The organism is Streptomyces sp. NPDC056738, from assembly GCF_042790435.1.
Taxonomy (GTDB): domain Bacteria; phylum Actinomycetota; class Actinomycetes; order Streptomycetales; family Streptomycetaceae; genus Streptomyces.
Map to the genome: position 1 here is coordinate 169,476 of NZ_JBHTZF010000002.1, position 57,202 is coordinate 226,677.

The 57,202-nt window shown below is 70.5% G+C and carries 49 protein-coding genes and 1 pseudogene (2 of these 50 only partly in view); 25 read left to right on the forward strand and 25 right to left on the reverse strand.

Translation table 11 applies throughout. The features are described 5' to 3' along the window. Window positions 1-208 carry the 3' portion of a CapA family protein gene (locus ACFRIC_RS04445; RefSeq protein ID WP_382779209.1) on the forward strand. Its footprint begins 950 nt before the window's first position, so the window shows 208 of its 1,158 coding nt (coding positions 951-1,158); the start codon falls outside the window, past its left edge; its stop codon occupies window positions 206-208. Window positions 209-328: 120 nt separating this feature from the next. On the opposite strand, the gene ACFRIC_RS04450 is transcribed toward ACFRIC_RS04445, so the two are convergent. Beyond that, window positions 329-793, reverse strand: a complete 465-nt coding sequence (locus tag ACFRIC_RS04450) for a universal stress protein (protein ID WP_382779212.1) — start codon at window positions 791-793, stop codon at window positions 329-331. Window positions 794-894: 101 nt separating this feature from the next. Between ACFRIC_RS04450 and lysX the strand changes: the two genes are divergently transcribed. Both lysX and ACFRIC_RS04460 read left to right on the forward strand, forming a co-directional pair. Continuing rightward, window positions 895-4,173 carry a bifunctional lysylphosphatidylglycerol synthetase/lysine--tRNA ligase LysX gene (gene lysX / locus ACFRIC_RS04455; RefSeq protein WP_382779215.1) on the forward strand — a complete coding sequence of 1,093 codons (3,279 nt, stop codon included), beginning with the start codon at window positions 895-897 and terminating at the stop codon, window positions 4,171-4,173. Window positions 4,174-4,253: 80 nt separating this feature from the next. Beyond that, entirely contained in the window at window positions 4,254-5,096 is an 843-nt protein-coding gene (locus ACFRIC_RS04460; protein WP_382779218.1) for a polysaccharide deacetylase family protein, read from the forward strand. A gap of 110 nt (window positions 5,097-5,206) precedes the next feature. Here ACFRIC_RS04460 and ACFRIC_RS04465 read toward each other — a convergent pair whose 3' ends face one another. After that, window positions 5,207-5,872 (reverse strand): class F sortase, encoded by a 666-nt coding sequence (locus tag ACFRIC_RS04465; RefSeq protein WP_382779220.1) that lies wholly within the window; start codon window positions 5,870-5,872, stop codon window positions 5,207-5,209. A 331-nt stretch (window positions 5,873-6,203) separates the two neighbouring features. Between ACFRIC_RS04465 and ACFRIC_RS04470 the strand changes: the two genes are divergently transcribed. Further along, window positions 6,204-6,695 carry a hypothetical protein gene (locus ACFRIC_RS04470; RefSeq protein ID WP_382779222.1) on the forward strand — a complete coding sequence of 164 codons (492 nt, stop codon included), beginning with the start codon at window positions 6,204-6,206 and terminating at the stop codon, window positions 6,693-6,695. A gap of 129 nt (window positions 6,696-6,824) precedes the next feature. Here the strand turns inward: ACFRIC_RS04470 and ACFRIC_RS04475 are convergent, their stop codons facing one another. The 3 genes from ACFRIC_RS04475 to ACFRIC_RS04485 all read right to left on the reverse strand — a co-directional run bounded on the left by ACFRIC_RS04475 (window position 6,825) and on the right by ACFRIC_RS04485 (window position 8,565). Then, complete coding sequence (locus ACFRIC_RS04475) at window positions 6,825-7,361, reverse strand: hypothetical protein (protein ID WP_382779225.1); 537 nt, start codon at window positions 7,359-7,361, stop codon at window positions 6,825-6,827. A 225-nt stretch (window positions 7,362-7,586) separates the two neighbouring features. Continuing rightward, window positions 7,587-8,351, reverse strand: coding sequence for a hypothetical protein (locus tag ACFRIC_RS04480; RefSeq protein WP_382779228.1), 765 nt, complete (start codon window positions 8,349-8,351; stop codon window positions 7,587-7,589). Window positions 8,352-8,367: 16 nt separating this feature from the next. Further along, complete coding sequence (locus ACFRIC_RS04485) at window positions 8,368-8,565, reverse strand: hypothetical protein (protein ID WP_382779230.1); 198 nt, start codon at window positions 8,563-8,565, stop codon at window positions 8,368-8,370. 717 nt (window positions 8,566-9,282) lie between these two features. Between ACFRIC_RS04485 and ACFRIC_RS04490 the strand changes: the two genes are divergently transcribed. From ACFRIC_RS04490 to ACFRIC_RS04505, 4 genes are all read left to right on the forward strand, one after another. Next, a complete protein-coding gene (locus ACFRIC_RS04490; RefSeq protein WP_382779232.1) occupies window positions 9,283-10,224 on the forward strand; it encodes an SCO0930 family lipoprotein in 942 nt (313 codons plus the stop codon). Window positions 10,225-10,663: 439 nt separating this feature from the next. Continuing rightward, window positions 10,664-11,476 carry an SAM-dependent methyltransferase gene (locus ACFRIC_RS04495; protein ID WP_382779235.1) on the forward strand — a complete coding sequence of 271 codons (813 nt, stop codon included), beginning with the start codon at window positions 10,664-10,666 and terminating at the stop codon, window positions 11,474-11,476. Beyond that, window positions 11,473-13,608, forward strand: a complete 2,136-nt coding sequence (locus ACFRIC_RS04500) for a putative bifunctional diguanylate cyclase/phosphodiesterase (RefSeq protein WP_382779238.1) — start codon at window positions 11,473-11,475, stop codon at window positions 13,606-13,608. The genes ACFRIC_RS04495 and ACFRIC_RS04500 overlap by 4 nt, the downstream gene beginning before the upstream one ends. A 141-nt stretch (window positions 13,609-13,749) precedes the next feature. Next, entirely contained in the window at window positions 13,750-14,529 is a 780-nt protein-coding gene (locus ACFRIC_RS04505) for an SDR family NAD(P)-dependent oxidoreductase (protein WP_382779241.1), read from the forward strand. Between the two features lie 18 nt (window positions 14,530-14,547). On the opposite strand, the gene ACFRIC_RS04510 is transcribed toward ACFRIC_RS04505, so the two are convergent. Then, on the reverse strand, window positions 14,548-15,438 hold the full coding sequence (locus ACFRIC_RS04510; RefSeq protein WP_382779244.1) for a LysR family transcriptional regulator: 891 nt from the start codon (window positions 15,436-15,438) through the stop codon (window positions 14,548-14,550). Window positions 15,439-15,558: 120 nt separating this feature from the next. On the opposite strand from ACFRIC_RS04510, the gene ACFRIC_RS04515 reads away from it, so the two are divergent. The 5 genes from ACFRIC_RS04515 to ACFRIC_RS04535 all read left to right on the forward strand — a co-directional run bounded on the left by ACFRIC_RS04515 (window position 15,559) and on the right by ACFRIC_RS04535 (window position 20,985). Continuing rightward, a complete protein-coding gene (locus tag ACFRIC_RS04515; RefSeq protein WP_382780789.1) occupies window positions 15,559-16,230 on the forward strand; it encodes a succinate dehydrogenase in 672 nt (223 codons plus the stop codon). Between the two features lies 1 nt (window position 16,231). Further along, window positions 16,232-18,184 carry a fumarate reductase/succinate dehydrogenase flavoprotein subunit gene (locus ACFRIC_RS04520; RefSeq protein ID WP_382779247.1) on the forward strand — a complete coding sequence of 651 codons (1,953 nt, stop codon included), beginning with the start codon at window positions 16,232-16,234 and terminating at the stop codon, window positions 18,182-18,184. Continuing rightward, window positions 18,181-18,930, forward strand: coding sequence for a succinate dehydrogenase/fumarate reductase iron-sulfur subunit (locus ACFRIC_RS04525; protein ID WP_382779250.1), 750 nt, complete (start codon window positions 18,181-18,183; stop codon window positions 18,928-18,930). Before ACFRIC_RS04520 ends, ACFRIC_RS04525 begins: the two co-directional genes overlap by 4 nt. Before the next feature lie 265 nt (window positions 18,931-19,195). Then, a complete protein-coding gene (locus tag ACFRIC_RS04530) occupies window positions 19,196-19,966 on the forward strand; it encodes a GNAT family N-acetyltransferase (RefSeq protein WP_382779253.1) in 771 nt (256 codons plus the stop codon). Window positions 19,967-20,214: 248 nt separating this feature from the next. Further along, the gene (locus ACFRIC_RS04535) at window positions 20,215-20,985 is read left to right on the forward strand and encodes a lysophospholipid acyltransferase family protein (RefSeq protein WP_382779257.1); all 771 of its coding nucleotides are present in this window, start codon (window positions 20,215-20,217) and stop codon (window positions 20,983-20,985) included. A 148-nt stretch (window positions 20,986-21,133) separates the two neighbouring features. Here the strand turns inward: ACFRIC_RS04535 and ACFRIC_RS04540 are convergent, their stop codons facing one another. Next, complete coding sequence (locus ACFRIC_RS04540) at window positions 21,134-23,488, reverse strand: ABC transporter (protein ID WP_382779261.1); 2,355 nt, start codon at window positions 23,486-23,488, stop codon at window positions 21,134-21,136. Window positions 23,489-23,631: 143 nt separating this feature from the next. Then, window positions 23,632-24,132 carry a methylated-DNA--[protein]-cysteine S-methyltransferase gene (locus ACFRIC_RS04545; protein ID WP_382779263.1) on the reverse strand — a complete coding sequence of 167 codons (501 nt, stop codon included), beginning with the start codon at window positions 24,130-24,132 and terminating at the stop codon, window positions 23,632-23,634. A gap of 216 nt (window positions 24,133-24,348) precedes the next feature. On the opposite strand from ACFRIC_RS04545, the gene ACFRIC_RS04550 reads away from it, so the two are divergent. The 3 genes from ACFRIC_RS04550 (at window position 24,349) to ACFRIC_RS04560 (ending at window position 29,082) form a co-directional block, all read left to right on the forward strand. Then, a complete protein-coding gene (locus tag ACFRIC_RS04550) occupies window positions 24,349-25,122 on the forward strand; it encodes a nuclear transport factor 2 family protein (RefSeq protein WP_382779266.1) in 774 nt (257 codons plus the stop codon). Window positions 25,123-25,206: 84 nt separating this feature from the next. Continuing rightward, entirely contained in the window at window positions 25,207-26,175 is a 969-nt protein-coding gene (locus ACFRIC_RS04555; RefSeq protein ID WP_382779269.1) for an aldo/keto reductase, read from the forward strand. A 600-nt stretch (window positions 26,176-26,775) separates the two neighbouring features. Further along, complete coding sequence (locus ACFRIC_RS04560; RefSeq protein ID WP_382779272.1) at window positions 26,776-29,082, forward strand: ricin-type beta-trefoil lectin domain protein; 2,307 nt, start codon at window positions 26,776-26,778, stop codon at window positions 29,080-29,082. Window positions 29,083-29,134: 52 nt separating this feature from the next. Here the strand turns inward: ACFRIC_RS04560 and ACFRIC_RS04565 are convergent, their stop codons facing one another. From ACFRIC_RS04565 to ACFRIC_RS04575, 3 genes are all read right to left on the reverse strand, one after another. Beyond that, window positions 29,135-30,436 (reverse strand): hypothetical protein, encoded by a 1,302-nt coding sequence (locus tag ACFRIC_RS04565; protein ID WP_382779275.1) that lies wholly within the window; start codon window positions 30,434-30,436, stop codon window positions 29,135-29,137. Window positions 30,437-30,660: 224 nt separating this feature from the next. Further along, window positions 30,661-31,419 carry a DUF4232 domain-containing protein gene (locus ACFRIC_RS04570; RefSeq protein WP_382779277.1) on the reverse strand — a complete coding sequence of 253 codons (759 nt, stop codon included), beginning with the start codon at window positions 31,417-31,419 and terminating at the stop codon, window positions 30,661-30,663. 143 nt (window positions 31,420-31,562) lie between these two features. Beyond that, window positions 31,563-32,984: a serine/threonine-protein kinase gene (locus ACFRIC_RS04575; RefSeq protein WP_382779280.1), complete on the reverse strand. Its 1,422-nt coding sequence runs from the start codon at window positions 32,982-32,984 to the stop codon at window positions 31,563-31,565. Between the two features lie 46 nt (window positions 32,985-33,030). Here ACFRIC_RS04575 and ACFRIC_RS04580 point away from each other — a divergent pair, with 46 nt between their 5' ends. Then, on the forward strand, window positions 33,031-33,582 hold the full coding sequence (locus ACFRIC_RS04580; RefSeq protein WP_382779283.1) for an RNA polymerase sigma factor: 552 nt from the start codon (window positions 33,031-33,033) through the stop codon (window positions 33,580-33,582). Window positions 33,583-33,742: 160 nt separating this feature from the next. On the opposite strand, the gene ACFRIC_RS04585 is transcribed toward ACFRIC_RS04580, so the two are convergent. Further along, window positions 33,743-35,104, reverse strand: a complete 1,362-nt coding sequence (locus ACFRIC_RS04585; protein WP_382779285.1) for a jacalin-like lectin — start codon at window positions 35,102-35,104, stop codon at window positions 33,743-33,745. A 396-nt stretch (window positions 35,105-35,500) separates the two neighbouring features. Between ACFRIC_RS04585 and ACFRIC_RS04590 the strand changes: the two genes are divergently transcribed. Further along, window positions 35,501-35,992 (forward strand): hypothetical protein, encoded by a 492-nt coding sequence (locus tag ACFRIC_RS04590; RefSeq protein ID WP_382779287.1) that lies wholly within the window; start codon window positions 35,501-35,503, stop codon window positions 35,990-35,992. Window positions 35,993-36,293: 301 nt separating this feature from the next. Here the strand turns inward: ACFRIC_RS04590 and ACFRIC_RS04595 are convergent, their stop codons facing one another. After that, on the reverse strand, window positions 36,294-36,509 hold the full coding sequence (locus ACFRIC_RS04595) for a dodecin (protein WP_103547697.1): 216 nt from the start codon (window positions 36,507-36,509) through the stop codon (window positions 36,294-36,296). Window positions 36,510-36,766: 257 nt separating this feature from the next. Between ACFRIC_RS04595 and ACFRIC_RS04600 the strand changes: the two genes are divergently transcribed. Together ACFRIC_RS04600 and ACFRIC_RS04605 are read left to right on the forward strand one after the other, a co-directional pair. Further along, window positions 36,767-37,537, forward strand: a complete 771-nt coding sequence (locus ACFRIC_RS04600) for a cobalt-precorrin-6A reductase (RefSeq protein WP_382779291.1) — start codon at window positions 36,767-36,769, stop codon at window positions 37,535-37,537. Between the two features lie 823 nt (window positions 37,538-38,360). After that, a complete protein-coding gene (locus tag ACFRIC_RS04605; RefSeq protein ID WP_382779294.1) occupies window positions 38,361-38,666 on the forward strand; it encodes a barstar family protein in 306 nt (101 codons plus the stop codon). Here the strand turns inward: ACFRIC_RS04605 and ACFRIC_RS04610 are convergent. Next, a pseudogene (locus ACFRIC_RS04610) lies at window positions 38,667-38,792 on the reverse strand (IS5/IS1182 family transposase); the annotation flags it as partial. A 334-nt stretch (window positions 38,793-39,126) separates the two neighbouring features. On the opposite strand from ACFRIC_RS04610, the gene ACFRIC_RS04615 reads away from it, so the two are divergent. Next, a complete protein-coding gene (locus ACFRIC_RS04615) occupies window positions 39,127-39,540 on the forward strand; it encodes a hypothetical protein (protein WP_382779297.1) in 414 nt (137 codons plus the stop codon). Then, entirely contained in the window at window positions 39,537-42,008 is a 2,472-nt protein-coding gene (locus tag ACFRIC_RS04620) for a caspase domain-containing protein (protein WP_382779300.1), read from the forward strand. The genes ACFRIC_RS04615 and ACFRIC_RS04620 overlap by 4 nt, the downstream gene beginning before the upstream one ends. A gap of 549 nt (window positions 42,009-42,557) precedes the next feature. On the opposite strand, the gene ACFRIC_RS04625 is transcribed toward ACFRIC_RS04620, so the two are convergent. Beyond that, on the reverse strand, window positions 42,558-43,832 hold the full coding sequence (locus tag ACFRIC_RS04625; RefSeq protein ID WP_382779303.1) for a hypothetical protein: 1,275 nt from the start codon (window positions 43,830-43,832) through the stop codon (window positions 42,558-42,560). Between the two features lie 384 nt (window positions 43,833-44,216). Between ACFRIC_RS04625 and ACFRIC_RS04630 the strand changes: the two genes are divergently transcribed. Further along, on the forward strand, window positions 44,217-44,627 hold the full coding sequence (locus ACFRIC_RS04630; RefSeq protein ID WP_382779306.1) for a hypothetical protein: 411 nt from the start codon (window positions 44,217-44,219) through the stop codon (window positions 44,625-44,627). A 655-nt stretch (window positions 44,628-45,282) separates the two neighbouring features. Here the strand turns inward: ACFRIC_RS04630 and ACFRIC_RS04635 are convergent. After that, complete coding sequence (locus tag ACFRIC_RS04635; RefSeq protein ID WP_382779309.1) at window positions 45,283-47,115, reverse strand: S8 family serine peptidase; 1,833 nt, start codon at window positions 47,113-47,115, stop codon at window positions 45,283-45,285. 972 nt (window positions 47,116-48,087) lie between these two features. Beyond that, a complete protein-coding gene (locus tag ACFRIC_RS04640; RefSeq protein ID WP_382780870.1) occupies window positions 48,088-48,567 on the reverse strand; it encodes a hypothetical protein in 480 nt (159 codons plus the stop codon). On the opposite strand from ACFRIC_RS04640, the gene ACFRIC_RS04645 reads away from it, so the two are divergent. Continuing rightward, window positions 48,467-48,826 (forward strand): CAP domain-containing protein, encoded by a 360-nt coding sequence (locus ACFRIC_RS04645; RefSeq protein ID WP_382780792.1) that lies wholly within the window; start codon window positions 48,467-48,469, stop codon window positions 48,824-48,826. The genes ACFRIC_RS04640 and ACFRIC_RS04645 overlap by 101 nt on opposite strands. A 260-nt stretch (window positions 48,827-49,086) precedes the next feature. Here the strand turns inward: ACFRIC_RS04645 and ACFRIC_RS04650 are convergent, their stop codons facing one another. Both ACFRIC_RS04650 and ACFRIC_RS04655 read right to left on the reverse strand, forming a co-directional pair. Continuing rightward, window positions 49,087-50,772 (reverse strand): ribonuclease J, encoded by a 1,686-nt coding sequence (locus ACFRIC_RS04650; protein WP_382779312.1) that lies wholly within the window; start codon window positions 50,770-50,772, stop codon window positions 49,087-49,089. 292 nt (window positions 50,773-51,064) lie between these two features. Then, window positions 51,065-51,271 (reverse strand): hypothetical protein, encoded by a 207-nt coding sequence (locus ACFRIC_RS04655; protein ID WP_382779314.1) that lies wholly within the window; start codon window positions 51,269-51,271, stop codon window positions 51,065-51,067. 520 nt (window positions 51,272-51,791) lie between these two features. Here ACFRIC_RS04655 and ACFRIC_RS04660 point away from each other — a divergent pair. Continuing rightward, window positions 51,792-53,036 (forward strand): PQQ-binding-like beta-propeller repeat protein, encoded by a 1,245-nt coding sequence (locus ACFRIC_RS04660; RefSeq protein ID WP_382779316.1) that lies wholly within the window; start codon window positions 51,792-51,794, stop codon window positions 53,034-53,036. Window positions 53,037-53,602: 566 nt separating this feature from the next. On the opposite strand, the gene ACFRIC_RS04665 is transcribed toward ACFRIC_RS04660, so the two are convergent. The 6 genes from ACFRIC_RS04665 to ACFRIC_RS04690 all read right to left on the reverse strand — a co-directional run. Next, window positions 53,603-53,797 carry a hypothetical protein gene (locus tag ACFRIC_RS04665; RefSeq protein ID WP_382779319.1) on the reverse strand — a complete coding sequence of 65 codons (195 nt, stop codon included), beginning with the start codon at window positions 53,795-53,797 and terminating at the stop codon, window positions 53,603-53,605. Further along, complete coding sequence (locus ACFRIC_RS04670) at window positions 53,798-54,172, reverse strand: SUKH-4 family immunity protein (protein ID WP_382779322.1); 375 nt, start codon at window positions 54,170-54,172, stop codon at window positions 53,798-53,800. A gap of 128 nt (window positions 54,173-54,300) precedes the next feature. Then, on the reverse strand, window positions 54,301-54,681 hold the full coding sequence (locus ACFRIC_RS04675; RefSeq protein WP_382779325.1) for a hypothetical protein: 381 nt from the start codon (window positions 54,679-54,681) through the stop codon (window positions 54,301-54,303). Window positions 54,682-54,897: 216 nt separating this feature from the next. Next, on the reverse strand, window positions 54,898-55,125 hold the full coding sequence (locus ACFRIC_RS04680) for a hypothetical protein (protein WP_382779327.1): 228 nt from the start codon (window positions 55,123-55,125) through the stop codon (window positions 54,898-54,900). A 1,150-nt stretch (window positions 55,126-56,275) separates the two neighbouring features. Then, window positions 56,276-57,040: a hypothetical protein gene (locus ACFRIC_RS04685; RefSeq protein ID WP_382779330.1), complete on the reverse strand. Its 765-nt coding sequence runs from the start codon at window positions 57,038-57,040 to the stop codon at window positions 56,276-56,278. 37 nt (window positions 57,041-57,077) lie between these two features. After that, window positions 57,078-57,202 carry the 3' end of a hypothetical protein gene (locus ACFRIC_RS04690; RefSeq protein ID WP_382779332.1) on the reverse strand. The gene runs 151 nt beyond the window's last position, so 125 of the gene's 276 nt are visible here — the last part of the coding sequence; the start codon falls outside the window, past its right edge — the gene reads right to left on this strand; the stop codon is at window positions 57,078-57,080.

Below are 57,202 nucleotides of genomic sequence, written 5' to 3' on the forward strand. Positions count from 1 at the left end.
CTTCTCCCCGCCCGCGGGGCCCACGCGGCGATGGGAGGTGACGAAGGCCGAGTTCGTCCCGCTGGCCTTCGACCTCGACGCCGGCCGGGTCGTCGACCTCGGCGCGGCGCTGCGGCAGGGCGCCGACGTCGGCGCGGTGCGCGACCGGATCCGCGACGTCGTCCTCGCCAGGGGCGCGGGCCGGGCGGGCCTCGTCATGGCCGAATGACCCCCACCGGACCGGCCGGAACCCGGGGCCGCCGGCGACCGACCGCAAGGGGCCCGACCGGACCGCGGCGAACGCGACGGGACCTGCCGTGACAGGGCGGGCGGGCCCCCTGGGCACCGCCTACGGCACGACCGTGACCGGCCAGCGGCCCGCCTTCACCAGCCGGATCGCCACCGAACCGATGATCCGGTGCCCCGACTGCTCGGAGGCCCCGACCACCACGGCGTCCGCCTTCAGCTCGTCCGCGGCGGTGACCAGACCGTTGTACGGATCGCCGCGGAAGGTGTGGAACTCCCAGCGCACGTCGAATATGTCCTTCACCCGCTCGGCGGCGTCGCGGATGTACTGCACCAGATCCTCGGCGATCTCGTCGGTCGTGTCCGCGACCGGCACCCCGAGCGCCGCCCCCGCCGCCATCACGGGCTTGACGTAGACCACCGCCAGCAGCGCGTGCTGGCGCCGGGCCAGACCCCCGGCGTACGCCGCGGCGCGCAACGAGGAGTCGGAGCCGTCCACCCCGACGACGATGACCTTGGGACCGTCCGTCCCGCGTTCGAACCGATGCGCGTGCTGCTCTTCCGTCACGGCTGCGAGGCTATCGGAACCCCCAGGTCCCACCGCCGCGGGGGAGCGGCGGAGATCCGCTCGACGGGCGGGGCGCCGCCGCTCTTCCTACAGTCGGAACCATGAGTGCCACCGTGGAGGCCCGCCCGCCGAAGACCGCCAGTGGCGCGCCACGGCCGCCCCAGAGCGGGTTCCTGAGCAAGGTGCCCGAAGGCTTCGCGACCTTCTTCGTCGCCATCGGCCTGCTCTGCACCCTGCTGGCGTTCATCCCCCCGCTGCGCGCGCTGCTGCGCCCGGTCGTGCGGTTCCTCGACCTGCTGATCATCCCGGTCAGCGCCAACCTCGCGTACGCCGTCTTCCTCTTCCTGCTCGCCGCCGCGACCGCCGCCCGCAAGAAGATCGCCTGGTGGCTGGTGGTCGTCTACCTCGGCCTGCTCGTCCTGACCGACGTCCTCGGGATCGCCGCCGGCCTGTACGCCGCCTCGATCCCGTCGTTCGTCGTCTGCGGGCTCCTGCTCGCCCTGCTGATCGTGGCCCGCCGGGAGTTCTACGCCGACTCGCGCCGCGCCGCCGTACGACGCGCCCTGCTCGTGCTGGTCACCGGCCTCGTCGTCGCGATCCTGCTGGGCTGGGGCCTGGTCGAGCTGTTCCCCGGCACCCTGCCGGAGAGCCAGCGGCTGCTGTGGGCCGCCAACCGGGTCTGCGGCGGACTCGTCTCCGCGCGCTCGTTCGACGGCCGTCCACCGCGCTGGCTGTTCTTCGTGCTCGGCCTGTTCGGCGCGCTGGCCCTGCTCAACGCGGCCGCCACGCTCTTCCGCTCCCAGCGTCTGGTCGCGGCCCTGCACGGCGACGAGGAGGCGCGGATCCGCGCCCTGCTCCAGGCGTACGGCGGCGACGACTCCCTCGGCTACTTCGCCACCCGCCGCGACAAGGCGGTCGTCTTCTCGCCCAGCGGCAAGGCGGCCGTCACCTACCGCGTCGAGGCGGGGGTGTGCCTCGCCAGCGGAGACCCCGTCGGCGACCGCGAGGCCTGGCCCCACGCGATCGCCGCCTGGCTGGACATCGCCCGCCGCTACGCCTGGGCGCCGGCCGCGATGGGCGCCTCCGAAGAGGGCGCCAAGGCGTTCGCGCGCGCCGGGCTCGGTGCCCTCCAGCTCGGCGACGAGGCCATCCTGCACGTCGCCGGCTTCGACCTGTCCGGCCGCGACATGCGCGTCACCCGGCAGGCCGTCAACCGGGCCAAACGCTCCGGCGCCACCTGCCGGGTCCGCCGCCACTCCACCCTGTCCGACAGCGAGATGGAGGAGATCGTCGGCCGGGCCGACGCCTGGCGCGACACCGAGACCGAACGCGGCTTCTCGATGGCGCTCGACCGGCTCGGCGACCCCGAGGACGGCGACTGTCTGCTCGTCGAGGCGATGGGGTCCGACGGCAAGCTCCTCGCGCTGCTGTCCTTCGTGCCCTGGGGCCGCGACGGCATCTCGCTCGACCTCATGCGCCGCGACCGCAGCGCGCCCAACGGCGTCATGGAGTTCATGGTCGCGGAGGTGTGCGCGGTCGCCGGCAAGTTCGGTGTCCGGCGCATCTCCCTGAACTTCGCCGTGTTCCGCTCCGTCTTCGAGGAGGGCGCCCGCATCGGCGCCGGACCGGTGCTCAGGCTCTGGCGCAGACTGCTGCTGTTCTTCTCCCGCTGGTGGCAGCTCGAGGCCCTGTACCGCTCCAACGCCAAGTACCACCCGGAGTGGTACCCGCGCTTCATCTGCTACGGCGACACCGGCGCCCTCGCCCGCATCGGCCTGGCCTCCGCGATCGCCGAGGGCTTCGTCTCCGTACCGTCGCTGCGCAGCCTGTGGGGCAAGGGGCACACCAAGGGCGGACTCGCGCCCGCCACGACCGCGGGACTGCCGTCGCTGGCCGCCCTCGGCCTCGACGCGGACGGCGGGGCCCCGGCCGACGATCCGACCACCGGTCTGCCCGACCAGGTCCGGGTGCGGCACCGCAAACTCGACCGGCTGCGCGCCGAGGGCACCGACCCCTACCCGGTCGGCATCCCCCCGCGCACCCATGTGCTGGCCGACGTCCGCGGCGGGGAGGACGTGACCGTCGCCGGACGCGTCATGCTCGTACGCGACTTCGGCGGCATCCTCTTCGCCGTGCTGCGCGACTGGTCGGGCGACCTCCAGATCGCCCTCACCCGTGACGGGGCCGGACCCGCGCTCGACCGTTTCCGGCAGGTCATCGACATCGGCGACCACATCAGCGCCGACGGTCTGGCGGGCGCCAGCGACACCGGCGAACCCACGGTCTTCGTCACCTCCTGGCGGCTCACCGCCAAGTGCCTGCACCCGCTGCCCGACAAGCGCAAGGGCCTCGCCGACCCCGAGGCCAAGGTCCGCCGCCGCTATCTCGACCTGGTGTCCAGCCCGGCCGCGCGCGAGGTCGTGCGCGCCCGCTCCACGGCCGTCCAGGCGCTGCGCCAGGGGCTGCTCGACCGCGGCTACCTGGAGGTCGAGACCCCGATGCTCCAGCAGATCCACGGCGGGGCGAACGCCCGGCCCTTCACCACCCACATCAACGCCTACGACCTGAACCTCTATCTGCGCATCGCGCCCGAGCTCTACCTCAAACGGCTGTGCGTCGGCGGCATGGAGAAGGTCTTCGAACTGGGCCGCACCTTCCGCAACGAGGGTGTCTCCTACAAGCACAACCCCGAGTTCACGATGCTGGAGGCCTACCAGGCCTTCGCCGACTACGACGTGATGCTCGACCTCGTCCGCGAGCTGATCCAGGGCGCCGCGACCGCCGCGTTCGGCAGCCCGATCGCCCGCAAGGACGGTGTCGAGTACGACATCTCCGGGGAGTGGCCGGTCAAGACGGTGTACGGCGCGGTCTCCGAGGCGCTGGGCGACGAGATCGACGCCGACACGAGCCTGGAGAGGCTGCTGCGGCTGTGCGACCGCGCGGGCGTGCCGTACACGGCGGACGACGGACGCGGTGACGTCGTCCTGGAGATGTACGAACGCCTGGTCGAGGAGAAGACCGGGCTGCCCACGTTCTACAAGGACTTCCCGACCGACGTCTCCCCGCTCACCCGCCAGCACCGCACCGACCCGCGGCTCGCCGAACGCTGGGACCTCGTCGCCTTCGGCACGGAACTGGGCACGGCCTACTCGGAGTTGACCGATCCGGTCGAGCAGCGGCGCCGGCTCACCGAGCAGTCGCTGCTGGCCGCCGGGGGAGACCCCGAGGCGATGGAGCTCGACGAGGACTTCCTGGACGCGCTGGAGTACGCCATGCCCCCCACCGGCGGGCTCGGCATCGGTGTCGACCGGCTCGTCATGTTCCTCACGGGCCTGACGATCCGTGAAACGCTGCCGTTCCCGCTGGTCCGCCGCCGCTGAGTGGTCCAGGCGGGTGCATTCACGGGGCCTTCCCGGTGGTGCTCGGCGTGGTGGGTCCTCCGCCGGGTGACTGATTGGTCATGAAAAAGGATCAGCTGATTACCCGACGCCGGGCGTTGATCGCTGGCGCCGCTGTCCTCGGGGCGGCCGGAGCGGCGGGCACGGCCCATGTCCTGACCGCCGGTCAGGCCGCGCAGCCGGCGAGCGGCCCGCCGCTCTCCGGCCCGCAGGCGAACCGGGCCCTCAAGCCCTCCGCCTACCGCCTCCAGCCGCTCACCGGGTACGGTCCGCCGCACGGCACTCAGCTTCGGACCCTCGTCCGGCACGAGCCCTTCATGCGCGTCTCCGGGCGGGGCCGCACCATGGTCCTGACCTTCGACGACGGCCCCGACCCGACGTACACCCCGGAGATCCTGCGGACCCTGCGCGAGTACGACGTGCACGCCATGTTCTTCGTGTGCGGGCAGATGGCCGCCGACAACAAGGACCTGCTGGGCGACATGGCCGACGACGGACACATCGTCGGCAACCACACCTGGAGCCATCCGCTGCTGACCAAGCTCTCGCGCTCCGCGATCCGCTCCGAGATCGAGCGCACCAGCGAGGTCATCGACGAGGCCTACGGCGAGCCGCCGAAGTGGTTCCGCGCGCCGTACGGGGAGTGGAACCGGGCGACCTACCAGATCGGCGCCGAACTCGGCATGGAGCCGATGGCCTGGACGATCGACACGAACGACTGGGCGAGGCCCGGGACCCGCGCGATCGTCGGCACGATCCAGAAGGAGGCCGCCCCCGGGGTCGTCGTCCTCTCCCACGACGCGGGTGGTGACCGCTCGCAGAGCGTGCAGGCGCTGCGCACCTACCTCCCGCGCCTGCTGGACGCCGGATATCACATCACGGTGCCACGCCGGAGAGACGCCTAGAACCGAAAAAGGCCCCGCGCACCCTGTGTCGCGGGGCTTTCGGCCGGACCGGCCGGCGGGAGGCGGAACGCCTCACCGACCGGCTTTCTCGCGGACCGGTCCGGGAACGCTCAGCGCACCTCGGAAAGGCGCGCGAAGACGACCACGTTCCCGTCGTAGCCGTGCTGCTTGGAGAATCCGCCCCCGCACGTGATGACACGCAATTCGGGGGTTCCCTTGCTGTTGTAGACACGGTCGCCGGGGAAATTGCTCTTCGCGAAGACCTCGATGCCGTAGATCTCGAACACCGCGGTCTTCCCGTCCTTGCGCTGGACCTCGACCTTGTTCCCCTTCTTGAGCGCCCCGAGCCCGTAGAAGACGGCGGGGCCCTGCATGTTGTCGACATGGCCCACGATCACGGCCGTGCCCTTCTCGCCGGGCGAGACCGCGCCGGTGAACCAGCCCGCGAGATTCGGGTCGTCGGGCGGCGGCGCGTCGACCCAGCCGTCCACGTCCAGCCCCACCGGCATCACGGGGGCGTCGACGCGGATCGCCGGGATCCGCACCCGGTCGACCACGGAGTACGGCAGCGCGGCGGGCGTCTTCGAGAACGTGCCGCCCGGTGTGCGGCTGTCCGCCGCGGCCGCCGAGGCCGGCTGCGGGGGGCCCACGTCGAACTCGCCGGAACCGTTCCGAATGAGTGCGAGGCCGGTCAGCAGAACAAGCGCTATGACGCCCCAAGGAGCGCGCTTCCTCCGCCGCTCCTCCTCTTCGGCCAACTCGTCGGACGCAGACATTCGCAATCCCCTCTCGACGCGGCCGTCGCCTCGTCATCCGCGCATATGAGCACGCTAATGGCAGCAAGGCCGCCCGGCGACGGGGCACGGGCGAACGGGTGGCGGCGGGAATGCCCCGTGCGCCATCCGAGTTGCCGTGACCAGGAATTTTCTGACGGTCCGTGACCTGCGGCAATATCCGATTGTGTGGAATTCCTTCGGCGTGTCCTCTCACCAGGACGGACCATTCCCGAAATGCGGCCCCGTGCACGGCATCTGAGGGTCTGACTGGGAGGCGCTTTCTCGCCGATCCACCGGGGACGGTTCCCGGGGCGCCCCCGCGGAGGATCACATGCGTACTACTCGTGCCCTGGCGGTGTCCGCCGCCGCGGTCGCCGCCGTGGGGCTCGCCGCCCCGATGGCCGCGGCGTGGAACACGCCGAGCAACATCGTCGCGCAGCCCAGCGTCATCGCCCGGGGCGGCCAGCTCACCGTGACGGTCGACGGGTGCCCGAGGGGAGGCACGATGACCTCTCCGGCGTTCCGTCAGGCCAGACTCTCGCCGCTCCTGGGCAGCCGCACCGAGGCGTCCAGCGGTACGGCCACCATCAACCAGGACGCCAGCCCCGGCTCGTACGACATCACCGTCAACTGCGACGGGACGGGCCCGCTGACCCGCCCGGCCGCCTTCACCGTCATCGGCGGTGTGCGCGGTGGTCTCGGCGGCAGCAGCTCCACCGGTGCCACGCCCACCGACATGGCGATCGGCGGCGGTCTGGTGGCCGCGGCGGCCGTCGGCGGCGGGGTGTTCTGGATGCGGCGCAGGTCGGAGCGGCACATCTGACCGTTCCACCGGTGAACGGCCGGTCCCGCCCCCTTCGGAGGCCGGCCCTCGCCGCGCGGAGCCACACCTGACAGCCCTTCGCTCCGGACCCGCCCGACCGGGTCCGGGGTGAAGGGCTGTGCCGTCGTGTCAGGTCTCGTCGGAGGAGGTGCGCCGGCGGGACAGGTACCAGGCCGCGCCGACCGAACCGGCGATGAGCGCCGTACCCATCCCGATCTGCTTCAGGTCGAAGCCGCCGGCGCTGCCGCCGACACCGGCCCGCACGCCCCGCTGGAGCGGAACCGGGGTCGGCGTGACCGGCCGGCCGCCGGCGATGGTGAGACCGGTGCTGCCGCTCGCCCCGCTGCACGAGAACGTCACGTCGTACACGGCGCCGGGTCTGGCGTCCCAGTCGACCGTGGCGGTGGCCGAGGACTGTCCCGGCGGGATGCTGACGGTGTCGAAGACCCCGGAGGTGACCGTGGCGGTGCCCCGGCACTGGCCGTCCCGTTTCAGGAGCAGCGACACCTGCCCCCCGGGCGCGACGGTCGACGGCTGCACGCTGAAGGCGAACGGGGTGATCGGGGTGAGTCCGTGGTCACCGTCACCGGCGAGCGCGGCGGGTGCGGCGAAGGTCAGGGCGGTCACGCCCAGCAGTGCGGCCGAAGCGACGCGTATCGCGCGCATGGTGAGCCTCCAGGTCCCCGAGGAGCCTTGCTGCGGACCTTTTCCGCTTGCGCCAGAAATGCACCTCGATGATCGGAACGCTAGGAAAGGCCGAACAAGGACGCGATCCCAGTAGCGCGAACGGGGCAATTGTGTGGGCCGTCCGGGGGACGCCGTGCCCGCGGACGGGGGACGGGCACGGCGTGGCGCGCGTCCCTCCGCCCGCGGAGAGTGCTCAGGACCGCGTCACCCGGGAAGCTGCGGGAACAGCGAGGTGAAGGCTTCCGCCGACGTCGTGAGCCCGCGGCTGTAGGGCGCGTCGAAGTCCCAGATCAGGAACAGCAGGAACGCGATCAGGGCGGAGAACAGCCCGGCCAGGATCAGTTCCCGCGCGGTGCGCCTGATCTGCAGCGCGAAGATCATCCCCACTGTCACCACGGCACCGGTGATCAGCCCGAACCACACCACCCCGGGCATGGTCGCCCCGGTCGAGTCGGCGCGGGCGCTGCGCGCGGTGTCGGCCGCCGTCACCTGGTCGAGGAGCGGCTGGTAGGCCTGGGCCTCGAAGTCCGACTTCGGCTGGTAATCGGTGACGTCGTGCCGGACCCGGTCGAGGAGCCGTCCGCCCTCGTCGGTCACCCGGCCCTGCTCGGCCATGGCCTTCCACTCGGTGGTGACCACGTAGTGGACGTACGTGTCGACGTCGCCGCGGATCCGGTCGCGGACGTCGGGCGGGTAGACCCGGACCCGTTCGGAGATCTCGTGCAGGGCCTGGGCCTCCGTCTGCACCTGGCTCTCGGCGCCGCCGCGGGCCTCCCAGACACCGGCGATGGCCAGTCCGAGGACGATGGCGTACACCACGCCGATCATCATCGTCATGTACTCGATGACGTCCGGCGTCTCGGTGGGGTCCTCGTCCTCGCGGGCCCTGCGATGACGCAGGAGCGTCACGACGAGGACCACGAGGCACGCGGCCGCCATCGCCAGGGCGAGAACAAGCCAATCCGACACAGTGTGCCTCCAGGGGTCAGCGCGGGCGCAGTGCCGCGACGGCGAGCACCGCGGGCGCGGTGATGAGCAGGGTGAACGAGACCAGCGAGGGGCCGCCGCGGGGCGCGTGCTTGTGCGCCGGGGCGCGGTACGCCGGATAGCTGACCGGAACCGGCCGCGGTGCGGGACGCGCACGGGGTGTCGGGGCGGGCTCGGGAGCGGGTCTCGGTGCCACGACCGGAGCCGGCGGCGGAGGCTTCGGCACCGGCGGTGGAGGCGGTGGGGGCGGTGGGGGCGGCGGAGCCGGAGGCGGCGCGGGTTTCGGCGCGTGAGTGGGCGGCGGCGGAGGTGGCGTCGGCTTCGGCTCGGGCCTGGGACTCGGCTTCGGCGGGGGAGGGGGCTCGGGGGCCGGAGGTGGTGGCGTGGGCGTGGGGGTCGGCGGGCAGGGCGGGGTGGGCGTCGGGGGCGGGCACCGGATGGTGTGCCCGGCGACGGCGACCGCCCCGTCGCCCGCCACGGCCACCGCGGTGATCCCCTCACCGTCCGGGCCGGTCGAGGCGTAGGCACAGGCGTCGGCCGCGGCCGTTCCGCTGGGCGCGCCGACGAGGAGCCAGGTGAGCGCCGTCAGCGCCAGTACCCGTATGACGAGGGCGGATCGGGTCCGCTGGGGTGCGTGCACGACGGAGATCATGGAGTGTGAGGGGCCCGGTCACGCCGAAGTGTCCTGGAATGGCCACGAATTGGGTACCTCGGCCCCCCGGCGGCTTGACGCGTGGGGCCGACGAACGCCGCCGTGGCTCGAACGCGTGGGCGGTCCGTTTCGAACGGCGTCACAGTCTTCCGAAAGAAATGTGGCACCCCTTTGAACGCTCCTGCACCTCCCGCCCGTACCTAGGGCCATGCGCGGCGCTGCAGGGCGCTGCAACACTTATGCGAACAGCGGGAGTTACCAATGAAGACCTCCTGGCGGAGCGCCTCACTCGTAGCGTCAGCTGCGGCCGTGCTGGCGCTCACGACGGCGTGTGGTCAGGAAAATGGCACTGCGACGGGTGCCCAGAACGTCGGCGCCACCGCGCAGGCGGGGGGTTACGGCACCAGCACCACCGCGGGTGCGGGCAACGGCTACGGAGCCGATTCCGACGCGAGCGCCGCCGCCAAGCCGGAAGCCGCGGGCGAGCTGTCCGTGAGCGAGAGCGCCAAGGTCGGCAAGGTGCTGACCGACGGCGCCGGATTCACCCTTTACCGTTTCGACAAGGACACGGCCGAGCCCCCGAAGTCGAGTTGTGACGGCGACTGCGCGAAGGCCTGGCCGCCGGTGCCCGCCGAGGGTGCCGAGGCCGCCACCGGTGTCGACAAGGCGCTGCTCGGCGAGGTCACCAGGACCGACGGCACAAAGCAGCTCACCATCGGCGGCTGGCCCATGTACCGGTACGCCAAGGACACCAAGGCCGGTGACACCAACGGGCAGAACGTGGGCGGGACGTGGTTCGCCTCGGCGCCCGACGGCAAGAAGGCCACGCTGGCCTCCCTGCCCGGCCTGTCGGTCCGCAAGGACCCGAAGCTCGGCGACATCATCGTCGACAAGAACGGCATGACCGTCTACCGCTTCATGAAGGACCAGGCCTGGCCCGTCTCGAAGTCGGCCTGCACGGGCGCCTGCCTGGAGAAGTGGCCCGCGGTCGCCCCGGTCGACGAGGCCGACACCAAGGGCGTCAAGAAGAAGGGCCTGATGCCCTTCACCCGCCCCGACGGTCTGAAGCAGATGACGGTCAACTGCTGGCCGATCTACACCTTCTCCGGTGACAGCGCCCCCGGCGACACCAACGGTCAGGGCGTGGGCGGCACGTGGTACGCGGTCTCGCCCGAAGGAAAGCCGGTCGGCGCGGCCAAGTAGGGCACCGGCACCCCACGGTCGACCGCCCCGCCCGCACGAACGCGCCGCCAAGGGTCCGCCCCCTCCACGGAGGGGGCGGACCCTTGTGCGCTGCTTCCGGCGGACTTTCACGTTCCGGCGGCGAAGGTTTCCGGCCGTCGCCGGAACGTGAAAGATCCGGGCGTCGGCCCGGATGTGAAAGAACGCCTCGGCCCGGCGGGAGACTTGACCACGCTTCGTGACCCCGCGGAGCTTTTTGGAATGCTTCGGAGGGATTTCGCGAGGGCGGTGAGTGGCGTGCGCGGTATACGTTCGCAGATGCCAATTCGGCACGTGCCTGAGGCAGTGACCGGGAACGGACGGTCAATTTCCGGTTTGACTCGCTCCTTTGGCGGGCGATCAGTAGCCTCTGCTCGAACACCGGATCGTCCGTGCCGTCGCCTACGCCTTGGAGAGATAGATGGAGCGTCCCGCCTGGGCCCCTCGCAGCATTGACATCTCAGTGCCGAGCGTGTCCCGGATATACGACTACTACCTGGGCGGTTCGCACAACTTCGAGGTCGACCGGGAAGCGGCGCGCAAGGCGATGGAGTTCATGCCGGGACTTCCCAAGATCATGCAGGCGAACCGGGCGTTCATGCGCCGGGCCGTCCGCCACGCCGCCGCCGAGGGCATCGACCAGTTCCTCGACATCGGCTCCGGCATCCCGACGTTCGGCAACGTCCACGAGATCGCCCAGGCCGCCCGGCCCGGCGCGCGGGTCGTCTACGTCGACCACGACCCGGTTGCCGTCGCACACAGCGAGGTCGTGCTGCGCGACAACGAGGACGCGGACGTCGTCGCCGCGGACCTGCTCAAGCCCCAGGAGATCCTGCTGAGCCACCCGGTTCAGCGGCTGATCGACCTGAACCGGCCGGTCGCGGTGCTTCTCGTTGCCATACTTCACTTCGTGGAAGACGCGGACGACCCGTACCGGGCGGTGGCCGAACTGCGCGACGCCCTCGCGCCGGGAAGCATGCTCGTCGTCACGCATGCCTCGTTCGAGGGCATTCCGCTCCCGCGGGAGCAGGCCGAGGGCACGGTCGACGTCTACAAGGACATCCGCAACCCGCTGATCATGCGCACGCGCGACGAGATCGCGCGGTTCTTCGAGGGGTACGACATGGTGGAACCCGGACTGGTGCCGATGCCGAACTGGCGGCCCGACACGGCGTCCGAGGACGAGGATCCCTATTCCTTCTCCGGGTTCGGCGGCGTGGGACGCACGGCGTGAGCGCCGAGCCGGACGGGCCGGAGGACAGACTGCGCCGGTTCGCGACGATCTGGAGCCGCGCGGTCTTCCCCGTCACCTCCACCTCGCTGACCCGGCCGGAGTTCGAGGAACAACTGCTGCCGCTCGCCCGGCGGCTGAGCGAGGCGCTGCGGGCCAGGACCTTCGAGGCGGCCGAGGGACGCGGCGTCGGAGCCGCCCTCGTCGCCGCGCACTGCACCGACCCCGAGGCCCTCAGCAGGGCCCTCGACTGCGTCGACGCCTACCTCGTGCTCTACTGCGGCGAGGACGGCCCCAAGGAGGCCCTGCGCACCCGCTCCGCGCGACTCCAGCACGCGATGGCCGCCGGGTACGCCGAGGCGCTGCGCGAGCGCACCCTCTCCGAACAACAGGCCATCTCGCAGGCGGCGTTGACCGCGCGCAGCGCGGTGGCCGAGGCGCTGCACGACAGCGAGGCCCGCTTCCGCGCGGTGTTCGAGGGCGCGGCCATAGGCATCGCCATCGCCGACCTCGAAGGCAACATCCTCCAGGCCAACGGCGCCCTGCTGCGGATGTTCGGCGGCTCCGAACAGACCATGCGCGGCCGCAAGGTCCCGGAATGGACCCACGCCGAGGACGCTCCCCAGGTGTGGCGGCTGTACGAGGAACTGGTGCGCGGCGAGCGCGAGCACTACCACGTCGAGAAGGCGTTCTACCGCCCCGACGGCACCGCCCTGTGGACCAACCTGACGGTCTCCCTGCTCCGCGACGCGGACGGCCAGCCCCAGTACCAGCTCGCGCTGATGGAGGACACCACCGAGCGGCGGCTGCTCAATCTGCGGCTGCGCTACGAGGCGACCCACGACGCGCTGACCGGACTGCCCAACCGCACCCTGTTCTTCGAGCGCCTGGAGAAGGCGCTGGCCGCGGGGGAGGGGCAGCGCTTCGGGCTCTGCTACCTCGACCTCGACGGCTTCAAGACCATCAACGACAGCCTCGGGCACGCGGCCGGCGACCGGCTGCTCGTCGAGGTCGCCGACCGCCTCCAGTCCTGCGCTACCGCCCCCGGCGAGATGGTCGCCCGGCTCGGCGGCGACGAGTTCGTGGCCCTGACCACCGGCCCGCACACCGAGCGCGAGGTCGACGAACTGGCCGGGCGCATCATGAACGCGCTCGTCACCCCGATCAGCATCGACGGCCGTGACCTGACCGTGCGGGGCAGCGTCGGCGTCGTCGAGGGGCCGGCCGGGGAGCGCGGCGCCGCCGAGGTGCTGCGCAGCGCCGACATCACGATGTACCGGGCCAAGTCCGCGGGCGGCAACCGCTTCGAGCTGGCCGACCCCGAGGCCGACGCGCGCGCCATCACCCGCAACGGGCTGACCACCGCGCTGCCCGCCGCCCTGGACCGGGGCGAGTTCTTCATCGAGTACCAGCCGCTGGTGCACCTCGGCGACGGCAGCGTGCGGGGCGCGGAGGCGCTGGTGCGCTGGCTGCACCCGCAGCACGGCGTCCTCGGACCGGACCGCTTCATCCCGCTCGCCGAGCACACCGGACTGATCGTGCCGCTCGGCCGCTGGGTCCTGGAGCAGTCGGTGCGGCAGGCCCGTAGCTGGCAGGAGCGGCACTCCGACGCGGGTCCGCTGCGCGTCAACGTCAATCTCTCGCCGTGCCAGCTCACCCATCCCGGCCTGGTCCAGGACACCGTGGACATCCTGGAGCGCGAGGGTCTCGACGCCCAGGCGCTGTGCCTGGAGGTCACCGAGTCCGCGCTGATCGGCGCCGACGACGACCTCCTCAAGCCGCTGCGCCGGCTCGCCGAGATGGGCGTCGACATCGCGCTCGACGACTTCGGCACCGGCTACTCGAACCTGGCCAACCTGCGGCGCCTGCCGGTCAGCATCCTCAAGCTGGACCGCTCCTTCACCCAGGGGATGCAGCAGTTCCCGGCGGATCCCGTCGACCTGAAGATCGTCGAGGGCATCGTCTCCCTCGCCCACAGCCTCGACCTGGCGGTCACCGTCGAGGGCGTGGAGACCGGCGCGCAGGCCGAACAGCTTCGGATCCTGGGCTGCGACACCGCCCAGGGCTGGTACTACGCCCGCCCCGGACCGCCGGAGCGGCTGCACGAGCTGGCCCTGGTCGACGCGGTCGGCTGAGCCCGTCCACGCGGCGCGCCTCCGTCACCGGAGGCACGCCGCGCGGGGGCGGACGTCCCGGGCGCACGGCACGCCTCGCGCCCGCGGCCCTTCGTATGTCTCATGGACGGGGAGCACCTCCCACACATGGAGCTGAGACGGATGAGCACGGAACTTCAGGGCAGGACCGCCGTCGTCACCGGAGCCAGCAAGGGCATCGGACTCGCGGTCACGGAGGCGCTGGCCGGGGCGGGCGCCACGGTGATCGCCGGCTCCCGCGGCACCTCGGCGGGCCTCGACGCCCTGGCCGCCAAGGGGAACGTGACCTGGGTGCCGGCCGACCTCGCCGAACCGGACGCCGCGGCCAGGCTCGTCGAGGCGGCGGGCGGACGGATCGACGTCCTGGTCAACAACGTGGGTACGGCCCCCGCCCGCACCGGCGGCTTCCTGTCGGTCACCGACGAGGAGTGGCGGCGCAGCCTCGAACTGAACCTGTTCACGGCCGTACGGGTCACCCGTGCGGCCCTGCCGGTGATGCTGGCCGCCGGTGACGGCTCGGTCGTGACGATCGCCTCGGTCAACGCCACACTCCCGGACCCGCTGGTCATCGACTACAGCGCGGGCAAGGCGGCCCTGGTCGCGTTCTCCAAGGCCCTGTCCAAGGAGGTCGGCCCGCAGGGCATCCGCGTCAACACGGTGAGCCCCGGCCCGGTGAAGACCGACCTGTGGCTCGGCGGCGGGGGAGTGGCCGCGACGGTCTCGGCGTCCGCCGGGCTCACCCCCGACGACGTCGTCGCCAAGGCGTCCGGCGCGACCGTCACCGGCCGCTTCTCGGAGCCGTCCGAGGTGGCCGGACTCGTCCTCTTCCTCGCCTCGGACGGGGCGCGCAACATCACCGGCAGCGACTTCGTGATCGACGGCGGCCTCATCCCGACCTGGTGAGCCCGGGGCGGTCCGCCGTCAGCGCTCCAGCAGCATCCGCTGCAGCTCCCGGGCCGCCCGGGGCGGCGCCACGTCACTGCGGTGCGCCAGCGCGATGGTCCGTTCCAGACCGGGCGGCGCCAACGGTGTCACCCGCAGGCCGGACCCGGACCGCGCGGCCACCATGCGCGGTACGACGGCCACGCCGAGGCCCGCCCGGACGAAGCCCAGCACCGCGTCCATCTCCCCGCCCTCGACCGCGAAGTCCGGTTCGAAGCCCTCGGCCCGGCAGGCGGCGACGGTCAGCTCCCGCAGGTCGTAGCCGTGCCGGAACATCACCAGCCGCTCGCCCTCCAGATCGGCGACCCGCACCGCGCGCCGCCCGCCGCGCCCGCCGGGCGGCGGAGCGTCGGGCGACGACACCACCACCAGGTCCTCGCGCAGCAGCTCCACCGTGGTCAGCGCGGGGGACGGGGTGGGCAGGGGCAGGACGACCAGGGCCAGGTCGAGCGCGCCGCGCGCGAGTTCCCGTACGAGATCGTGCGAGCCGCCCTCCTCGATCAGCAGCCGGATGCCCGGATAGCGGTCGTGGAAGGCGCGCAGCACGTCGGGCAGCAGGCCCGTGCACAGGCTCGGGGTCGCGCCGAGCCGCACCCTGCCGCTGCGCAACTGGGCCAGCTCCTGCACCTCGTGCCGGGCCGTGTCCGCGTCGGCGAGGATGCGCCGGGCCAGCGGCAGCAGCGCCTCGCCCGCGTCGGTCAGCGTGATGTTCCCGCGTGCCCGCAGGAACAGATCGGCCCCCAACTCCCGCTCCAGCGCCTTGATCTGCTGGGACAGCGAGGGCTGCGCGACATGCACCAGGTCGGCGGCCCGGGTGAAGTGCCGGGTCTCCGCGACGGCCACGAAGTACTGGAGCTGGTGGAACTGCACCCTTCGACCATAGCCCAGGTCTATGGAAACCAGCCGCTTCATGTCTTGGACCGATCGGTGCCTGGCGACCTACCGTCTCTTCCCATGGCTCTGGCAACGCGGACGGACCGACGGCCGTCCATGGCGCGCACCGTGTGGGACAGCTCCGTCGGCAAGAAGACCGTGATGGCCGTCAGCGGCCTGATCATGCTGCTCTACCTGGTCGCCCACATGATCGGGAACCTGAAGATCTACTTCGGAGCGGGCGAGTTCAACCACTACGCGCACTGGCTGCGCACCATCGGCGAACCGTTCATGCACTACGAGTGGACCCTGTGGCTCGTCCGCGTGGTCCTGGTCGTCGCCGTGATCGCGCACGCCACCTCGGCGTACCAGCTCAGCCGGCGCGACATCAAGGCCCGGCCCACCCGGTACGTGCACCGGAAGCGCGGCGCGAGCTACGCCACCCGCACGATGCGCTGGGGCGGGATCATCCTCGGCCTGTTCATCGTCTGGCACCTCCTCGACCTGACCACCGGCACCGTGCACTCCGGCGGCTTCCAGGAGGGCCACCCCTACCAGAACGTCGTGGACACCTTCTCCACCTGGTACGGGAACGTCATCTACATCGTCGCGATGCTCGCGCTCGGCCTGCACATCCGGCACGGCTTCTGGAGCGCCGCCCAGACACTCGGGGCCGGCAGCCGCACCCGCGACCGCGCCCTCAAGACCGTCGCCGACGTCCTCGCACTGCTGCTCACGGCGGGCTTCATCGCCGTACCCGTGGGCGTCATGACCGGAGTGGTGAGCTGAAATGACCACCGAATACGCCCACTTCACGACCGGCGAACCCGTCGCCGACACCAAGGCACCGGCCGGCCCGGTCGAAGAGCGCTGGGACAGGCGCCGCTTCGAGGCCAAGCTGGTCAACCCCGCCAACCGCCGCAAGCACACCGTGATCGTCGTCGGCACCGGCCTCGCGGGCGGCTCCGCCGGCGCCACCCTCGCCGAACAGGGCTACCACGTCGTCCAGTTCTGCTACCAGGACTCCCCGCGCCGGGCCCATTCGATCGCCGCGCAGGGCGGCATCAACGCCGCGAAGAACTACCGCAACGACGGCGACTCCGTGCACCGGCTCTTCTACGACACCGTCAAGGGCGGCGACTTCAGGGCCCGCGAGTCCAACGTCCGCCGCCTGGCGCAGATCTCGGTCGAGATCATCGACCAGTGCGTCGCCCAGGGCGTGCCCTTCGCCCGCGAGTACGGCGGCCTGCTCGACACCCGGTCCTTCGGCGGCGTCCAGGTCTCCCGCACCTTCTACGCCCGCGGCCAGACCGGCCAGCAGCTCCTGCTCGGCGCCTACCAGGCCCTGTCCCGGCAGATCGCCGCCGGCAACGTCGAGATGCACCCTCGCACCGAGATGCTGGACCTGATCGTGGTCGACGGACGCGCCCGCGGCATCGTCGCCCGCGACCTGATCACCGGCCGGATCGACACCCACTTCGCCGACGCGGTCGTCCTGGCGAGCGGCGGCTACGGCAACGTCTTCTACCTCTCGACGAACGCCATGAACTCCAACGCCACCGCGATCTGGCGGGCCCACCGGCGCGGCGCCTACTTCGCCAACCCCTGCTTCACCCAGATCCACCCCACCTGCATCCCGCGCACCGGCGACCACCAGTCCAAGCTCACCCTGATGAGCGAGTCGCTGCGCAACGACGGCCGCATCTGGGTCCCGAAGGCACACGGCGACGCCCGCCCGCCGAACGAGATCCCCGAGGACGAGCGCGACTACTACCTGGAGCGCATCTACCCCTCCTTCGGCAACCTCGTGCCCCGCGACATCGCCTCCCGCGCCGCCAAGAACGTCTGCGACGAGGGCAGGGGAGTGGGCCCCGGCGGCCAGGGCGTCTACCTCGACTTCGCCGACGCCATCCGGCGGATGGGCCGTGCCGCGGTCGAGGAGAAGTACGGCAACCTCTTCGACATGTACGCCCGGATCACCGCCGAGGACCCGTACACCGTGCCCATGCGGATCTACCCCGCCGTGCACTACACCATGGGCGGACTGTGGGTCGACTACGACCTCCAGACCACCGTCCCCGGCCTGTTCGCGATCGGCGAGGCCAACTTCTCCGACCACGGCGCGAACCGGCTCGGCGCCTCCGCCCTCATGCAGGGACTCGCGGACGGCTACTTCGTCCTGCCCTCGACGATCAACGACTATCTCGCCCGCAACCCGAAGCAGCAGCCCGTCACCACCGGACACCCCGCCGTGCAGGAGGTCCTGGCCGAGACCGAGGACCGCGTCAACCTGCTCCTGTCCGTCGACGGCGACCGCACCCCCGACTCCTTCCACCGCGAACTCGGCGAACTCATGTGGGAGTTCTGCGGAATGGCCCGCACCGAGAGCGGCCTGCGCAAGGCCCTCGAACGCATCCCGCAGATCCGCGAGGAGTTCTGGCGGCGCATCAAGGTCCCCGGCAGCGGAGAGGAGTTCAACCAGTCCCTGGAGAAGGCCAACCGCATCGTCGACTACCTCGAACTCGCCGAGCTGATGTGCCTCGACGCACTGCACCGCGCCGAGTCCTGCGGCGGCCACTTCCGCGAGGAGTCCCAGACCCCCGACGGCGAGGCCGCCCGCCGGGACGAGGAGTTCTCGTACGCGGCCGCCTGGGAGTTCACCGACACCGGCACCGCGCCCGTCCTGCACAAGGAAGACCTGGTCTTCGAGTACGTCCACCCCACCCAGCGGAGCTACGCATGAAGCTCACCCTGCGCGTCTGGCGGCAGAAGAACGCCGACGCCGACGGAGCGATGTCCACGTACGAGGTGGACGGCATCTCGGCCGACATGTCCTTCCTGGAGATGCTCGACACCCTCAACGAAGAGCTCATCCTCGCCGGGGACGACCCCGTCGCCTTCGACCACGACTGCCGCGAGGGCATCTGCGGCGCGTGCAGCCTGGTCATCAACGGCGAGGCGCACGGACCCGAGCGCACCACCACCTGCCAGCTCCACATGCGCTCCTTCCGCGACGGCGACACGATCGACGTCGAACCCTGGCGGGCCGCCGCCTTCCCGGTCGTCAAGGACCTCGTCGTCGACCGCTCCGCCTTCGACCGCATCATCCAGGCCGGCGGCTACATCACCGCCCCGACCGGCGCCGCGCCCGAGGCGCACGCCACCCCCGTCCCCAAGCCCGACGCCGACTTCGCCTTCGAGCACGCGGAGTGCATCGGCTGCGGCGCCTGCGTGGCGGCCTGCCCGAACGGCGCCGCCATGCTGTTCACCTCGGCCAAGATCAACCACCTGAACGTACTGCCGCAGGGCGCCCCCGAGCGGGAGACCCGGGTGCTCGACATGGTCGGACAGATGGACGCGGAGGGCTTCGGCGGCTGCACCCTGGCCGGGGAGTGCGCGACCGCCTGCCCCAAGGGCATCCCGCTGGTCTCCATCACCTCCATGAACAAGGAGTGGCTGCGCGCCACCCGCCGAGCGGGCAAACGTTAGGCACAAAGTCGTTCGCCGTACGGTGCGGACGGGCGGGACCGGGTGTGGTGCTCATACCCCGGTCCCGTCTCGCTTTTCCGGGCACCCCTGTCATTCAGCATCCCCACATCCGCCCTCCTGGCACTGGTCACGCAGGCGCCAACCGGCGTCGGAAGAACAGGAGCGCGCAGACCGTTCGGATCCGGCCTGCCTCCCCCGAGCTCTCGACTCCCTTGGAGCAAGGGGTATCCCCTCCGCCGAACCGGCCCGTGACCAGGAGAGTGCCATGACCGGCGTATCCACCCTCGACAGCCCGACCGAGCCCGTCGCTCCCACCCGCTACACCGTCACCCTGGCCCGCGACGAGGCCGATGTCCGGGCAGCGCAACGGCTCCGCCACGACGTCTTCGCCGGGGAGATGGGCGCCCTCCTGAACACCCCGCAGCCGGGCCTCGACATCGATGCCTTCGACGCCTACTGCGACCACCTGCTGGTCCGCGACACCGAATCGGGGCAGGTCGTCGGCACCTACCGGCTGCTGCCGCCCGAGCGCGCCGCGGTCGCCGGACGGCTCTACTCCGAGAGCGAGTTCGACCTCGGTCCGCTGGCCGGAATTCGCCCCGGACTGGTCGAGGTCGGCCGCTCCTGCGTCCACCCCGACCACCGCGACGGCGCCGTCATCGGACTGATCTGGGCCGGGATCGCCCGCTACATGGTCGACGGCGGCCACGAATGGCTCGCGGGCTGCTGCTCGATACCCCTCGCCGACGGCGGCACCCTCGCCGCGGGCACCTGGGACCGGGTCGCGGCCAAGCACCTGTCCCCCGAGGAGTTCCGTGTCCGCCCCCTGCTGCCCTGGAGCCCCGAGGACATCGCCCGGCCCGCCCGCACCGAACTGCCCCCGCTGCTGCGCGGCTATCTGCGCCTCGGCGCCTGGGTGTGCGGCGAGCCCGCGCACGACACGGACTTCGGGGTCGCCGACATGTACGTGCTGCTGTCGATGCGCCGGGTCAACCCGCGCTATCTGCGGCACTTCCTCTCGCTCGTCCCCGCCTGATGAGCACGCCCCGCACCGGAGCGCCGCGCCTCCCCGCCGTCCGCCGCCCCCGGTTCGCCGGAGGGCGGTCGGCGACCGTGCTCTCCGAAGCCATCCCCGCGCCTCGGCGACCCGCCGCCGGTCCGCTCCCCGTGGCGAGGCCGCCGGCGGCCGGTCCCGTGCCCGCGCGGGGCCGGCGGCCCGCCGCCGGCCCCGTTCGGGGGGCCAGTGCCTGGCTGCCCACCGCTCCCTGCTCGCCGCGCGGCTGCGTGGAGTCCGCACGGCCCTGGTGGGGCGCGCCCCGCGCCGTCCTGCGGCTGGCCGCGCTGGTGGCCGTCGTCGTCCTCGGGATCGCCCTGATCCCGGCGGCCGGACTGCTGCGGGAGCGGCCCCGCCAGAGGTGGATCCGCCGCTGGTGCCTGGCCGTGGTGCACACGGCCGGGGTCCGGACACGGATCACCGGAGCGGCCCGGCCCACCGGCGGCGTGCTGATCGTCGCCAACCATGTCTCGTGGCTGGACATCCCGCTGCTCGCCGCCGTCCGCCCGGCGCGGATGGTCGCCAAGACCGAGGTGCGCGGCTGGCCCGTGATGGGCGCGCTGGCCGCCCGTGGCGGCACGCTCTTCATCGACCGCGACCGGCTGCGCGCCCTGCCCGGCACGGTGGGCCGGGTCGCCGAGACCCTGCGCGGCGGCTCGGCCGTCGCCGCGTTCCCCGAGGGCAGCACCTGGTGCGGCCGGGCCCGGGGCCGCTACCACAGGGCCCTCTTCCAGGCCGCGCTGGACGCCGGTGTACCGGTCCAGCCGGTGCGTATCCGGTACCGCTCCGCCGACGGCACGGCGAGCACCGCGCCCGCGTTCGTCGGCGAGGACTCGCTGCTCGCCTCCCTGTGGCGGGTGGTGTCGGCACGCGGCCTGGTGGCCGAGGTGGACCTGTCTCCCCCGCTCCCCGCGGGCAGCCACCCCGACCGCCGCTCCCTGGCCGAGGCGGCACAGACCTTCGCAGGCGACCCCGGCGCGGGCGCCGGAGCGCATCTCTGAGGGCCGGTCCGTGTTCCGGGGCGGGGCCCTGAGCCCCGGGGCCCCGCCACTGGAGCCGTCCGAACCGTCCGAGCGCCCTGGGCGGGGCGAAAGTGGGCCGGAGCCGTCCGAGCCCCAGGTGGGGCCGAAGGAGGCCGGGTCGGATCGGCTAGCGGCGTCCGTTCAGGGCACGGGCGAGGTAGGGCGCCGTCCGGCCGTCCGCCGCCGCCACCTGCGCGGGTGGTCCGGCGGCCACGATCCGGCCTCCCTCGTCACCTCCGCCCGGCCCGAGGTCGATCACCCAGTCGGCGCCCGCCACCACCGTCATGTCGTGCTCCACCACCACGACGGTGTGACCGGCGTCCACGAGCCCGTGCAACTGGCCCATCAGCACCTCGACATCGGCCGGATGCAGCCCCGTCGTCGGCTCGTCCAGGAGATAGAAGGTGTGCCCCCGGCGGATCCGCTGCAACTCGCTCGCCAGCTTGATGCGCTGGGCCTCGCCGCCCGACAGCTCCGTGGCCGGCTGGCCGAGCCGCAGATAGCCGAGGCCCACGTCCAGCAGGGTGCCGAGGCTGCGCGTGACGGCCGGGGTGTCCGTGTCGGCGAAGAACCGGGCCGCCGCCTCCACCGTGAGATCCAGGATCTGCGCGATGTTCCTTCCCCGGTACGTCACTTCGAGGGTCTCGGGGTTGTAGCGCGCGCCGCCGCAGTCCGGGCACGGGGCGTAGGTGCTGGGCAGGAACAGCAGCTCCACACTCACGAAGCCCTCGCCCTGACAGGTCTCGCAGCGCCCCCCGGCCACGTTGAAGGAGAACCGCCCCACACCGTAGCCGCGCGCCCCGGCCTCCTCCGTCCCCGCGAACACCTTGCGCACGACGTCGAACAGCCCCGTGTAGGTGGCGAGATTGGAGCGGGGGGTTCGGCCGATGGGTCTCTGGTCGACACCGACCAGCCGTCCGACGCCCGCCAGGTCCTCGGTCAACTCGCCGATCAGCGTGGACTTGCCGGAGCCGGAGACCCCGGTGACCGCGGTGAAGACACCGAGCGGGAACTCGGCGGTGACCCCGCGCAGGTTGTGCCGGGTCACCGGGCCGACCGACACCTGCCCCCGAGGGGTGCGCGCCGGGCGCGCCGGTGCCGGGGAGCGGTCGAACAGGAAGCGTGCCGTCGCGGACTCCGGCACATCCTCCAGCGCGGCGACCGGCCCGCTGTGCAGGACCCGCCCGCCGTGCTCCCCGGCCAGCGGTCCCACGTCGACCAGCCAGTCCGCGCCGCGCACGACGTCGAAGTGGTGCTCGACCACGAACACCGAGTTGCCCGCCGCCTTCAGCCGCTCCAGCACGGTGAGCAGGGCCTCCGTGTCCGCCGGGTGCAGCCCCGCGGACGGCTCGTCGAGGACGTACACCACACCGAACAGCCCGGAACGCAACTGCGTCGCCAGCCGCAGCCGTTGGAGTTCGCCCGCGGAGAGGGTGGGGGTGGCCCGGTCGAGGCTGAGGTAGCCGAGTCCGAGCTCCACGACCGGCGCGATGCGGGAGGCGAGGTCCTCGGTCAGGACGCGCGCGGTCTCGGAGTCGCCCTTGAGGGACTTCGCCAGTTCGACGAGCGGCAGCGCGGCCAGCTCGGCGATGTTCCGCCCCGCGAACGTCACGGCCAGTGCCTCGGGCCGCAGCCTGCTGCCGCCGCACACCGGGCAGGGGGCGGCGGTGAGGAATCGCTCGGCCTTGGCCCGCAGGGTGGCGCTCTTCGTGTCGGAGAAGGTCTTCATGACATAGCGCCGGGCGCTCATGTACGTGCCCTGGTAGGGGCGTTGGATCCGCTCGGCCTCGCGAACCGGATGCACGGTGACCACCGGCTGCTCCTCCGTGAACAGGATCCACTCCCGCTCCTCGGCGGGCAGTTCACGCCAGGGCCGGTCCACGTCGTGGCCGAGCGTGTCGAGGATGTCCCGCAGGTTCTTGCCCTGCCAGGCTCCCGGCCAGGCGGCGATCGCGCCCTCGCGGATCGACAGCTCCGGATCGGGGACCAGCAACTCCTCCGTCGTACGGTGGACTTGGCCGAGGCCGTGGCACTCGGGGCAGGCTCCGGCGGCCGTGTTCGGGGAGAACGCGTCGGAGTCGAGCCGTTCGGCGCCCGCCGGATACCGTCCCGCGCGCGAGAACAGCATCCGCAGTGAGTTGGACAGATTGGTGACCGTGCCCACGGAGGAGCGCGAGGTGGGAGCCGACCTGCGCTGCTGAAGCGACACCGCGGGCGGCAGCCCGGTGATCTCCCCGACCTTGGGCGCCCCCACCTGATGGATCAGCCGCCGCGCGTACGGGGCGACCGACTCGAAGTACCGCCGTTGCGCCTCCGCGTAGATCGTGCCGAAGGCCAGCGAGGACTTCCCGGACCCCGACACCCCGGTGAACACCACGAGGACGTCCCGCGGGATGTCGACGTCGACACCGCGCAGATTGTGCTCCCGGGCGCCGCGGACGCGGACGTACGAGTCGAGGGGGCGGCCGTCGGGGCTGGGCATCGGCGGGACTCCTGGGGGCGGCCCGTACCGCGGTCCGTGGGCCGCGGCCCGGCCGTCGGCGGGGCAGGGGGCAGGGGGCAAGGGGGCAAACCCCACGATTCTAGGCCGCGCCCGGTCCCGCTACCCGGGGGCGTCCCCGCCGGTCAGGACGGCTCGTTCTCCAGGTCGAGGAGCTGCCGCTTGCGTTCCAGGCCTCCGGCGTATCCGGTGAGCGCCCCGGTCGCGCCGATCACGCGGTGGCAGGGGCGGACGATCAGCAGCGGGTTGGCGCCGATCGCCGTACCGACGGCGCGGACCGCCGCCCTGGACGCCCCGATCCGCGCGGCGACCTCCCCGTAGCTGACCGTGGTGCCGTACGGGATGGTCTCCAGGGCCTTCCAGACGCGCCGCTGGAAGTCGCTGCCGCTCGTCACGTACTCGATGTCGAAGGCGGTGAGCCGGCCGTCGAAGTACGAACCGAGCTGGGAGACGATCTCCCGGAACGCCTCCGGGTCCTCGTGCCAGCCCTCCTGGACGACCGCGCCGCGCTTCTGGTCCGGCACGGACAGCGCGGCCAGCGCCGTACCGCCCTTGGCGGTGGCCGACTCCTCACCCACCAGCAGCAGTCGGCCGAGCGGGCTGTCCATGGTCGTGTAGACCGTCATCGGTCGGTCCTTTCCGAGTTCTCGCAGCGTGTTCACCCTCAACAGTGAGCCCTGCGCCGGCTTCCGTCCGGCGGGATTCGGACACGGCGCTGAGCCGGTGGCCGCTCGCCGCCGTGCGGGCGTGTTCGGCGGTGCCGGGCGGCCCGCTGGGGTCGCGCCGGGGCCGGTGCGGGCACACGATCGAAGTCGACCACTCCGCACGCCCCAGGAGTCCTGATGGTCTGGATCCCGCAGATCCCCGACCTCGTCGGCCGGCTCGGCGCCACCGAGCTCGCCGACGCCCTGCGCGACCCGGCGACGGCCACCGTACCCGTCGCCCTGGACGACCCGGAGGCCGGCCGGATCAGCGGCGTCGCCGTCCTGGCGGCCTGGCTCGCCGTGCAGGACACCTGGAGGGCGGAACGGAAGGCGGAGATCGAGGAGGTCGCCACCACCTTCGGCGAGGGGCGGGCCGTGGGGGAGTGGGTCGTCCACCTGGAGGGTGTGGAGGGTGAGCGCGTCGGGCTGCCCGTGGCCGCCGCGGTCGACCTCGCCTCCGCGCTCCCGGTGCGGATCCACCACTCCCGCCTGCCGCTGCTCGGCCGGCACGCCGTGCGCCGTCCGATGGTGCCGCCCGACCCCTCGGCCCGCACCTCCGGCGTGGTGGACGGCTATCTGGCCGCCCTCGGCGCGGGGGACACCGCGGCCGCCGTCGCCGCCTTCGCTCCGGACGGGACCTTCCGGGGGCCGTCCGCCGACACGGACCGGTGCACGGGGACCGGGGAGCTGACCGAGCTCCACGACATCCTCTTCTCCGCAGGCGGCGGCATTCCGCTCACGCTGTGCACCGTCACCGAGGACGGCGAGCGCAGCGCGTTCGAGTACGTCGTCGACCGCTGGGGCGGCACCGAGCTGCCCCCGCAGCCGGGCCTCGCGGTCTGCGCCCGCGGGACCGATGGCCTGATCGCGTCGGCGCGGGTGTACGACGACGTGGAAGCACCGGTGGAGTAGGGCTGCCGGGCCCGTGGCGCGGGCAGGGTTCTGTCCTCGGATCTCCCCGCCCCACCCCCACCGGCACCGAGAGCAGGAGTGAGCATGCGGTACGTGAAACTCGGATCGACGGGTCTGGACGTCTCCCGGATCTGCCTTGGCTGCATGAGTTTCGGTCTGCCCGACCGGGGCGTCCACGCGTGGACCCTCGACGAGGAGGCCTCGCGCCCCCTGATCCGGCAGGCCCTGGAGTCCGGGATCACCTTCTTCGACACGGCCAACGTGTACTCGGACGGCACCAGTGAGGAGATCGTCGGACGGGCGCTCGGCGAGTTCGCGCGCCGCGACGAGATCGTCGTCGCCAGCAAGGTCAACGGCGCGATGCACGAGGGCCCCAACGGCCGTGGCCTGTCCCGCAAGGCGATCATGACGGAGATCGACAACAGTCTGCGCCGCCTGGGCACCGACTACATCGACCTCTACCAGATCCACCGCTTCGACCGTCACACCCCCGTCGAGGAGACGATGGAGGCGCTGCACGACGTGGTCAAGGCGGGCAAGGTCCGCTATCTCGGGGCGAGTTCGATGTACGCGTGGGAGTTCTCCAAGGCCCAGTACACGGCCACGCTGCACGGCTGGACCCGCTTCGTCTCCATGCAGAACCACTACAACCTCCTCTACCGCGAGGAGGAGCGCGAGATGCTGCCGCTCTGCGCCGACCAGGGGGTCGGCGTCCTGCCGTGGAGCCCGCTCGCCCGCGGGCGGCTCACCCGTGACTGGGACGCGGTCACCGAACGCAGCCGGGCCGACGCGTTCGGCCGGAACCTGTACCAGGACGGTGACCGCGAGATCGCCGGCGCGGTCGCGCGCATCGCCGCCGAGCGCGGGGTGCCGCGCGCCAGGATCGCGCTCGCCTGGCTGCTGGGGCGCGACACCGTGACCGCGCCCATCGTCGGCGCCACCAGGGCGGCGCACATCGAGGACGCGGTCGCCTCGCTCGACGTGGAGCTCTCGGAGAAGGAGACCGAGGAGCTGGAACAGCCGTACACGCCCCGGGCGATCAGCGGTCACTGACACACACGGAAGGGCCGGCCGTCGCCGGGCGTGTGTGTCGGGCATACACGGTCGTGTGGCTGTCGCTGGGCGTGTGTGTCGGGTGTACGCGGTCGGGCGGCTGTCGCCGGGCGTGCCTCGTGCCCGTCGACAGCCGGCTCCGGCTGACCAGGAATTACGTGCGGAATGACGCTCGGATGAGCGCGTGAGAGCGCTCCCATTGCGGAGACTTCGGACGGAAGGGAGACCCCCCGGGGTTTCCGAATTTCTTTTGGAGCGGCCCGGCTGACATTTGGTCAATATTCCCGGCCGGGCCGTATTAGGAGAAAATCCGGGATCGCTTGTTCCGGCTCGCCGCCCTGTGCAAAGGTGGGCGTTGTCGGCGTGCAGACAATATTGACTTCGTTCTGCACGCATGCGGCGCGCCCGCTCCCTCTCGCCCGGAAGGGCCGCCGGAGGTGGTCGTTCGCGACGCCGGCCCCCATGGGCAGGCCCTCCGGTTCCGACGGGCGGTCTACATACCCATTGGTATGGACTATTTACCGCGCTGCCTTTGGAAGGAAAGCGGACGTGAATGACGGAACGCTGCCTCATTCGTCTGACCCCGACCGTGTGTTCGAGGTGTCGGATGAACGGCTCGCGGCCGAGCTGAAGAGGCAGGGTGGCGCGACCGCGAACTATCCGGTCGGAGAACTCCTGGACCGCCACTGGGAGGCGGTGTTCTCTTACGCGCGGCTGTGCACCGGCGGTGTACGTCCCGCAGGAATGCTCACGACCGCCTCATTCACGCGTCTGTTCGGGGATTCGCTGCACCAGGGCGGACCGAGCGCCGCCTGGCGCCCCCACCTGCTCGTCACCGTCCGCCGCATAGCCGCCGAGTGGCTGATGGACGCGCGGCGCGAACTGCTCGATCCCGGGCTCCTGGCCGAGACGGACGGCGCGGACCGGGCGGCGGCACGGCTGCTTCCCCCGGAGAACCGGCGGCTGATCTCCCGGGCGTTCCAGCGCCTGCCCGAGCCGGCCCGCTGCCTGCTGTGGCACGGGGAGGTGGAGGCCGAACAACCGGAGGTCCCCGCGGCCCTGTTGGGGATCTTCCCTGAGGACGCGGTCACCGAGCTGGAGCGGGCCAGGGAGCGCCTGCGCCAGGGCTGTCTGGAGATCCACCACGAACTCGCCCCCAGCCAGGAGTGCCGCCGCTACCACCGCATGCTCGACGCCTCCTTCCGACGCGGCGGTACGGTCCTCGATCCCGACCTGCGCGGCCACATGGACGCGTGCGGCCACTGCCGTTACGCGGCCGACCAGTTGAGCCGGTTCAACGGGGAACTCGCCGTCCCGCTCGCCGAGGCGGTGCTCGGGTGGGGCGCGCACGCCTATGCGGCCTCCCGGCGGGCGCGGGCCGCCGCGGCCGCGGACGCGGCCCAGGAGCCCTACGGTGACCCGGCTGACGGAGGCGCGGTCCGCGCCGGGGGAGTGCCGGGCGCCGACGGCGGTCCGGCCACCGGGACCGCCGGCATCGTCGAGTTCCTGCCCGACGCCGACGGCGTACGCACCCAGGGCTTTCCGCCGCCCACCGGGTCGGACGTCGGCTGGGTCACCGGCAATGCGCCCCTGGGCCCCGAAGCGGCCGTGCCGGGGCCTGCCGCGCCGTCCGGACCGGGTGCCTCCGCGCCGTCCGGACCGGGTGTCTCCGCGCCCCTGGGGGACGACCGGCCTCTCCGCCAGGACGAGCAGTCCTTTGGCCGTCCGGAGGAGCGGTCCTTCAGGCGTCGGGACGACCGGCCCTCCCGCCGTCGGGGCGCGTCCCGGTCCGGTGCCGGGACCCGCTCCTCGCGTTCCGCGGGAGGCGCCGGGACGCGCGCCACCGGCTCGGCCGGAGGCGCCGAAGCCGGGATCTCCGGCTCCGTGGCAGGGACCGAATCCGGCAGTTTCCGCTCCGAGGCGGGTACCGAATCCGGCAGCTCCGGCTCCGTTGGAGGCACCGGAACCCGTGCCTCCCGCAGGGTTGCCGGGCGCAAGGCGGCCCGGCGCGCTCCGGGCCGCCGCAATGTCGCCGTCGCCGTGCTCACGCTCGGCGCGCTGATCATGGTCCCGCTGGTCCTGTGGATGTCCGACAACGATGCCGACGGCCGACACGACACGGCCGACGGCGGCCGCTCCGCCGACGCGCCGAGCCGCAGCACCGACCCGTCGTGGGCCCGGACCGGCGAGAAGAAGGACGGCACGATGCGCGGGCGGCTGCGCAACGTCGCGTCCGGCCGCTGCGTCGGCTTCGCCGGGACGACACCGGCGATCGGTGCCGAGGCCCGGCTCATCCCGTGCTCCTCGGAGTCGGCGACGGAATGGTCGTACGGGACCGACGGGCTGCTGCGCGACGCGGCCCACCCCGGCCTGTGCCTGGACTCGCACCTCGGCTACTCCGTCCAACTGGCCCCCTGTACGGACGCGTCGCGGCCGGGGGCGAAGAACGTCCGCTACGAGCTCACCCTCCAGGGCCTGCTCGTGCCGCGCTGGAACCCGGATCTGGCCCTCGTCCCGGCCTCGGCCGAGGGGGAGTCGGCGCTCGTCCTCAAACTCCGCGAGGACGAGCCGATCCAGCACTGGACCTTCGACCCCTCGTCGCCCTCGCTCCAACTGGAGGTCGTCAACTGGGACTCCACGGACGGCGACGCCAAGGGCTCCACCACAGGGAAGCCGACCGCGTCCGCCACGGCGACCGCCGGCACCCGGACGCCCACCGCCACGACCGCGCCCCCCGGCCACGCCACGCCGTCCGCCGAGCCGTCCGACGGCTCCTGCGCCTCGGTGTCCGCCTCCTGCCCGGGAGACGGCCTCAACGGGTCCCGCCGGGACGGCGGTTACGGTACGGGCTCCGGGTCCGGCGGCTACGGATCGTTCGGCGGAGGAGGCCAGGGAAGCCGCCGGTGACGCGACGGACACCGGCGGCCGTGGGGCGCGTGACCGCGGGACCGCGAGGCCGTCAGGACGCCGCGGCGCCGGCAGAGCCGGTCGCCGAACCGGCCGTGCCCGCCTGGCCAGTTGTATCCGCTGTGCTCGCTGAACCCTTCGCCCCCGCCGTGCCCAGGAACTCGTCCCAGCCGCCGAGCGGCGACTGACCCGGGCCGAGCGTGCGCAACTTCCGCAGAACCGCGGGGTCCTGGGCCTCCAGCCAGGTGACGAGCTGACGGAAGGAGACCATGCGGACGTCGTCGTGGGCCGCCATCCGGGAGAGAGCCTCCTCGACGGCGTCCATGTAGATGCCGCCGTTCCAGCGCTCGAAGTGGTTGCCTATGAAGAGCGGGGCCCTGTTGCCCTCGTAGGCGCGGCGGAAGCCGGCGAGGTAGCTGTCGCGGGCCTGGACGCGCCAGGCGTCGTACCGGGTACGGTCGCCGAGCGGATTCGCACCGGACTGATTGGCCATCAGGTTGTAGTCCATCGACAGGACCTGGAAGGAATGGCCGGGGAACGGGATGGACTGGAGCGGGAAGTCCCAGATCTTGCCGCCCTGCACCTTGGCGGGCCACATCTGGAGTCCGCCGGGCGAACTGGCGTCGTACTTCCAGCCCAGAGCGGCGGCGGTCGGCAGCAGATTCGCCTGACCTTCCAGACAGGGGGTGCGGCCGCCGGTCAGCTCCTTCTCGTAGTCGAACGGGAGCGGTTCCAGGTCGGTGAAGCCGGTGTTGGTCCGCCACTCGGTGACGAACTTCTTGGCCTGCGCTATCTCGCTGCGCCACTCGGCCGGCGACCAGCGGCGGACCCCGTCCGCACCGCAGAAGTGACCGTTGAAGTGGGTACCGATCTCGTGCCCCTCCAGCCAGGCCGCGCGTATCTGCTGGAGGGTCGCGTGGATGTGCCGGTCGGAGAGATATCCGATGGCGGAGGCGCCCACGGGGTGCTGCGGCGGGTGGTAGAGGTGCTTCTTCGACTCCGGCAGCGTGTAGATGCCGCTGAGGAAGAACGTCATCGACGCCCCGTGGTCGGCCGCGACCTTGCGGAACCGGGAGAACAGCTTGTTGCTCAGCTCGCCCGCGCCGTCCCAGGAGAAGACGACGAACTGAGGGGGCCGTTCACCGGGCTTCAGCCGCTTCGCCTTCGGCTGCCCCGGCTGGGCGCCGGTGTCGGCCGTCGACCCGTCGCCGATCAACCGGACCGGCCGCAGCCGCGCCGGGGCGTCGCCCCCGCCTCCCACGGACCAGTCCTTCGCCGAGCAGGCCGACAGGGCGCCCAGCGCGCCCGCCGACGCCGTCGCGGCCAGCAGTCGCCTGCGTGAGACACCGCTCATCTCATCCCCCGATGTTCTTGGCACCGGCCCGGGTCCGGGGCCGGCGCCTTCGTCAGAACGACGCGCCTTTCACGGGGTGCGTCAAACGGTGGGATGCGTGAAATTCCGGAAAGGGTCGCGGGAAGCGGGACACGTTGCCGTTCTGTGACAAATCCCGCTGCCCGAGGGGCGGTTGGCGGGCCAAGGGGCGCCCCTGTCCGGTGCGGCGACGGCCGGGCGCACGGTCAGGGGGCGCTCCCCGGGCGGACGACCGTCAGGGAGACCGACGACGCGTTGCCCGACACGGGCACCTTGCCCTGGGTCCACGCCACGGTGAGCGAGTCCCGTTCGTCCGGCGGCGTGACGATCAGGGAGGCGGGAGTCGCCGTGTCCGCCCCGCTGATCTCCGGGTTGGAGAAGGTCAGTCCGGACCAGGCGCTGTGGCCGGGCGTGAGCGCGACGGTCGTGGGCGTGCCGGAGGACCGCCGCGGATCGGGTCCGAGCTGCTTGCCGGACGCGTCGACGAAGGCCGCGCCGGGGTAACCGCGCACGGTGCAGACGCGCTTGGACGTGTTCGTCAGGACGATCGGGAAGTTCTCCTGGCCCGCTCCGGGGTCGTTGCGGCCGACGGAGGCGCGCAGTTCCGAGGTGTGGCAGCGCCCGCCGCCCGCGGCGCTCCCGGCGGAGGCCGAAGCGGACCCGCTCCCCGTCCCGGACCCGGTCTTCGGCGACGGGGCGCTCGACGCCGGGCCTGCCGACTTGGTGGAACCCGCCGTCGGGTCCGTGCTCGCATCGGTGCTCGTGCCGCCGCCGGAGGCCGGTCCGGCCGTGCCGGGCAGCGTCTTCGGCGAACTCTGCGGGGTGCCGCTGCCGCAGGCGGTCAGCACACTCAGCAGGGCGACACCCGCGAGCAGCGCGGCCCGCCGGGCCCCGGGTGCCGCGCGGTGCGCGGACCCCGTGCCGGTCCGGTCCGTGTCCGCCGCCGTGTCCGGGAAGGTCGACATGTCACCACTCCTTGCGAATCTCCGTACGAGCTCGTCGCACATGCGCGAGGCGCGTCGCGCCCCGTCATTCCTCTTGGATGCGCCCGGGGGCCGAAAAGTTCGCGGGATCGTGGACGGGTTCGGGCGGGACCGCCCGCCCAGGATCACGCTTCGAGGCGTACGGAGCCGATGACACCGTCGGCCGTGTCGTCGGCGCCGCTCTCCTGGCGGATCTGGACGTACACCTGAGGCCGGGTGCCGGTCCCCGTCGCGGTCAGCGCGGCCTCGGTGTGGCGGCCGTCCGGGCCGGGACAGCCGTCCCAGGTCCGTATCAGCCCGTGCCAGCGTCCGCCGGCATAGGCGTGGCTTCCGGCGTAGTGGCATCCCGGGTGCGTGACGGCCCGGACCGCGCCGGTCACGTCGCCGTGTCCCGCGAGTCCGACGAAGACCCCGTCGACCCGGGCGCGGAGGTCCGGCCAGCGTGTCAGGCGGTTCGCGACGACCAGGCCGGGTTCCGTACCGTCCTGGAGTCCCAGCGACCGCGGATTCCACCCGGAGTCGCGCACCTGCCCGCCCCACGAGGCCGGTACCTCCACCGCGATCCGTCCCGTGCCGTCCTCGACCGTGAGGGTCCTCGCGCCGGGTCCGTCCGTCAGCAGGACGGCGGTGACGCCGAGGGCGCAGGCCACGGCGACGCCGGCCGACGCGAGGATCGCGGTGCGCCGGGGCCGCCCGGACCGCTGGTTCCGCCGGGGCGGCCGTTTCTGCCGGGACGCGGGGACGGTTTCGTCCGTGGCCTCCCCGGCCAGCCGTTCGAGCTCCGCCGCGAAGGCCTCGGCGCTCGGCCAGCGCCGCTCCCGGTCGGGTTCCATGGCGCGCAGCAGCGCCCGTCCGACGCCCGGACCGACGTCCGTACGGAGCCGGTCGGGGCGTTCGGACCTGCCCGGCGGGCCCGGAACCGAACCGGTGACGAGGTGGTGGCCGAGGGCGCCCAGGCTGTACACGTCGGCCCGCGCGTCGATCCCGTATCCCGCCTGGGCCTGTTCGGGCGGGGCGTAGCCGGCCGAGCCCGCCGCGATGGTGAGTCCGGAGGCCTGGGCCAGACTCTTGGCGAGGCCGAGGTCGGCCAGCAGCACCCGGTCGGGCCCGCCGGGTGTCGCGCGCAGCAGCACGTTGGACGGCTTGATGTCGCGGTGCACGATCCCTGCCGTGTGCAGGGCGGCGGCGGCCCGCGCCGCCAGCGCCGTCAGACGCAGTGCCTCGGCGACGGGCAGCGGTCCGGCCTCGATCCGGTCGGCGAGGGTGCCGCCGTCGGCGTACTCCATGACGAAGTAGGGTCGTCCGTCGGGGAGTTCACCGATGTCGTAGACCTGGACGACCCGGCTGGAGTCGGCCTTGCGCAGCAACCGGGCCTCGGAGAGGAAGCGTTCGCGGATGTCGAGGCGGTCGACCCAGTTCTCGGTGAGCACCTTGACCGCGACGGCGGCGTCGAGGACGTCGTCGTGGGCGAGCCAGACCACGCCGAAACCGCCGGCTCCCAGGCGCCGTTCGAGGCGGTAACGGCCGATCCGCTCCAGCGAGTGCATACGACTATCATGCCTGGCCTTCGGCCGGCATCGAGGGGAGCGTCAGGTGGGCGACGCGGCGGAGACCGAGGAACTCGCGCGGCGGGCGGCGGCCGGGGACCGGGCGGCACTCGACGTCCTGCTGCGGCAGGTCCGGCCCGAGGTCGTCCGCCGGTGCGGACGCTTTCTCCCCTGCCGTGAGGACGCCGAGGAGGCGGCCCAGGACGTCCTCCTCCAAGTCGCGCGCGGGATAACGGCGTTCGAGGGCCGCAGCCGGTTCAGCACCTGGCTGTACATGGTGGTCGCCAACTGCGCCCGGCAGAAGTACCGCGAGCTGAGGCGGCGGGCCGCCGAGCGGCCCGAGGTCATCGACGCCGCGCGGTACGTCGATCCGCGGACGACGAGCGTCATCGCGGGTTCCCGGATCGACCTGCTGGAGGCCCTTGAGCGGCTGGAGCGTGAACACCCGCATCTGGTCGAGCCGTTGGTCTACCGGGACATCTGCCGGCTCGAGTACGCGGAGGCCGCCGAGCGCGTCGGTGTTCCGCTCGGCACCCTCAAGTCCCGTCTGCACGAGGCCCGTAAGAGGGTCAGGCCGTGGTTGTCGGACGCGTCCTGACCGCTTCCCGCCGGGTCCGGGGACCCGGCGGGAACGGTTCGGGTGCTTGCGGTGCGGCCGGCGCGGTCGGCGTCGGGTGGCCGGGCAGCGCCGGCGTGCCCGGTCACCGCCGGCGTGCCCGGTCACCGCCGGCGTGCCCGGTCACCGCCGGTGTGCCCGGTCAGCGCTGGGTGTAGATGAAGCCGATCTTGTCGACCTCGTCCCCCGCGCGGCCGTGGAAGCCGGCGATCTGCCGCCCGCTCGGCGCGGTGCGGGTCACGCAGTCCGACGTCGTCGTACCTCCGGACAGCGTTCTCCCGAGGTTCGTGGTGAACTTCGCGTAGAAGATGCGGGTATGACTGTCCTTCACGCCTTGGCAGAGCTGCGCGGAGGTGACGTACTCGCCGCTGCCGAGCGTCAGCGAGGAGGCGGTGCCACCCGTGCCGCCGTGCGTGAACGTGGTGCCGTCGCTCAGGGTCAGCCCCAGCCGGTCGACCCGTGAGCCGCTGCCGATGGACACCACGGACGCGCGGGCCCCGGCCGGCACCCGGACGATGTCGTTGAAGTAGGTGCCGTGCGGCCCGCCGAACTGGTCGCTGAGCTGGAAGGCACTGCTGCGGGACCAGGTGAACGACGCGGTGATCGGGTCGTGGTCGGAGAGCATCAGGCCGTCGGAGGTCAGGAAGCGAGTGTGCTCGTTGTGGTAGCTCGTCGCGTCGAGCGTGACCGACTTGCTGCCGCGGTAGAGGATCTTGTCGACGACCTCGCAGGTGTCGGGCACGGTGGTGCCGCTCTGGTCGCAGACGAGGGCGTCGCTTCCCTTGGCCGGCGCGGATCCGCCGCGGACGAGTTGGACCCAGGCGTCCGACAGTCCGTTGGCGGCGGCGAACTCCGCGATGGTGTCGCCGGAGCGGGTGTACCGGGTGTTCGTGTCGCCCATGACGACGACGGCGTTGCCCGCGGAACGGCTGCTGATGAGCGCGGTGAGCTGGGCGAGGTTGTCGGCTCGGGAGGCGAGGTCGCCGGTACTGGTGCCCGCGTTCGTGTGCACGTTGTAGAAGTCGACGTACACGCCGTCGGCGAGGCGTTCGCGCATGAACGTGAAGCCCTTGGGGGTGAGGCAGTCACCGGAGTCGAGCTGGCAGGAGTTCCAGCCGACCCGCTCGAAGTCGTCGGTGTCGTACGAGATCTTCGAGAGGGTGTTGAGGCCGCTGCCGATGCCGGCGCCGCCACTGGTCGGGGTGCGGTAGGCGTGCGCCGTGTCCGCCGCGTACAGGGCCGCGTGATAGTTGAAGTCCTCCTCGACATGGACGATGTCGTAGGGGGCGATGAGTCCGCCGATCGCCGTGGTCGCGCTCTGGCGGGGTGTCGGCGCGCTGGAGATGCCTTCGGGCAGCCCGGCGACGTTGTAGCTGAGCACGCTGAAAGTGCCGGAGTCGGCGGCCGTCGCGGGGGACGCGGCCGCGGTGAGCCCGCCGAGCGCGGCGGCTGCCGCCGCCGCACCGGCGAGAAGTCTGCGGAGAGGGGACATCGGGGGTGACATCGCGGGTGTCTCCAGGGGACGAAGGGACGTCAAGAACCGACCGAGAAGGGGGCGTCGGCCTTGTCGGTGGCGGTGGAGATCGGATCGATGCGCAGCACAGAGTTTGCGTGCCGGAGGTGACGGTCCGGGTGGTCCGTCCGGTCTCCTCGGTGAAGGAGCGGCGATGGCGAGGATGTCCCTCCGCTGACCGACACCCCTGTTCGGCCCACAATTTGCCTACCGTTCGAGATACCGAATGGCGTACGACGGGCTGTTCGGGGATTACCGTAGGGGCCCACCGGTGATGTGAACAGGGCCTGGAGGGACGGAAGTTGAGCGTGTTCACGCTTCTTCGCGGCCCCTGGGCGGAGGGTTGCGGCGCGGCCGTTGTCGGAGCCGCTGTCTAGGCTGGTCCGTGTGAAGGAACAGACCAGCAGACCCCTCGCCGTGTTCGACCTGGACGGCACGCTCGCGGACACCGCGCACCGGCAGCGGTTCCTGGAGCGCTCGCCGCGGGACTGGGACGCGTTCTTCGCGGCGGCGCCCGAGGACCCGCCGCTCGCGGAGGGCGTCGCGCTCGCGCTGAGCAGCGCGCGGGAGTGCGAGGTGGTCTATCTGACCGGCCGCCCCGAGCGATGCCGGCGGGCGACGGTGGAATGGCTGGCCGAGCACGGCCTCCCCGAGGGGCGCATCTGGATGCGGCGCAACGACGACCGCAGGCCCGCCCGCCGCACCAAGCTGGAGATCCTTCGCCGGCTGGCCCGCGACCGGGAGATCCGCGTCCTCGTCGACGACGACGAATTCGTGTGCGAGGAGGCGGAGCGGGCCGGCTTCACGGTCGTACGGGCACGGTGGGCGGCCGCGTCGGCGGCACTGAAGGACGCGCAGGAGCGGGAGGGGCGGACCTGAGGGATCCCTGGTCGACGGGGGCATGAGGGAGTCCGACGGGCGGGGCCTGCGGAATCCCCGGCGGGCGGGGCCCGCGGAATCCCCGGCGGGCGGGGAACTGAGGGCTCCCCCGCGGGCGGGGACGCCTGAGGGGTTTCCCGGCAAGCGGGGAACTGAGGGCTCCCCCGGGTTTCCCGGCAGGCGGGCGTGCCTGAGGGGTTCTCCGACAGGCGGAGCAGCTCTGAGGAGACCCCCCGCGGGCGGAGTAGGCCTGAGGAGGGGTATCCCTTGAGCGGGGTGGACCCGTGCGGCGCGGGTCGGGTCAGTCGGCGTCCTCCAGCCGGAAACCGAGCTTCAGACCGACCTGGTAGTGCTCGATCCGCCCGTTCTCGATCTGCCCCCTGACCTGGGTGACCTCGAACCAGTCGAGGTTGCGCAGGGTCTGCGAGGCCCGGGTGACCCCGTTGCGAATGGCCTGGTCGACGCCTTCGTGCGAGGTCCCGACGATCTCGGTGACCCGGTAGGTGTGCTCGGACATGCGGCTGCTCCTCTCCGCCGTGGCGCGAGTGCCAGGCGTGATTCCACGGTGCCCCACCGGGTGGCGCTCCGCGAGACGGCGGGGGTGCGGCGGGTGACGTGGGGTGGTCGGAGACGGGTCCGGATGGGTTCTGAGCCCAGCGGACGCGTCCGGGTGAGGCCGGTGTGTTTGAGTGAGGCGCGGCGACGGCCGGGCCGCACCGCCCGTGCCGCACTGCGCAGCGGCTGTGCCGCGCTCTTCGGAAGGAACCGGACATCGTGCACGTACTGATCCTTGGTGGTACGACCGAGGCCCGTCGCCTTGCCGAGAACCTGACGACGGGGACGCGGCCGGACCTCAGGGTGACGAGCTCGCTGGCCGGACGGGTGGGCGCGCCCCGGATGCCGCCCGGCGAGGTGCGGGTGGGCGGCTTCGGCGGTGCGGAAGGCCTGGCGCGCTGGCTGGGTGAGCACGCGGTGGACGCGGTGGTGGACGCCACGCACCCCTTCGCCGGAACGATGAGCTCCAACGCGGCGTGGGCCGCGGCCGCCACGGGCGTTCCCCTGCTCGCGCTGAGGCGCCCCGGCTGGGTCGCGGTCGAGGGGGACGACTGGCACGAGGCCGGTTCATTGGAAGAGGCCGCCGGACTCCTGCCCTCGCTGGGCCGCAGGGTGTTCCTGACGACGGGCCGACTGGGCCTGGCGGCCTTCGCGTCGCTGGAGGACCTGTGGTTCCTCGTACGTTCCGTGGACGCCCCGCAGGCCTCGGCCCCGCCCCGCATGGAGGTGCTGCTGGACCGAGGCCCGTTCACGCTCCAGGGAGAACGGGATCTGCTCCGGCGTCACGCCATCGACGTGCTGGTGACGAAGGACAGCGGAGGCGAGGCCACCGCCCCGAAACTGGCAGCGGCCCGGGAGGCGGGCCTGCCGGTGGTCGTGATCCGCAGACCCCCGGTGCCGTCCGGGGTCCCGATCGTGGCAACCCCGGAGGCAGCCGCCGCCTGGCTCGACGACGGGATCCACTTGGGCGCGTTCCCGGACATCGGCTGAGGCCGAAGCGCCTGCGACCGGCTGACCCGCCAACGCCGGGGATCGCTAAGATCACCGTCCTGAACCCGAGTTCGGACCGCGGAGTGGGAGCTCGCTGGCTGTTGGAGTAGTCGAAGCATTGAGATATTTGCTGCATCCTCGGGCCTGTCCTCGCGCACTACGAGACAGCACCGCCCTGCGGCGCGATCGGCGTGCGCCCTTTGGCTGCAACTTCATCGAAACCAGCACCGACTTCTACCACTCGGCCCCCACCCGCGCCCGCATCGAACAGCAGGTCGTTGGCTGACGGGATCCGGCGGAGCGGTCACCGAAGCCGACACCTACAGCTACCCGATCTGGGCGATGTCCTCACCCGGATCCCGAAGCCGAAGGTCCTGGTTCAGGGCTGAGACGACCTCCTGTGTCACCGGATTGAGTTCATACACGTGCCGGATCGCCCCCACGGGCGGTTCCACTTCGGAGTGCGCCTCGGCAAAACTTCAGATAGGCCTCGGCCTGGCGTCCTGCAAGGAGCCCCGAACAACCACAGAGCGCCATCGGCGTCATCCTCGGCATCATCCGGGATCGACGTCGCCGCACCTCTACGCGGAGTCCGCGTGCTCTCGCCACAGACAGACGGTGACCCGAGGAACAGCGTTGTGGCCCTGGAATGCGGCGCTTGTGAAAGCGGACGCAAAGCCTCGGGAAGCGATTCGAACATACCGGGCCACGGCGCCGGCGGCGACAGACGATATGCAGCGATCGGCGACTTGCTGGTGCGCGCCTAGGCCCTGTCGCTTTGGAGCGCCCGAGACCTTGTCAGAGGGCCGATTACTCTGTCGTGATGGCCAAGAGGATTGCGTCGGAGCTGGTGGTAGACCTGCGGGGGAGGCTGATTGAGACGCTCGAAGACTTTTGGGACGCTGTGACTGAGCCGTGTGGACTGCCGGATTGGTTCGGCAGGAACACGGAAGCCTGGCGGGACAGCATCCAGACGCGGGGCATCTCCGAGGTCATCGACAGCTACGACGTCCTGGTCGTGCACGTGGACAAGCGAGGAGTCTTCGCCGCCCGGAATCATGAGGCTCGAGCGCTGCGAAGTGCTTTTTCGGGAACGCAGTCGCGACTGGTGGTGCACGAGCTGCTCTGATCACGGCGTTGAGCGGGACGAGATCAGGATGGACGCCAGGTGCAGAGCCGCCTCGTAGGCGAGGGCCAGTTTCTCTGTGCGCATTGCCAGACCACGCCATTGCTTCAAGCGGTTGATGCACCGGTCGGTGATCGTGCTGTTTGCAGCATCTTGCGCGACGTTCGAATTCCATCACCCCAGCATTAGGATCACCGGCTCCGTCTCGCCGTCGATCGCGATCGGCTCACCGTGGCCGCACGGCAGGGGCCGGCACGCGCCTTTCCGCTCCACCCACTGCGTGAGAGCCCGCCGGGAGGTGCTGGAACGCCTGTTCCGTCGCGGACCTGATCGGGCAGGCTCGTTGAGTGCCTGGGAGTCACCAGGTCGCACAGCGGGACGGGCTCGACAGTGCTGATGATGGGTCATCACTCCCGTACAGGACTGGGCCAGTTCGCCTCTCGTGCTGCACACTGTCCTGTATGTGATCGAGACACAACGGTCGGGGGACGAGATGCTGGACGTAGTGCTGAGACTGCTCACAGACAGCGTCACCGACCAGGCGGGCAATGCCCCCTCCACCGCCGACGACCTGTTCCTCCTGCGTCGAGGACTGGCTGCCGAGCCTGAACTGCGTGGCCGGGTGCGTCCGGTACCCAGAGCTCCCGAGGAGGGGCAGATGGGGTCCGGCGTCGAATTGCTGGCCATCGCCATCGGCAGCAGCGGCGCCGTCAGCGCCCTCGTGCGCTCGCTCCCGGCGCTGCTCAAGGCGCGGCGGGCGGCGGCTACAGCGGAACTCACGCTGCCCGATGGTCGCAGTGTGAAGGTCACCGCTGACTCCGCCGACGACGCCCGGACTCTTCTCGACGCCGCACTGCGCGACCACCGTCAGCCGTGACCCTCCGACTTCCGGACCCCCGGGGTTCCCGCGCGGTCCTCATCGGCACCTCCCGCTACGACAGTGACCTGCCGGACCTCCTCGCCGTACGCAACAACCTGGAGGTCCTGCAGGAACTGCTGACGTCCGACGCCTTCGGCGGCTTCCCGAGCCGACGCTGCACGGTCGTGCAGGACGCCCCGGATCCGCGCTCGGTCTGCGCCACGATCCGCGAGGCCGCCATGACAGCCACCGACACCCTGCTCGTCTACTTCTCCGGCCATGGCGTCCTTAACGACAACCTGATCCTGCACCTCGCGCTGACCGGCACGGATGAGAGCGATCTGCGCTGGACGGCCATCCCGTTCGACGCAATCCGGGAGATCCTCGAGGAATCACCCTGCCCCAACAAGATCCTGATCCTCGACTGCTGCAACAGCGGCCGCGTCCTGGACACGCTCATGGGCCGGACCGAGCCGACCGACGCCCTGACCATCCGAGGCACCTACATCCTCACGTCCTCCGCGAACGCACCCTCCTATGCCCCCGTTGGCGAGCGCTACACCGCCTTCACCGGAGAGTTCATCCGCCTCCTCCGTGACGGCTTGCCAGGCAGCCCCGAGCTGTTGACGCTCAGTACCCTCTACGACCCACTGACCAAGTCTCTGCGCAGTCGCGGCTACCCGGAACCACGCCAGCAGAGCTCCGACGGGCACGCGCGGCTGGGGGTGGTACGCAACAGGGCGAGGATCCTGCCGGTCGGGGCGGTGACGGGAGAGGGTCCGGCGGAGGAGGCGTCCGGCGATCGCCCCCCGAGCGGCGAGATCCGCTTCAAACCCAGCCGCACCTTCCACCACATCCGCAATTGGGGCATCGCGCTACCGGTCTCTCTCGGCCTGTTGGTAGGCATAAGCGAACTGCCGTCGCTCGAAGGCGATTCGTTTGACCTGGCCAAGCCGAGCCATGTGGCTGCAGCCCTTATGTGCGTGGCCTTTGTGACCCTGCTCCAATTCCTCGGAAGGCGGAACCCGGCTGGCTATTCACTGGTGCTGAGCCCGGACGGCATCGAACTGCAGTACGGGGACTCCAAGCACTTCTCCTACCCGTGGCATGGGATCAGCCGATGCTGGATACGGCAAAGACCCCAGAGATGGTTACGTGGCCGTCGATACGACCTCATGGTCCGCCCCATGCCTGCAGTCCTTCCGCAGATGGCGGGCAGGAGCACCCCCGGGCCCCACCAGGAAGATGCGGAGGGCACTCTCCGATTTGCGGACCTGCGCAGGATCAGGAAGACGCCGGAAGCCGTCGAGAGCGCCCTTGCCACGTATGCCGGTGCAGCGTGGACCCCCAACCCAGACTTCGCCGTACGGCGGGCTGCCACCACGGAGCCTGTCTTCACTGCCGACCGCCGCTTCCTCGCTGTCGTGGCAGTGCTCGGCACAGCCATGGGGTACATCACCATTCCGCTCCGTGAGGTCATGCGGCCTGCGGAGTTCTTTTCGGCGCTGACGCCTCTGGTCCTGTGCGCGCTGTCCTTCGGCACGGCCTGGTTCGCCATTTCGCGTTTCGTGCGACCGGTACGGCTGACGGTCGGCGCGGCCGGGCTGACCCTGACCCGGGGCACACTGGAGATCGCGTACGCCTGGTCGGAGATCGAGCGGATAGCCGTGGTGGCCTGGCCCCGTGGCGTTGTGACCTGGCCCCGTGGCGTTCGCCACCTGGGGCTGCTTGTGATCCGGCCCATTGGGCGCATCGAGGAGAGGGTCGACCGTACGAATAGGTGGCTGCCGAAACTGGTGCCGGGTGCCCTGACTCTGTGTCTGCTGCCGGAGGTAACGCATGATCGGCGGCTCCTGGAGACCGCGCTCGCGCGGTTCGCCGACAAGGATCAGCTCGCCCTGCCCGGCCAGGCTTGGCTGCGGACGTCTGCCAGGGTCCCGGCGCCTCCCAGGACCGGGTCCACGTTCGTCGGCCGTCAACCGTTGCAGGTGTCCGCCCTCATGGGGCTGGTGCTCTGGACCCCCGTCATGATCACTACAGCACTGGCCGACCTCCCACAGATTTCCGACGAGGTCGCCGCCCTCAACAACTTATGGTTTCCCCTCTTTTTCTTCGGCTTCCTTGCCTACTTCCTCACCGGCACACACCACATACACCTTCACATAGGCCCATCCGGGCTGAACTTCAAAGCGTTCGGCATTCTCCAACTGCACATTCGGTGGCGGGACGTGGAACGCATCGGAATCGTGGCCCGCTCCGATCCCAAGGAGCACGCCCTCGTGCTGTATCCACGCCACAGGGCCGCCCTGCCAAAGGCGTGGTGGCTCCCCTTCCGCCTTCGACACGGCGGGCTGCGCATCCTCACCCTGGAGCACTACCGAATCGATGACTCACCGGAGGACCTTGACCAGGCCATAGTCCGCTACGCCGGCCGCCGCCACACCCGTATGACACAGCTTCGTCAGACGGCTCCGAAGAAGAAGTGACCCCCCTGCGCCGCCTCTGCTCAACGGTGGTGCCGTACTACGCCGCCTGTTCTGCGAGCTCCGGCGACTTGGCTGCTACTCGGGCAACAACCTTCCGGGCCCGTGACACGATTAGCGACATGGGTGCCTTAAGGAACCCTGAGTGCCTCCGCAAGAGCGCCGCAGCGGTGTCCGAGTTCAAAGACGCCTTGAAGGCATTCAAGGAGTGTGAGATCTCGCTGTTGTTGCGTGGCCGAGCCTGCGGTCCCGCATGCAGATTGCGACGGGTCCTGGGCCTTACTTGAGGCGTTTGACCTGCTAATCCTGCAGATTGGATGAGGCCACGTAAATGCAGTGAGAATGCTTGAGAATACCTGAGAGAGACAGAAGGCGATCATGATGGCGGCTTCTCAGCCGAGGGCGGTGCACCTCTGAACGGTCATACGTTGAAGCAGGCCTGCTTCTGGCCTCCGCGGCGACTGCCTGCGTCGCAGAGGTGCACCCGGACTCGAACAAGTCCGCTTGGAACCGGGAACCGCCTGAGGTGTCACCGCTCGCGTCGGACGGTTGTCAGCTCTGGTTCCGGGCTCGGCGGCGGCGCGCGATGAGGAGCGTGCCCGCTCCCGCGACCAGTGCCGCGGCAGCCGCGCCCGTGATCGGCAGTGTCGAGGAGCCGGTCTCTGCGAGGTTGCCGCCGTTCGACGTCGTTCCGTTGTCACCGGTCGACGACGACCCGCCGGCCGAGCCATTGGTCGAGCCGCCCGAGCCATCGGTCGAGCCGCCCGTCGAACCGTTGGAGCCGCCGGTCGAGGCGCCCGTCGAACCGTTGCCGCCACTGGTCGAGCCGCCCGTCGAGCCGGTCGACCCCCCGCCCGTGACGTCCAGCGTGATGTCGGCCTTGTCGTTGGCCTTGTCGTGGTCGAAGGGTCGTGGTCCGGTGCTCAGCGCGATCGAGCCCTTGGCGCCCGCGATCCGCTTGTCGATTTTCAGCTTGAAGGTGTAGCCCATTTGGGCGTCCTCGGCCATGTGCATACCGACGTGCGCGGGGCAGCGATACTTCCCGCCGTCGGCGTGGCAGTAGTAGTCGCGCTTGACGACCGAGGTCCCGGCGGGAGGCGTGATCATGATCTGGACGCCCTGCTCCCCTTCGTCCCCTTCCAGGACCCAGGCGGGCCCGGCGTTGGCGAACGCCACCTTCATCGTCACCGTGTCACCGACCCGCCCCCTCAACGCGGCGCCCGTCACCTGGTAGTCGGCCGTGTTGACGGAGGTGACCGACACATTGACACGTTTCGCGGAGCCCTCGCCCCCGGCCGGTTGCTCGACCAGTTTCACCGCCGGCGCGGTCCCCGGCACCGACGGTTCTCCGTTCTCGTCGTCCATCGGGGCGCCGCCCTCCTCGACACGCACGCGCAGCCTGTCGTGGAACGCGCGGTCCAGTGCCGTGACCCGGAGAGGTTTCTCGGGCGTGTAGACGACGCCCGGCCCCACCGCCTGGTCGAACGTGCACGTCGCGGTCCAGTTCTCGGGCATCTCGTCATAGGACCTGATGTGCTGTACACGGCAGTTGGAGGGAACGTCCACGAAGGCGAGCCCCCGGGTGACGGAGTAGGAGACCCACACCGTCTCGGCGGTCCCGACGCCCTTGTTCGCCACGGTGACCGGCAGGTCGAAGGTGCCCCCCGGTTTCAACCCGTGGATCGGCTCGACGCCTCCGACGACCAGTTCGGGTGCGGTTCCGTCGCCGAAGGCCGCGGGAGCCACGGCCAGCACGATCAGGCCGGCAGCGCCGAGGGCGGCGACAACGGCACCGGAGGCGCGACGGTTGTGTGGGGGTATCGGCATGGAGAGATCCTCTGTCGGGACGCGGGTAAACGGACGGTGCCCTCCAGGGGAACAGTCCTTCGTTCCCTAGACCCTTGCCGATCTCGAACGGTTGTACATCCGGTGCCTTCTCCGCCGCGGGATCACCTCCTTGTGGCCGACCGCGGCGGCCATCCGCCGCAGGCATCTGGCCGGCACCCGATCGAGGAATGAGCGGCCGTACGCCGTGGTCGGGCTCCAGAGCGAGGCCTGGCAAGGCGGAGGCATGGGAGTTGCGGCAGCTCAAGGCGGCGCACGCGCAGAGAGGATCCCGACGGTTCGTGCGATTGGCGCACGAGGTGCGCGCGGGCACGAACTGGTGCCGCATCAGGGGCCGTTGGCCCTCTCGATGGGTACTGTGCCGACGTGGCTGACGAGAAGGACAGCGGGAGCGACTCGATACGGCAACGTCCGTGGGATCTGGTGGTGGAGACCGTCTTGCTGGAACTCGTCGGCCTCGCCTTCCTTGGGATCGCCACCCTTGTGGCGTGGCTGTTCGGGTGGCTGCCCGACCCCACTCTCGGCATGTTGACCACGAGCATGCTGGGGCTCTGGCCTGCGGTTGAGTTGTACCGTGCGGGACCGCCCCGACGGCTCGCCGTTGTTGCCGCTGTCCTTGCGCTGGCAACCGTGACAGTGCTTGTGGCTGCAGTGGCGAACTGGGCCCTTCCCGCGTCGGCTGACTCAGACGTCGGCATCCTCATCGGCTACGTCGTCGCCCTACCCGTCGCCGCGGCTGTGTTCGCGTGGTTCATCAACAGGGCGAACGTTGCCTGACGCGGCACTGGCCAACCCTCAGCCACAGTCCGCCAGCCGCGTCGTCATACCCACCGCTGGGCACCTACTGAGGTTCGGTGCCGCCAGGTTCGGGGAACATCGAGGACTCCGTGAGCGGCGAGCCCTTCGCCATCGTCATGTCGGCGTGCGCCGGGCCCGATCCCTGCCTGGATCGTCGCTGCCGCTTTGCTTGCGACATGGAGCGATCCTGCCTTCGCAGGCCAGGAGGCGGCATCTCCATTTCCCGTGCTCGCACGAGGCCCGGTCGAGCCTCACGCCCAGCTGGCCTTGCGTCTGAGTCCGAGGAGTCGAAGTTCCAGGCGGGATCCAGTTGCGGGTATCGGATGGTGGGTGCCTGCGGTGGAAGCTGATCACCGGTCGCCGTGATGTGCGCCTTCCAGACGAACGGCCCTACAACTCCGCAGGGAGGCGCACGGTGAGCCGGACGGGCCCCGGGCCGTTCGCGGGCTTCCGGACGCTTCCGGCAAATGGCCCCGACCGCGGCGCTCACCGCTGTCGGGGCCCATGTGCCCTCTGCCCGCCGGTAGTTCGCAGCCCTGGCCGATCAGACCCCAGCCCGCCCTGTCCGTGGCCGCGGGCAAGGAGCTGTCGCCAGTGCAGTGCGTGTTGTACGCGGGTGTTGCCGGGCTCTGCGCTAGAAGGTCAGGTTCCAGGCGTCGATCTTGCCTGTGTCGGAGGCGGCGTTGTCGTTGACGCGCAGCTTCCAGGTGCCGTTCGCGACCTCCGAGGAGGCGTTCACGGTGTAGGCCTGGGCGATGTTGTCGGCGCTGCCGCCGGCGTGGTTGTGCAGCGTGTAGACGGTGCCGTCCGGCGCCACCAGGTCGACCTTCAGATCACCGATGTAGGTGTGCTTGATGTCCACACCCACCTTGAGGGTGGCCGGCGCGTTGCCGGTCACGCCGGTCACGGCGATCGGGCTTTCCACGGTCGCGTTGTCGTTGATGGCGAAGTCCGCGAGGTTCTCGAAGTACTTACCGGGCGGCGGGGTGGTCCCGACGGCCTTGAGGGCGTCGACCTGTCCTTCGCCGAAGAACGCATTGTTGGCCGTCGTGCCCGTGCAGCGGCTGTCCGAGGGGCAGGCGACGTCGTTGGCCTGGGCGGCCAGCTTGGCCCGGATCTGCGCCGGGGTGATGCCCGGGTTGGCACTGGCGATCAGTGCCGCCACGCCGACGACATGCGGGGTGGCCATCGAGGTGCCGCTCTTGCTGCCGTAGCCGCCGCCGGGGACGGTGGAGTACACGTTGCTGCCCGGCGCCGCGACGTCGATGACGCCCTGCCCGAAGTTGGAGAACGAGGCCTTGGTGACACCCGTACCGTTGGCCGCGACCGTGACCACGCCCGGCAGCTCGGTCGGGATGTCGAGGCAGGCGTTGGTGATCGTGCGGGTGACCGGCGTCGAGTCGTTCGGGCTCGCGGAGTCGGTCGTCTTGTGGGCGAGGTCGTAGTTCTCGTTGCCCGCGGCGGCGATCTGGAGGGAGCCCTTGCCCTCTGCGTACTCCTGGGCGCGCTTGACGCCCTCGATGATGGCGGCCTGGTCGATGTTGTCCGGGCAGTTGAACTGCCACGGGTCCGTGTAGTAGCTGTTGTTGGTGACCTTGAAGCCGTGGTCACCGGCCCAGACGAAGCCGCAGATGGTGTTCTCGGCGAAGAAGAAGGAGTTGCCCGGTTCGGCGACCCGGACCGCGGCGATCTTCACGCCGGGGGCCACGCCCACGACACCCTTGCCGTTCTTGGCCGCGGCGATGGTGCCCGCTACGTGGGTGCCGTGCGTGTCGACGTCCCGCCAGGCGCCGACACGGGTGTCGGGCTTGCCGTAGGCGCAGGAGACCGAGTCGGCCGCGTCGAAGTTGGGTGCCAGGTCCTGGTGCTGGTCGTCCACACCGGTGTCCAGGATGCCGACCGTGACGGAGGCGGAGCCCGGGTTCACGGCCCAGGCCTGGTCGGCCTTGATCTGGCTCATGTCGGCCCGGACCGGTTCTCCGGCCGGGGTCGAGGCCTGGGCCGGATTGGCCGGGAGCGCGGGGTTGTAGGCGTCGGCCGGGACGTCCGAGGTGCGCGTGGCGCCGACCTGCTGCACGCCCGCGACGCCGCGCATGGTGGCGGCGAAACCGCTGGACGCAGAGTGGGCGACGATCACGCCGATGGCGTCGAAGTTCGAGAACACGGTGCCGCCGTTGGCCGCTATCGCGGAGCGGACCGCCGAACTGTCACCGGGGGCGGTGATCACGAGGTAGGCACGCGTGCCGGCCACCCAGGCCGCACTCTGAGAAGCCGGCGCGGTGGCCGGAGCGTGGGCCTTGGTGGCCGGCACGGGGGAGGGGCCGACGGGGAGCGTGCCCGCGAGGGCGCCCGGGGCGCCGAACGCGAAGGCGGCGCCGACCGCGGCCGCCAGGACCAGCGTGCGTCTGGTCCGGTTTGATATGTGGGGTATCAATGCGTCCTCCGGAGACAGCCCCGCCGTGCTCATGACACCAGTGGGGCCGTACGAAACGAGTGGTGGATGCAAGATGTCAGGCTCGTGCTCCTGTACGGAAGTACCTTTCCGTACAGGGGCGTTGTGGGGGAATGGCTGAAAAAAGACGTACTCCGGGCATCGGGGGGTCGGGATCCACGGGAGCTCGACGACGTCGACCGCGTCCTGACGTACGCCGCCGACCTGATGCCGGCCGTCGACGGGGTGGGTCGACTGCCGGTGGGGTGGCTGACCGGGTTGTGCCTGCAGTTCGGTGACGAGCCCGCCGCCGGGCAGGCCGCGCTGCTGCCCGGCCGCCGACACCGACGGACGTCACGGCATCCACGCCGACGACCTCGACGCGCTCCCCCGCACGGTCACCGCCGCCTGACTCCCCCCGGCGCGCAGGTCACCGAAAGGGTTGCAGGGCAAGGCAGTGACATCCCTCACGCGCCCGGTCCTCATCAACGTGCCGCGATAGTACGTGGCGTGTGGCCGATATAGGCGGATCTGGCATGTGGAAGCGGGCATACGAGGCATCTCGGCCGGGGTCACTGGACCGGGTCCCCGGCCCCGAGCCGCCGGACCGCCTCTGCCGCCCTTCTGACGGAATGTGAGGCGTCGTCGACGTCCGGCGAGGCGGCCCGGCACAGTCCCGGGCCGGATTCAAGAGTGCCCATTGTCTACTAGGTGAGGTAGTAGAAGCCCCCGTTGTCGTGCCCTCCCTCGGCTTTTAACAATGACGGCCCCGCAAGGCGTCCCCGCAGGTCAAGCACAGGTGTCTGTGTGAAGCCGAGCCCGCCGGAGGCGCAAAGAGAGTCGACCGAACGAGGTCCGCATGAGGAACCACCGGAAGCACGGCCGGAAGACGCGCCGCAGGCCCATAGCCGTTGCCGTTCTGGCCATGGGCGCGGTGGCGGTGCCGTCCGCCGCCATGGCGTGCATGGGCGACGGAGGAGCCGAGGCCATCACCGCCACGTCCAGCGGTCACCGGACGGACGGGAGGAAGGCGTCCTGGGACGGACACCGGACGGACGGGAGGAAGGGGTCCTGGGACGGGCACCGGAGGCGGGACGTCCGAACCGCGAAGCCCACCGCCACGGCTTCGCCCTCGGCCTCCCCGACGACCTCTCCCAGGACTGAGGCACCAGCCTCGAAGAAGTCCAAGGCGCCCGTCTCGAAGGCGGCCACCCCGCCGGCCCCGACGAGGACCACCGTCCCGACTAGGACTGCGGCCCCTACGAGGACCGCTGCCGCGCCGAAGCCGACCGCCGCGCCCCCCTCGACGGCCGCCGCACCGAAGCCGCCCACCGTCACGGCACCCGCCGCAAGCACGGCGACCCCCGCGTCCGCCGCCGTCGCCCGCGTGGTCGCCCTGGTCAACAGCGAGCGCGCCAAGGTCGGTTGCTCCCCGCTCGTCCTGAACGCGAAGCTCTCGTCTGCCGCCCAGGCCCACAGCGCGGACATGGCGAGCCACAACACCATGTCGCACACCGGTTCCGACGGGTCCGACCCGGGACAGCGGATCACGCGCGCGGGCTACCTCTGGAGCACCTACGGCGAGAACGTCGCGTACGGGTACTCCACGCCCGAGCAGGTCATGGCGGGCTGGATGGCCAGCGCCGGCCACAAGCGCAACATCCTGGACTGCGGCTTCAAGGAGATCGGCGTGGGGGTGGCGCAGCCCGGCAACTACTGGACGCAGGACTTCGGCACGGCCCGCTGACGCTGACGGGCCCCACGCCCGTCACAGGCCGCCGACCATCACGCCGGCCGCGGCCGCCGACCATCACGCTGGCCGCCGCCCGCCGCCCGCCGCCCGCCGCCCGCCGCCCGCCGCCCGCCGCCCGCCGGCCGCTCCGCTCGCTCCGGAGCGGCCGGCGGCGGGACCGCTGGTGGAGATCTCGACGCTCTGGGTGCCGATCACACAGGCCGATGGCTCGGCATGGCATTCCGTCCCTCACTCTCCCGCAGGAACTGAGGGGCTCAGGCGTCGATGATGACGGGGATGATGAGAGGCCTGCGACGGTAGGTGCGAAACGCCCAGTTCGCCACGGCGCGGGCGATGAGCTGTTCGAGTTGGATCGCGTCTCCGACGCCTTCGGCGGCGGCGGTGGCCAGGGTCTTCTCGATGACGGGGACGACCGGCTCGAAGGTGCTGTCGTCATGGGCGAAGCCGCGGGCCAGGAAGTCGGGGGCTTCGGCGAGGGCGCCGGTGTCGGCGTCGACGATCGCCACCACCGTGACCACCCCCTCCTCCCCGAGCGTGCGGCGGTCCTTGAGGGAGGCTTCGGTGACGCCGCCGACCTCCATCCCGTCCACGTAGACGTAGCCTGCGGGGACCTTCCCGGTGATGGACGCGCGGCCGTCGACGAGGTCGACGACGACGCCGTCCTCGGCGATGACGACCCGGTCCGGGTCGACACCGGTACGGATGGCGAGGTCGCCGTTGGCCTGCAGGTGGCGCCACTCGCCGTGCACGGGCATGACATTGCGGGGTTTGACGATGTTGTAGCAGTAGACGAGTTCGCCGGCGCTGGCGTGCCCGGAGACGTGGACCTTGGCGTTGCCCTTGTGGACCACGTGGGCGCCCCACCGGGTGAGCCCGTTGATGACGCGGTAGATGGCGCTCTCGTTGCCGGGGATGAGGGAGCTGGCGAGCAGGACGGTGTCGCCCTTGCCGATACGGATCTGGTGGTCGCGGTTGGCCATGCGGGACAGCGCCGCCATCGGTTCACCCTGGGAGCCGGTGCACACCAGAGTGATCTTGTGGTCCGGGAGCTTCTCCAGTTCCTTGGTGCTCACGACCAGACCGGAGGGGACCTTCAGATAGCCCAGGTCACGGGCGATTCCCATGTTGCGGACCATCGACCGGCCGACGAAGGCGACCTTGCGGCCGTGCTGGTGGGCGGCGTCCAGGACCTGCTGGATGCGGTGCACATGGCTGGCGAAGCTGGAGACGATGACCCGGCGCGGCGCGGTGCGCAGCACCTGCTCGATCGCCGGGTTCAACTCACGCTCGGAGGTGGTGAAGCCGGGTACTTCGGCGTTGGTGGAGTCGGTGAGGAACAGGTCCACACCCTCCTCGCCGAGGCGGGCGAAGGCACGTAGATCGGTGATGCGGTCGTCGAGAGGGAACTGGTCCATCTTGAAGTCGCCGGTGTGCAGCACCATCCCGGCGCCGGTGCGGATCGCGACCGCGAGGCCGTCCGGGATGGAGTGGTTGACCGCCACGAACTCGCAGTCGAAGGGCCCGAAGCTGCGCCGGTCGCCCTCCCGTACGCGCACCGTGCGCGGCCGGATGCCGTGTTCCTTGAGCTTGGCCTCCAGGAACGCCAGCGTCAGCTTGGAGGCGACGATGGGAATGTCGGACCGCTCGCGCAGCAGGTAGGGCACGCCGCCGATGTGGTCCTCGTGACCGTGGGTGAGGACCACGGCCACGATGTCGTCCAGTCGGTCCCGGATGGAGGTGAAGTCCGGAAGGATCACGTCTACGCCGGGCTGGTTCTCTTCGGGGAACAGCACGCCGCAGTCGACGATGAGCAGCTTGCCGGCGTACTCGAAGACGGTCATGTTGCGGCCGATCTCGCCCAGGCCGCCCAGGGCGATGACCCGCAGCCCTCCTTCGGGAAGGGGCGGAGCGGCTTTCAGCTCGGGGTGTGGATGACTCATGCCTGGACGTTACCCGGAGAATGGGACGACGTGATCCATTGCCTGGGCGATCGTTCCTCCTGCCGAGCGGATCGAGCGGTGCCGACAGCAGGCCGACGACCGTCTGACCGGCCGCTTGCAGGGCCCGGCTCCTGGTACTGCAACGGTGCTTGTCCAGATTGCCGGGCAGCTTTCAGGGGCTGTGTCCGCGTCGCTAGCAGGGGGCAGACGGGATCGGAGTTGGGGTAAGTGGTGGGCTGGGAGGGCGAGGTTCAGCGGGGGGCAAGCGCAAAGCGTCCGTGTACAGCCCGGATCAGTCTTCGGCGTCGTGGTAGTAGACCGTAAGACTCGGCCGATAGCCGTCCGCGGTGATCTCCGTATGCATGACGAGATCCTGAACCTCGACCAAGCCGAGGTCTTCGATGGAGTCCGCGACCCTACGGAGCAGCGCAGGCACGTCATCCTGCCCGGTTCCCTCCGGGTTCGCCTGGGAGAAGTGTCTGATCGTCCACGATTCCATGTGCCCATGATCACCCAAGCGCCAGCCGTCAATGCTGTCCCGTCCAGACGGACCATCCAGGTCTGCCGTACAGCAGCGAAGTACAGCAACCTCCGTGCGACCGAGCGACCGAGCGACCGTCACCAGGTCCAAGCACCGCGAAGCCCATCGGCGTGGGGGGCATGGTCAGACGGCCTGTGCCTGGGGAGTCTGGGCGCGGGTGATGTCCAGAGCGTGCACTCTGGATGCGAATGCGACGAATCAAGCTGAATGTCTGTTAGGCGTGATTCAGTCTGATATCTCGAGAGCACGTCAGTGTGGAGACAGGCTTTCGACGGTGCCTGACTTGCTTGCCCCCTGAAGGGGAGTGAAGATCCCTGAGCTGCCCCGTCACGGTGACAGGAGCAGGGTCATGGGGGGCACGATCGTGGTACAGCGGATGAATTTGCTGGGAGAACCAGGGGTGGGACTGCCGGGGATACCCGGAAGGGCCGAAAAGAGCCGCGCGGGATGGCTCTGGAACCGCCCTTGGAAAATCTATGTGTTCTTGGCGGTGCTCCTGTTCTTCAAAGTGGCCTACGCCCTGGACAGCTGGTACATGACACGGGACGTGTTCACGGGAGCCCACGGCCCCTTTCCTGCCGTGTTCGCCGCCGAGGCCCCGGTCGCGCCTGAACACGTCATAAGCCTTCCGGAGGGTGATCAGGTCCTGGTGCACGGGTTGTCCCTGCGGTGGACGGACGAGTACACGGACAAGTACAACGGCATGGCGGCCGTCAACGTGCGGACCGGCAAGGAGTACTGGCACTACGAGCGCCATGATGTGGACGACGCCTTGGTGTGGCAGTTCGGGGCGTCGGAACGCACGGCGGTGGCCCGCTTCACCGACGGGAAGCTCGTCGCCCTCGATCTGCGCACCGGCAAGCTGTTGTGGCACGCGGAGATACAGGCAGGCGACCGTGGTCGGAACGTGAAGATCGCCGGAGGCCAGGCTGTGACCGAGGACCCCGGTGCCGTGCGCGCCTTCGACGAGCGCGACGGCCGGAATCTGTGGACGGCGAAGACGCCCAAATGGTGTCACGAAGTATTCCTCAGGTCCGTCCACACCCTGTCGGACCATCTGAGCGCCATACAGGTGTTGTGCAACGGCTCGGGACGCTACGGCCCTGACGACGTCGGCCTGCTCATGGGTGTCGACAACCGCACGGGCAAGGTCCTTTGGCATCGACGCACCGTGGACCCGGATCTGACGACCTGGGGCGGTGGGCACACGTTGATCGCTCCGGACCCGGATCACCGGCAGACCATCCAGTTGCTCGACGTGAACCGTCATGGGATCTCTCCACGCACCGATCTCCCGCTGGACAAGTGGGACGTGGTCGCTGTGGGTGACAGCACCGTGCTGTCCGGCACCAACCCGAAGAACCGTGCCAGCAAACACGACACCCTCTTGAGCGCCTTCGACGCCGTGGACGGACATCTGTCCTGGCAGTTGCGGGCACCGAGCGACCATGAGTACGGGCTTCCTAAGATCGCAGACGGCCGGGTGTACGTCGTACGCCAGCCGTATCTCACCGCGGCGGACGCCGGCAGCCAGTTCCTCGCCGACCTGCTCGTTCTCGACGCGGACACGGGACGCCTCCTCCACACCCTGCGGCTGCCGACCATGACGGCGGACGATGAGACCGCCGACTACGAGAAGCTCGTCATCGGCGACGTAAGCGACGGCGCGGTGGGCGTCGGCTGGCGCGACGATGGGGGAGACCTGCTGATCGTCACGGACTGACCGCCGACTCAGGAACCAGGCGGGTGCCCACATCGGCCATGACCTGCTGGCCTACGCAGGCAGCCGACGGTACAGCCCACCGACGTCTACCTTCCCATCGACCTGAACGTCCGCCCCACTGCCTCGCCGGCCGAAGCACTTCAGACCATCACCGCCGGCGGACTGCTCATCAGCGCCCTCGCCACAGCCGACCCGGCCCTGAGTGCCTGGTACTGGGGCCAGTGCGACCCCGAAGGCTTCGCGGCAATGGGCGTCGCCGAAATCCTCTGAACGGCTCCCAAGCAGGACCGGCCTTGCGCCGGAAGGGGTCCGCGGCGCACAGGATGACATCTACGGCTGACGTCAACGACGCCGGACAGGTGCGTACGTCGGCGACTCTGTCCGGCCGTCACCCCGGCCGTCGGCGGACGCCAGACCGGGCTTGGATCCGGGAACCCCGGGGATCCAGGCGACGGATGCCCAAGCTGCGACACCGCTTTGCCGCAGGTCAGCCCGGCACCTTCCCCCAAACGCCCCTATCTTCCCAACCTGGCGTGAGGCGTGTCGCCTTCCAGGCCTGGACCGCATCACCACAGCCAGCGACCCAGGAACTCGGCCCAGATGTATCCCTGGTACCCCGCGAACGCTGGCGGGTCGCATTCCTCCAGTTCGGCCGCCAGCTCTTCCAACTCGGCCAAGACAGCGGCTTCCTCGTGGTCGTCGGGGTTGAGGAGCAGGTCGCACGTGTCGACCCACAGCCCGTAGTGGTGCAGGCACTGCACCTAGAGGCCGACGGAGGAGTTGGCAAACCACGGCTCGCCGTCCGGCTGAACGTAATAGACAGTTCCGGTGGCCGGCTCCACGGCCCACGAGGCCGTCAGGGCACCGTCCGGGAGGTCCGAGAGCTGTCTCTCGGCCAGGCGGTACAGCAATCTTCCATCAGAGGTCGGCAACGACGGCTGAGGTCCTTCCTGAAAACACACCCGGGTGAGAGGCGTGTCCTCGGTGTGAGGAATGCCGACCTCCATCAGGACCGTCTTGTCAGCGTCCGGGATCCGCCAGTCACCCACTTCAGACCCATTGGCGCGGGTCACTCCCTGTCCGCCCGCCCAGTCGACGAGATCGTCGTAGGTCAGGCCCTCATAGAACAGCGCCACGATTACCTCCGGCCCCGGAAGCGTCCGCCGACTCACCCGAGGCCGACCGATAATCCGACCAGGCCCACGACCGCTCCCTCGCACCGATGCCTGCGGGCTCAACCGCCGTACAGCCGAAGGCTCTCCGCTCACTTCATGAAGGCAATCACCAGCGGGTCCGACTCGGGCGCGATGTAGTCGTAGGTCGGGGAGTCGACGTGACAGTGATCGCTTGCATCTGCCTCGGAGGCGAAGCCCTCGATGTTGTCGGCGAGAAGGTCGAGAGCTTTTCGCCCTCCCCGGATCCTCAGGATCTCGTCCTCCGCGACGATCGAGGCGGTGTCGCCCTCCGGGTCCTCCCGGAACGCGATCTCGGACAACGACCTTTCGTAGGGAAAAGGGTGCCGGTTCTCGGAGAGATCGCAGCTTCCGGCCTTCCCCCGCAGCAGGTGTCCGAGCGCCAAGAGCTCTGGACGCGCCCCAGAGAGCTCGATTTCTCTGGTCCCCCCGCTGTACAGCACCTGCAACATCTCATCGCCTCCGGTCTGCCGCCTTTACCGATCACCAAGGTGGATCATTCTCCCGGCCCTTCGGCCTCAGTCGGGCTTACGTTTCCACGGCAGATCTCTATGTCGCAGGTCGCAGCGTTGATTGACCACACCGTCGCAGGTTGGAGACCTGGCACGTCAGTGCACGTTGTGCTGGGGTGGAGAGGGTCGGCTCTACGGCTTTGGATTTCGGTCGAATCAGCCGAAGTTGTTGATCTGGTCGCTCGTTGTAGGGCGGGTGGCCTGCCACTGCTCAGGATTCAGCAGACGTGTCCGCGCGGCCAGACGGCGCAGGGCGGCGATGGCACCTTTGTCGAGTTGGGCCCCGCTGTAGCCGATGTACGCCACGACGCCGGGCACCGGCTCCCAGGCCAGCGCGCCGTTGCCACCGAACGCAGACGTGATGATCGCGGGCTTGCCCTTCACCGTCCCTGCCGTCTGAACGTCGGCGGCGTACAACTGGTCTTCGAAGCCGCCGCATCGGGCGACGCCGGTGAAGGTCAGGCCGCCTGAGAGCGCGTCTTCCTCCCCGGTCCCGGTTGAGCTGTATCGGGCCTCGTATATGTAGGTCGGGCGTGAGGTGCCTGTGGCCGTTACCGAAAGTCCGGGCGGTGATTCGACCTCGGGGCGGCCCGAGGCGTTGCTGGTGGCGGCAGCGACAGCGATCAGCTCGGACTGCGGCAGATCCCCTCGGACTCGTGCGTATGAGCCACCGACTGGCCAGGTGATCTCTCGCTCAAGGGTCCTTCCCGAGACGCCGCCGACCAGGACCGGGCGCCCCCCTGTCGGCGCAGGTACGGGGAACGTGACCACCGCGCTGTGCCGTCCCAGAGAACCGTTTGAACGTCGTACGACCACCGTCGACGGGCCTGCGTCCGCTCTGCGATCACGCCTGATCAGCGTGGCACCCTGAGACAGTCGTAAGCCTGTGATCACCATGCCGGGGGTCTGCCCCGCCCTGACAGTCGCGTCCGGGCCATCAGGAAAGGCACGGCCGGACGGCGACGCCGACGACGAACTAACGGGTGCTGCCGGGGCCTGTTCGTCGGGGCCGCTCACGGCCACGATGCCCACCACGAGCGCCGCGGACAGGGCCACGGCTACGGCCACAGCGATGAGCCGACGCGGCGGTCTCCAGGGCGGTCGGTCCGAGCCATTGCTGAGTACGTCCCCCATGCTCACAGTCTCCCTCGACAGGTTCCGGGCCGTACAGACAGCGGCGTCTTCGATGCGGGTGAACGGGCTTGCTCTGGTCGACGCCGCAAGCCAGTAGCGTGGCTGATCCGGTGGAGCAGGAACAGTCAGGGGCCGTTCTCTTTCCCGGCGCAGGTCGGCGTCCGCCGCTCCCCGGTGTTCCCCGCTCGTTCGCACGAGATCAACCAACGCCCTCAGAGGGCACGTCAGCTCGGCTGCGGCGGACCGATGACGGCTGGCCAGTCTGCTTGGCCGGCCCGGACGCATGGCTTTCCTCGCAAGGTGGCGGGTCCGCCGCGATCGGGGCGGACCCGCCACCTTGACCGTCGCAGCCGCGGTTACCGCCGGCTTGGCCCCTACCAGCCCGCCAGCACCGCGGACATCACTTCACCACGACGTTGTCCCCGGACGACGTCGACGGCCCGGTGGTGGTGTTGCCGTAGTACACCCAGCGCCACGTGCCCGTCTTGGAGGCCTTCACGGTCGTCCTGAGATCACCCGAGCCGTTCGCGTACACCTTCTTCACCGTGGTGTAGGCGGCGGCGCCGTCAGGCTTGAACTGCAGGCTCACCAGGCGGCCTCCGTAGGAGGCGTACTTCCTGGTCTCCCAGTTGGCCCGCGTGACCTTTCCGGTCACGGTGATGGTCTTGTCCTTGGACACCGGTTCGGGCGAGGCGTTGACGGTCAGGCGGGAGTTGCGCTTGACGTCAACCGTCAGACCCTTGTCGTCGGTGTCACCGCCGCCGCCCTCGAAGGACACCTCGGCCCCGACCTTCCAGGCCCCGGCCTCGCTGTTATGCATGTCCCACACGCTCGGGTCGAAGTACATCGTCTCGTTGAAGTCGCAGACGCCCGAGCTCACCTTGATGCAGTCGCTCGTCTCGATGGCGTGCCACAGCCGATCACCCGAGCCACTGCGGTACAGGAACACCGCCGGCCACTTCCACTTGTGCGTGGTCGCCATCCGGAAGGAGGCGGGCACCGCGACCTCGTTCGACACCCCGATCACAATCGACTTGCCGCCGTTCACCTGGACACGGCTGAACGAGACCCCACCCTCGGCCGCCCCGGCCGGCACCGCGGCCACGGCCGTGAACACCGCCGCCGCACCACCGGCCACGAGGACTCTCCAGACCTGCTTCCCCACCTGATCCCCAATCTCCTTGCGGAAATGCACCGAAGGTTCATCCCTCCAGCGCCTTACAGACCGTCAACATCCGCATGGGGTTGTACAACCGCGCATCACAATGGGGCATCAGACATTCCCCGCCCCACGCGAAGCGGAGAGGTCGGTGCGAGCACTCCTCGA

Bases quoted from the DNA above. Each gene is read 5' to 3' on its own strand.
- lysX (WP_382779215.1), top strand. From the start codon at position 895: ATGAGTGCCACCGTGGAGGCCCGCCCGCCGAAGACCGCCAGTGGCGCG.
- ACFRIC_RS04460 (WP_382779218.1), top strand. From the start codon at position 4,254: ATGAAAAAGGATCAGCTGATTACCCGACGCCGGGCGTTGATCGCTGGC.
- ACFRIC_RS04465 (WP_382779220.1), bottom strand. From the start codon at position 5,872: ATGTCTGCGTCCGACGAGTTGGCCGAAGAGGAGGAGCGGCGGAGGAAG.
- ACFRIC_RS04470 (WP_382779222.1), top strand. From the start codon at position 6,204: ATGCGTACTACTCGTGCCCTGGCGGTGTCCGCCGCCGCGGTCGCCGCC.
- ACFRIC_RS04475 (WP_382779225.1), bottom strand. From the start codon at position 7,361: ATGCGCGCGATACGCGTCGCTTCGGCCGCACTGCTGGGCGTGACCGCC.
- ACFRIC_RS04490 (WP_382779232.1), top strand. From the start codon at position 9,283: ATGAAGACCTCCTGGCGGAGCGCCTCACTCGTAGCGTCAGCTGCGGCC.
- ACFRIC_RS04495 (WP_382779235.1), top strand. From the start codon at position 10,664: ATGGAGCGTCCCGCCTGGGCCCCTCGCAGCATTGACATCTCAGTGCCG.
- ACFRIC_RS04505 (WP_382779241.1), top strand. From the start codon at position 13,750: ATGAGCACGGAACTTCAGGGCAGGACCGCCGTCGTCACCGGAGCCAGC.
- ACFRIC_RS04515 (WP_382780789.1), top strand. From the start codon at position 15,559: ATGGCGCGCACCGTGTGGGACAGCTCCGTCGGCAAGAAGACCGTGATG.
- ACFRIC_RS04520 (WP_382779247.1), top strand. From the start codon at position 16,232: ATGACCACCGAATACGCCCACTTCACGACCGGCGAACCCGTCGCCGAC.
- ACFRIC_RS04525 (WP_382779250.1), top strand. From the start codon at position 18,181: ATGAAGCTCACCCTGCGCGTCTGGCGGCAGAAGAACGCCGACGCCGAC.
- ACFRIC_RS04530 (WP_382779253.1), top strand. From the start codon at position 19,196: ATGACCGGCGTATCCACCCTCGACAGCCCGACCGAGCCCGTCGCTCCC.
- ACFRIC_RS04540 (WP_382779261.1), bottom strand. From the start codon at position 23,488: ATGCCCAGCCCCGACGGCCGCCCCCTCGACTCGTACGTCCGCGTCCGC.
- ACFRIC_RS04545 (WP_382779263.1), bottom strand. From the start codon at position 24,132: ATGACGGTCTACACGACCATGGACAGCCCGCTCGGCCGACTGCTGCTG.
- ACFRIC_RS04550 (WP_382779266.1), top strand. From the start codon at position 24,349: ATGGTCTGGATCCCGCAGATCCCCGACCTCGTCGGCCGGCTCGGCGCC.
- ACFRIC_RS04555 (WP_382779269.1), top strand. From the start codon at position 25,207: ATGCGGTACGTGAAACTCGGATCGACGGGTCTGGACGTCTCCCGGATC.
- ACFRIC_RS04565 (WP_382779275.1), bottom strand. From the start codon at position 30,436: ATGAGCGGTGTCTCACGCAGGCGACTGCTGGCCGCGACGGCGTCGGCG.
- ACFRIC_RS04570 (WP_382779277.1), bottom strand. From the start codon at position 31,419: ATGTCGACCTTCCCGGACACGGCGGCGGACACGGACCGGACCGGCACG.
- ACFRIC_RS04575 (WP_382779280.1), bottom strand. From the start codon at position 32,984: ATGCACTCGCTGGAGCGGATCGGCCGTTACCGCCTCGAACGGCGCCTG.
- ACFRIC_RS04585 (WP_382779285.1), bottom strand. From the start codon at position 35,104: ATGTCACCCCCGATGTCCCCTCTCCGCAGACTTCTCGCCGGTGCGGCG.
- ACFRIC_RS04595 (WP_103547697.1), bottom strand. From the start codon at position 36,509: ATGTCCGAGCACACCTACCGGGTCACCGAGATCGTCGGGACCTCGCAC.
- ACFRIC_RS04605 (WP_382779294.1), top strand. From the start codon at position 38,361: ATGGCCAAGAGGATTGCGTCGGAGCTGGTGGTAGACCTGCGGGGGAGG.
- ACFRIC_RS04625 (WP_382779303.1), bottom strand. From the start codon at position 43,832: ATGCCGATACCCCCACACAACCGTCGCGCCTCCGGTGCCGTTGTCGCC.
- ACFRIC_RS04635 (WP_382779309.1), bottom strand. From the start codon at position 47,115: ATGAGCACGGCGGGGCTGTCTCCGGAGGACGCATTGATACCCCACATA.
- ACFRIC_RS04640 (WP_382780870.1), bottom strand. From the start codon at position 48,567: ATGTCCGCGCTGTGGGCCTGGGCGGCAGACGAGAGCTTCGCGTTCAGG.
- ACFRIC_RS04650 (WP_382779312.1), bottom strand. From the start codon at position 50,772: ATGAGTCATCCACACCCCGAGCTGAAAGCCGCTCCGCCCCTTCCCGAA.
- ACFRIC_RS04655 (WP_382779314.1), bottom strand. From the start codon at position 51,271: ATGGAATCGTGGACGATCAGACACTTCTCCCAGGCGAACCCGGAGGGA.
- ACFRIC_RS04675 (WP_382779325.1), bottom strand. From the start codon at position 54,681: ATGTTGCAGGTGCTGTACAGCGGGGGGACCAGAGAAATCGAGCTCTCT.